General features: G+C 67.9%; 53 protein-coding genes and 4 tRNA genes (2 of these 57 only partly in view). 29 read left to right on the top strand and 28 right to left on the bottom strand.

Going from position 1 to position 55,977, the window contains the following annotated elements; translation table 11 throughout:
- Positions 1-938, top strand: the 3' portion of a protein-coding gene (mutY, locus tag C1925_RS08695) for an A/G-specific adenine glycosylase (RefSeq protein WP_108768529.1). The gene continues 187 nt to the left of window position 1, outside the view; 938 of the gene's 1,125 nt are visible here — the last part of the coding sequence; its start codon lies off the left edge, out of view; its stop codon occupies positions 936-938.
- Between the two features lie 5 nt (positions 939-943).
- Positions 944-1,213 (top strand): oxidative damage protection protein, encoded by a 270-nt coding sequence (locus C1925_RS08690; RefSeq protein ID WP_108768528.1) that lies wholly within the window; start codon positions 944-946, stop codon positions 1,211-1,213.
- Between the two features lie 73 nt (positions 1,214-1,286).
- Here the strand turns inward: C1925_RS08690 and C1925_RS08685 are convergent, their stop codons facing one another.
- The 10 genes from C1925_RS08685 to C1925_RS08640 all read right to left on the bottom strand — a co-directional run bounded on the left by C1925_RS08685 (position 1,287) and on the right by C1925_RS08640 (position 8,330).
- On the bottom strand, positions 1,287-1,733 hold the full coding sequence (locus tag C1925_RS08685; RefSeq protein ID WP_108770654.1) for a DUF6491 family protein: 447 nt from the start codon (positions 1,731-1,733) through the stop codon (positions 1,287-1,289).
- A 195-nt stretch (positions 1,734-1,928) separates the two neighbouring features.
- A complete protein-coding gene (gene lolD / locus C1925_RS08680) occupies positions 1,929-2,642 on the bottom strand; it encodes a lipoprotein-releasing ABC transporter ATP-binding protein LolD (RefSeq protein WP_108768527.1) in 714 nt (237 codons plus the stop codon).
- The gene (locus tag C1925_RS08675) at positions 2,635-3,876 is read right to left on the bottom strand and encodes a lipoprotein-releasing ABC transporter permease subunit (protein ID WP_108768526.1); all 1,242 of its coding nucleotides are present in this window, start codon (positions 3,874-3,876) and stop codon (positions 2,635-2,637) included. Before C1925_RS08675 ends, lolD begins: the two co-directional genes overlap by 8 nt.
- A gap of 23 nt (positions 3,877-3,899) precedes the next feature.
- Positions 3,900-4,349: a hypothetical protein gene (locus tag C1925_RS08670; RefSeq protein ID WP_108768525.1), complete on the bottom strand. Its 450-nt coding sequence runs from the start codon at positions 4,347-4,349 to the stop codon at positions 3,900-3,902.
- On the bottom strand, positions 4,300-4,548 hold the full coding sequence (locus C1925_RS08665) for a succinate dehydrogenase assembly factor 2 (protein ID WP_108768524.1): 249 nt from the start codon (positions 4,546-4,548) through the stop codon (positions 4,300-4,302). The genes C1925_RS08670 and C1925_RS08665 overlap by 50 nt, the downstream gene beginning before the upstream one ends.
- A 98-nt stretch (positions 4,549-4,646) precedes the next feature.
- Positions 4,647-5,432: a succinate dehydrogenase iron-sulfur subunit gene (locus C1925_RS08660; protein WP_079221505.1), complete on the bottom strand. Its 786-nt coding sequence runs from the start codon at positions 5,430-5,432 to the stop codon at positions 4,647-4,649.
- 69 nt (positions 5,433-5,501) lie between these two features.
- On the bottom strand, positions 5,502-7,292 hold the full coding sequence (gene sdhA, locus C1925_RS08655; RefSeq protein ID WP_108768523.1) for a succinate dehydrogenase flavoprotein subunit: 1,791 nt from the start codon (positions 7,290-7,292) through the stop codon (positions 5,502-5,504).
- Positions 7,293-7,323: 31 nt separating this feature from the next.
- Positions 7,324-7,710, bottom strand: coding sequence for a succinate dehydrogenase, hydrophobic membrane anchor protein (gene sdhD / locus C1925_RS08650; protein ID WP_079221503.1), 387 nt, complete (start codon positions 7,708-7,710; stop codon positions 7,324-7,326).
- Complete coding sequence (gene sdhC, locus C1925_RS08645) at positions 7,707-8,099, bottom strand: succinate dehydrogenase, cytochrome b556 subunit (protein ID WP_079221502.1); 393 nt, start codon at positions 8,097-8,099, stop codon at positions 7,707-7,709. Before sdhC ends, sdhD begins: the two co-directional genes overlap by 4 nt.
- Positions 8,100-8,156: 57 nt before the next feature.
- A complete protein-coding gene (locus C1925_RS08640) occupies positions 8,157-8,330 on the bottom strand; it encodes a DUF1674 domain-containing protein (protein ID WP_079221501.1) in 174 nt (57 codons plus the stop codon).
- 39 nt (positions 8,331-8,369) lie between these two features.
- Between C1925_RS08640 and C1925_RS08635 the strand changes: the two genes are divergently transcribed.
- Positions 8,370-9,245, top strand: coding sequence for a folate-binding protein YgfZ (locus C1925_RS08635; protein ID WP_108768522.1), 876 nt, complete (start codon positions 8,370-8,372; stop codon positions 9,243-9,245).
- Positions 9,246-9,378: 133 nt separating this feature from the next.
- Here C1925_RS08635 and ugpC read toward each other — a convergent pair whose 3' ends face one another.
- Positions 9,379-10,461 (bottom strand): sn-glycerol-3-phosphate ABC transporter ATP-binding protein UgpC, encoded by a 1,083-nt coding sequence (gene ugpC / locus C1925_RS08630; protein WP_108768521.1) that lies wholly within the window; start codon positions 10,459-10,461, stop codon positions 9,379-9,381.
- 353 nt (positions 10,462-10,814) lie between these two features.
- Here ugpC and zwf point away from each other — a divergent pair, with 353 nt between their 5' ends.
- From zwf to eda, 5 genes are all read left to right on the top strand, one after another.
- The gene (zwf, locus tag C1925_RS08625; RefSeq protein ID WP_108768520.1) at positions 10,815-12,251 is read left to right on the top strand and encodes a glucose-6-phosphate dehydrogenase; all 1,437 of its coding nucleotides are present in this window, start codon (positions 10,815-10,817) and stop codon (positions 12,249-12,251) included.
- Complete coding sequence (gene glk / locus C1925_RS08620) at positions 12,248-13,255, top strand: glucokinase (RefSeq protein WP_108768519.1); 1,008 nt, start codon at positions 12,248-12,250, stop codon at positions 13,253-13,255. The genes zwf and glk overlap by 4 nt, the downstream gene beginning before the upstream one ends.
- Positions 13,252-13,974 carry a 6-phosphogluconolactonase gene (gene pgl / locus C1925_RS08615; protein WP_108768518.1) on the top strand — a complete coding sequence of 241 codons (723 nt, stop codon included), beginning with the start codon at positions 13,252-13,254 and terminating at the stop codon, positions 13,972-13,974. Before glk ends, pgl begins: the two co-directional genes overlap by 4 nt.
- A gap of 57 nt (positions 13,975-14,031) precedes the next feature.
- Positions 14,032-15,948, top strand: a complete 1,917-nt coding sequence (gene edd / locus C1925_RS08610; RefSeq protein WP_108768517.1) for a phosphogluconate dehydratase — start codon at positions 14,032-14,034, stop codon at positions 15,946-15,948.
- 205 nt (positions 15,949-16,153) lie between these two features.
- Positions 16,154-16,813, top strand: coding sequence for a bifunctional 4-hydroxy-2-oxoglutarate aldolase/2-dehydro-3-deoxy-phosphogluconate aldolase (eda, locus tag C1925_RS08605; protein WP_108768516.1), 660 nt, complete (start codon positions 16,154-16,156; stop codon positions 16,811-16,813).
- 106 nt (positions 16,814-16,919) lie between these two features.
- On the opposite strand, the gene C1925_RS08600 is transcribed toward eda, so the two are convergent.
- The 3 genes from C1925_RS08600 to ispG all read right to left on the bottom strand — a co-directional run bounded on the left by C1925_RS08600 (position 16,920) and on the right by ispG (position 19,763).
- Positions 16,920-17,567, bottom strand: coding sequence for a response regulator (locus tag C1925_RS08600; RefSeq protein ID WP_108768515.1), 648 nt, complete (start codon positions 17,565-17,567; stop codon positions 16,920-16,922).
- 200 nt (positions 17,568-17,767) lie between these two features.
- A complete protein-coding gene (locus tag C1925_RS08595; RefSeq protein WP_108768514.1) occupies positions 17,768-18,517 on the bottom strand; it encodes a phosphatase PAP2 family protein in 750 nt (249 codons plus the stop codon).
- Positions 18,498-19,763, bottom strand: coding sequence for a flavodoxin-dependent (E)-4-hydroxy-3-methylbut-2-enyl-diphosphate synthase (ispG, locus tag C1925_RS08590; protein WP_108768513.1), 1,266 nt, complete (start codon positions 19,761-19,763; stop codon positions 18,498-18,500). Before ispG ends, C1925_RS08595 begins: the two co-directional genes overlap by 20 nt.
- Before the next feature lie 114 nt (positions 19,764-19,877).
- On the opposite strand from ispG, the gene C1925_RS08585 reads away from it, so the two are divergent.
- Both C1925_RS08585 and C1925_RS08580 read left to right on the top strand, forming a co-directional pair.
- A complete protein-coding gene (locus C1925_RS08585) occupies positions 19,878-21,104 on the top strand; it encodes an ATP-binding protein (protein WP_108768512.1) in 1,227 nt (408 codons plus the stop codon).
- A complete protein-coding gene (locus tag C1925_RS08580; RefSeq protein ID WP_108768511.1) occupies positions 21,101-21,664 on the top strand; it encodes a response regulator transcription factor in 564 nt (187 codons plus the stop codon). The genes C1925_RS08585 and C1925_RS08580 overlap by 4 nt, the downstream gene beginning before the upstream one ends.
- A gap of 421 nt (positions 21,665-22,085) precedes the next feature.
- Here the strand turns inward: C1925_RS08580 and pgi are convergent, their stop codons facing one another.
- From pgi to pcnB, 6 genes are all read right to left on the bottom strand, one after another.
- Positions 22,086-23,600: a glucose-6-phosphate isomerase gene (gene pgi / locus C1925_RS08575; protein ID WP_108768510.1), complete on the bottom strand. Its 1,515-nt coding sequence runs from the start codon at positions 23,598-23,600 to the stop codon at positions 22,086-22,088.
- Positions 23,597-23,977, bottom strand: coding sequence for an aspartate 1-decarboxylase (panD, locus tag C1925_RS08570; RefSeq protein ID WP_006432456.1), 381 nt, complete (start codon positions 23,975-23,977; stop codon positions 23,597-23,599). Before panD ends, pgi begins: the two co-directional genes overlap by 4 nt.
- A gap of 142 nt (positions 23,978-24,119) precedes the next feature.
- The gene (gene panC, locus C1925_RS08565) at positions 24,120-24,959 is read right to left on the bottom strand and encodes a pantoate--beta-alanine ligase (RefSeq protein WP_108768509.1); all 840 of its coding nucleotides are present in this window, start codon (positions 24,957-24,959) and stop codon (positions 24,120-24,122) included.
- On the bottom strand, positions 24,956-25,771 hold the full coding sequence (gene panB / locus C1925_RS08560; RefSeq protein ID WP_108768508.1) for a 3-methyl-2-oxobutanoate hydroxymethyltransferase: 816 nt from the start codon (positions 25,769-25,771) through the stop codon (positions 24,956-24,958). The genes panC and panB overlap by 4 nt, the downstream gene beginning before the upstream one ends.
- Before the next feature lie 33 nt (positions 25,772-25,804).
- On the bottom strand, positions 25,805-26,290 hold the full coding sequence (gene folK, locus C1925_RS08555; RefSeq protein WP_108768507.1) for a 2-amino-4-hydroxy-6-hydroxymethyldihydropteridine diphosphokinase: 486 nt from the start codon (positions 26,288-26,290) through the stop codon (positions 25,805-25,807).
- A 3-nt stretch (positions 26,291-26,293) separates the two neighbouring features.
- Entirely contained in the window at positions 26,294-27,673 is a 1,380-nt protein-coding gene (gene pcnB / locus C1925_RS08550) for a polynucleotide adenylyltransferase PcnB (RefSeq protein ID WP_108768506.1), read from the bottom strand.
- 52 nt (positions 27,674-27,725) lie between these two features.
- On the opposite strand from pcnB, the gene C1925_RS08545 reads away from it, so the two are divergent.
- A tRNA-Glu gene (locus C1925_RS08545) sits at positions 27,726-27,800 on the top strand.
- Between the two features lie 439 nt (positions 27,801-28,239).
- Here C1925_RS08545 and C1925_RS08540 read toward each other — a convergent pair.
- Genes C1925_RS08540 through xylB form a run of 3 tightly spaced genes read right to left on the bottom strand, consistent with a single transcriptional unit; the run spans position 28,240 to position 32,554 of the window.
- The gene (locus tag C1925_RS08540; RefSeq protein ID WP_108768505.1) at positions 28,240-29,664 is read right to left on the bottom strand and encodes a sugar porter family MFS transporter; all 1,425 of its coding nucleotides are present in this window, start codon (positions 29,662-29,664) and stop codon (positions 28,240-28,242) included.
- A gap of 32 nt (positions 29,665-29,696) precedes the next feature.
- The gene (gene xylA, locus C1925_RS08535; RefSeq protein ID WP_108768504.1) at positions 29,697-31,037 is read right to left on the bottom strand and encodes a xylose isomerase; all 1,341 of its coding nucleotides are present in this window, start codon (positions 31,035-31,037) and stop codon (positions 29,697-29,699) included.
- 23 nt (positions 31,038-31,060) lie between these two features.
- Entirely contained in the window at positions 31,061-32,554 is a 1,494-nt protein-coding gene (gene xylB / locus C1925_RS08530; RefSeq protein ID WP_108768503.1) for a xylulokinase, read from the bottom strand.
- 246 nt (positions 32,555-32,800) lie between these two features.
- Between xylB and fdxA the strand changes: the two genes are divergently transcribed.
- Positions 32,801-33,124, top strand: coding sequence for a ferredoxin FdxA (gene fdxA, locus C1925_RS08525; protein WP_079221482.1), 324 nt, complete (start codon positions 32,801-32,803; stop codon positions 33,122-33,124).
- Positions 33,125-33,255: 131 nt separating this feature from the next.
- On the opposite strand, the gene C1925_RS08520 is transcribed toward fdxA, so the two are convergent.
- On the bottom strand, positions 33,256-33,783 hold the full coding sequence (locus tag C1925_RS08520; protein ID WP_108768502.1) for a hypothetical protein: 528 nt from the start codon (positions 33,781-33,783) through the stop codon (positions 33,256-33,258).
- A 32-nt stretch (positions 33,784-33,815) separates the two neighbouring features.
- Positions 33,816-34,709 carry a 4-hydroxy-tetrahydrodipicolinate synthase gene (gene dapA / locus C1925_RS08515; protein ID WP_108768501.1) on the bottom strand — a complete coding sequence of 298 codons (894 nt, stop codon included), beginning with the start codon at positions 34,707-34,709 and terminating at the stop codon, positions 33,816-33,818.
- Positions 34,710-34,873: 164 nt separating this feature from the next.
- Here dapA and C1925_RS08510 point away from each other — a divergent pair, with 164 nt between their 5' ends.
- The 10 genes from C1925_RS08510 to C1925_RS08465 all read left to right on the top strand — a co-directional run bounded on the left by C1925_RS08510 (position 34,874) and on the right by C1925_RS08465 (position 40,795).
- Complete coding sequence (locus C1925_RS08510; protein ID WP_025879444.1) at positions 34,874-35,434, top strand: glycine cleavage system protein R; 561 nt, start codon at positions 34,874-34,876, stop codon at positions 35,432-35,434.
- 91 nt (positions 35,435-35,525) lie between these two features.
- The gene (locus tag C1925_RS08505; protein ID WP_108768500.1) at positions 35,526-36,005 is read left to right on the top strand and encodes a peroxiredoxin; all 480 of its coding nucleotides are present in this window, start codon (positions 35,526-35,528) and stop codon (positions 36,003-36,005) included.
- Between the two features lie 84 nt (positions 36,006-36,089).
- On the top strand, positions 36,090-37,490 hold the full coding sequence (locus C1925_RS08500) for a PhoH family protein (RefSeq protein WP_079221478.1): 1,401 nt from the start codon (positions 36,090-36,092) through the stop codon (positions 37,488-37,490).
- Positions 37,487-37,996, top strand: coding sequence for a hypothetical protein (locus tag C1925_RS08495; protein ID WP_108768499.1), 510 nt, complete (start codon positions 37,487-37,489; stop codon positions 37,994-37,996). Before C1925_RS08500 ends, C1925_RS08495 begins: the two co-directional genes overlap by 4 nt.
- A 9-nt stretch (positions 37,997-38,005) precedes the next feature.
- Positions 38,006-38,674: a YoaK family protein gene (locus tag C1925_RS08490; protein ID WP_108768498.1), complete on the top strand. Its 669-nt coding sequence runs from the start codon at positions 38,006-38,008 to the stop codon at positions 38,672-38,674.
- Positions 38,675-38,738: 64 nt separating this feature from the next.
- Complete coding sequence (gene thiD / locus C1925_RS08485; RefSeq protein WP_108768497.1) at positions 38,739-39,548, top strand: bifunctional hydroxymethylpyrimidine kinase/phosphomethylpyrimidine kinase; 810 nt, start codon at positions 38,739-38,741, stop codon at positions 39,546-39,548.
- Positions 39,545-40,471, top strand: coding sequence for an alpha/beta fold hydrolase (locus tag C1925_RS08480; protein ID WP_108768496.1), 927 nt, complete (start codon positions 39,545-39,547; stop codon positions 40,469-40,471). The genes thiD and C1925_RS08480 overlap by 4 nt, the downstream gene beginning before the upstream one ends.
- Positions 40,462-40,538: transfer RNA gene (locus C1925_RS08475), tRNA-Arg, on the top strand. The genes C1925_RS08480 and C1925_RS08475 overlap by 10 nt, the downstream gene beginning before the upstream one ends.
- Positions 40,539-40,609: 71 nt before the next feature.
- Positions 40,610-40,686, top strand: a tRNA-Arg gene (locus C1925_RS08470).
- Positions 40,687-40,718: 32 nt separating this feature from the next.
- Positions 40,719-40,795, top strand: a tRNA-Arg gene (locus C1925_RS08465).
- 841 nt (positions 40,796-41,636) lie between these two features.
- Here the strand turns inward: C1925_RS08465 and C1925_RS08460 are convergent.
- Entirely contained in the window at positions 41,637-42,551 is a 915-nt protein-coding gene (locus C1925_RS08460) for a LysR substrate-binding domain-containing protein (RefSeq protein ID WP_108768495.1), read from the bottom strand.
- Positions 42,552-42,691: 140 nt separating this feature from the next.
- Here C1925_RS08460 and C1925_RS08455 point away from each other — a divergent pair, with 140 nt between their 5' ends.
- Together C1925_RS08455 and C1925_RS08450 are read left to right on the top strand one after the other, a co-directional pair.
- Positions 42,692-43,393 (top strand): pirin family protein, encoded by a 702-nt coding sequence (locus tag C1925_RS08455; protein ID WP_079221472.1) that lies wholly within the window; start codon positions 42,692-42,694, stop codon positions 43,391-43,393.
- A 173-nt stretch (positions 43,394-43,566) separates the two neighbouring features.
- Complete coding sequence (locus tag C1925_RS08450) at positions 43,567-44,706, top strand: MFS transporter (protein WP_108768494.1); 1,140 nt, start codon at positions 43,567-43,569, stop codon at positions 44,704-44,706.
- A 73-nt stretch (positions 44,707-44,779) separates the two neighbouring features.
- Here C1925_RS08450 and C1925_RS08445 read toward each other — a convergent pair whose 3' ends face one another.
- The gene (locus C1925_RS08445) at positions 44,780-45,898 is read right to left on the bottom strand and encodes an alpha/beta fold hydrolase (RefSeq protein WP_108768493.1); all 1,119 of its coding nucleotides are present in this window, start codon (positions 45,896-45,898) and stop codon (positions 44,780-44,782) included.
- A gap of 182 nt (positions 45,899-46,080) precedes the next feature.
- On the opposite strand from C1925_RS08445, the gene C1925_RS08440 reads away from it, so the two are divergent.
- From C1925_RS08440 to aceE, 5 genes are all read left to right on the top strand, one after another.
- Positions 46,081-47,427, top strand: a complete 1,347-nt coding sequence (locus C1925_RS08440) for a cytochrome c (protein ID WP_108770652.1) — start codon at positions 46,081-46,083, stop codon at positions 47,425-47,427.
- Positions 47,424-48,347, top strand: coding sequence for a c-type cytochrome (locus C1925_RS08435; protein ID WP_108768492.1), 924 nt, complete (start codon positions 47,424-47,426; stop codon positions 48,345-48,347). Before C1925_RS08440 ends, C1925_RS08435 begins: the two co-directional genes overlap by 4 nt.
- A gap of 117 nt (positions 48,348-48,464) precedes the next feature.
- A complete protein-coding gene (locus tag C1925_RS08430; RefSeq protein WP_108768491.1) occupies positions 48,465-50,843 on the top strand; it encodes a TonB-dependent receptor in 2,379 nt (792 codons plus the stop codon).
- A 7-nt stretch (positions 50,844-50,850) separates the two neighbouring features.
- Positions 50,851-52,962: a phospholipase C, phosphocholine-specific gene (locus tag C1925_RS08425; protein ID WP_108768490.1), complete on the top strand. Its 2,112-nt coding sequence runs from the start codon at positions 50,851-50,853 to the stop codon at positions 52,960-52,962.
- A gap of 236 nt (positions 52,963-53,198) precedes the next feature.
- Entirely contained in the window at positions 53,199-55,871 is a 2,673-nt protein-coding gene (gene aceE / locus C1925_RS08420) for a pyruvate dehydrogenase (acetyl-transferring), homodimeric type (protein WP_108768489.1), read from the top strand.
- Here aceE and C1925_RS08415 read toward each other — a convergent pair whose 3' ends face one another.
- Positions 55,872-55,977 carry the 3' portion of an ATP-dependent helicase gene (locus C1925_RS08415; protein WP_254051410.1) on the bottom strand. Its footprint extends 4,562 nt past the window's final position, so only the last 106 of its 4,668 coding nucleotides appear in the window; its start codon lies beyond the right edge, outside the window; it ends in the stop codon at positions 55,872-55,874.

Raw genomic sequence — 55,977 nt, 5'->3', positions numbered from 1 at the left:
TCCAGCGGTTCCTGCAGCACTTTCCGACTCTGCCCGACCTGGCCGCCGCCAGCAACGACGCGGTGATGGCGCAGTGGGCCGGACTCGGCTACTACGCCCGCGCCCGCAACCTGCACGCCGCAGCCAAGCGCTGCGTGGAGCTGCACGACGGCGCCCTGCCGCGCGATTTCGATGCCCTGCACGCGCTGCCCGGCATCGGCCGCAGCACTGCCGGCGCGATCCTCAGCCAGGCCTGGAACGACCCGTTCGCGATCCTCGATGGCAACGTCAAGCGCGTGCTCAGCCGCTATCACGGCATCGAGGGTTTCCCCGGGCTTCCCGCCATCGAGAAGCAGCTGTGGTCGCTGGCCGAAGCGCATGTAGCGCAGGTGCCGGCTGGTCGCATGGCCGATTACACCCAGGCGCAGATGGATCTGGGCGCGACCGTGTGCAGCCGTGCCAAGCCGGCCTGCGTGATCTGCCCGATGCAGGAAGACTGCGTGGCACGCCGCGAAGGCCGCACCGCCGACCTGCCCACGCCGAAACCCGGCAAGACCCTGCCCGAGCGCGAAGCCGTGGCCCTGCTGCTGCGTGACGCCCAGCAGCGCGTGCTGCTGCAGAAGCGCCCGGACACCGGCATCTGGGCGCAGCTGTGGACGTTGCCGCAGGCCGACGCCGGCAGCGACCTGCAGGACTGGTTCGACGCCCATGTCGACGGTTCGCTGGAAGATGCCGAGGAACTGCCGGTGCTGCAGCACACGTTCAGCCACTATCGGCTGCACCTGCAGGTATTGTCGCGTCAGGTGCGCGGCCTGCGCGTGGAAGAACCCGCGCTGCGCTGGGTCGCCGCTGACGAACTTCCGGCGCTGGGCCTGCCCGCGCCGATCCGCAAGCTGCTGGACGGCACGCCGGTGAAGGCGCCGAAACGCAGAGCCACCAAACCCCGCAACCACGAGTGAGTGCCATGCCCCGAACCGTCTTCTGCCAGTACGAACAACGCGATGCCGAGGGCCTGGACTTCGTGCCCTATCCCGGTGACCTGGGCCAGCGCGTGTTCAACCATATCGGCAAGCAGGCCTGGGCGGCCTGGCTGGCGCACCAGACCATGCTGATCAACGAAAACCGCCTGTCGCCGCGCAAGCCGGAGCACCGCGCGATGCTGGAAGCGGAGCTGGTCAAGTTCCTGTTCGAGAAAGACGCTGAAAAGCCGGCCGGCTTCACCCCCGAAGCCTGAGCCACGGTAGTGCCGGCCGCTGGCCGGCAACCAGGAATACCGGCAATGCCGGCCAGCGGCCGGCACTACCACGTCAGTTCGCGGGCGCTTCGCGCTCCTGCACCTGCGCCTGGCGCATGTCCTTTTCCTGCGCGCGCAGCGATTTGACGTCCAGCTTGCGGATCGTCTTGATGAAGCACGGCAGGCGCGGGCCACCGGTCGGGTCGCGTACGATCACCTTGTCGAACGGCGCGCTGACGCGGCCCATGTGGCTGGTCAGGCCGATGGCAGGCGCATACGAAAGATCCGGGCACGGCCCGGTCAGTTCCAGCAGGTAGGCTTCGCTGGGCTTGGTCCAGACTGCCAGCGCGCTGTCACCCAGCTCGGTCCAGCCGTTGAGCGTGCCCAGGAACTGCATGTCCTTCTGCGCCGGACCAGCGTGGGCGCGGTACAGCTCCAGGCGGTCGGCACTGGTCAGGCCGGTGGTGGCGCAAGCGGCCAGCGCCAGGCACAGGCCGGCGATCAGCAACGGGGTCTTCATGGCGATCTCCAGCGGGGAACTGCGCACATCATGCGCCCGGCCGTGCAACGCCGGCGCAACGGCCGGCGGCCCGATTCAGCCGCCGGTCGGCGCAGCCCTGTCGCCAACCTTGGTTGGCGCTCGGCCTGCAAAAGCAGCCGACCAAGGTCGGCATCTACCAGAGCGAAGCCAGCCCCGGAGAGCGAGGCCAGCGCCTCAGACGTCAGCGTGTGCCAATGCGTGCAGACGCCCTTCGCGCAGTTCCAGCACACGGTCCAGGCGACGCGCAAGGCTGCGGTCGTGGGTCACCAGTACCAGGCTGGTGTGGCGGGCACGGTTGAGCTCCAGCATCAGCTCGAACACGGTGGCCGCGGTGCGGTCATCCAGGTTGCCGGTCGGCTCATCGCCGAGCACGCAGGCCGGATGGTTGACCAGCGCACGCGCCACGGCGGCACGCTGGCGCTCGCCACCGGAAAGTTCGCCCGGCTTGTGGTCCAGGCGATGGCCCAGGCCGACCGCTTCCAGCAGCGCGGTCGCACGCTGGCTGGCTTCGGGCACGCCGGTACCGGCCAGCATCACCGGCATCATCACGTTTTCCAGCGCGGTGAATTCCGGCAGCAGGTGGTGGAACTGGTAGACGAAGCCCAGCGCCTGGTTGCGCAGCAGGCCACGCGCGGTGTCCGACAGGGTCGACATGCGCTGTCCGGTGACGAACACCTCACCTGCGGTCGGCACATCCAGGCCGCCCAGCAGGTGCAGCAGGGTGCTCTTGCCGGCGCCGGAGGCACCGATGATCGCCACCGTTTCGCCGGCATTGACCTTCAGGTCCAGCCCGTCGAACACCGGGGTCTGCATGCGGCCTTCGGCGTAGGTCTTGCCCAGGCCCTCGGCACGGATCACTTCATCGCCGCGGTTGACGACCTTATTCATAGCGCAGGGCCTCCGCCGGCTGGGTGCGTGCTGCCCGCCAGGCGGGATACAGGGTGGCCAGGAAACTCATCAGCAACGCGATGAGCGTGATCGCCACGATATCGCCGGTCTGCATGTCGGTCGGCAGGCCGGTGATGTAGTACACGTCCTCCGGCAGCAGCTTGACGTTGAACAGCGACTCGATGGCACCGAGGATGCGCTCGAGGTTCAAGGTCAGGGTGATGCCACCGATCAGGCCGGCAAGGGTGCCGAAGATGCCGATCAGCGAGCCCTGCACCATGAACACCTGCATCACCCCGCCCGGCGTCAGGCCCAGCGTGCGCAGGATGGCGATGTCGGCCTGCTTGTCGGTCACCAGCATCACCTGCGAGGAGACCAGGTTGAAGGCACCCATCGCGATGATCAGCGACAGCAGGATGCCCATCACCACCTTCTCCATGCGCAGCGAGTGGTAGAGGTTGGCGTTCTGCTGGGTCCAGTCACTCACCCGGTACGCGCCGCCCAGGTTCTGCGCCAGGTCCACGCCCACTTCCAGCGAGCGGTCCATGTCGTGCAGTTTCAGGCGTACGCCGGTGGCGCCGTCGGAGCGCAGCACGCGCTCGAGGTCCTTCATGTTGGCGAAGCCGACGCCACGGTCGACCTCGTTGTAGCCGGCCTCGAACAGACCGCTGACGGTAAAGCGTTTCATCCGTGGCACTGCACCGGCCGGGGTGCCCTGTACTTCGGCGAACGTCACCAGCACCTGGTCGCCCACGTCCACGCCCAGCCAGATGGCCAGCTCCTTGCCCAGCAGCAGGTTGAAGCTGCCCGGCTTGAGGCTGTCATAGCTGCCCTTGGTGATCTTCTTGTCGATCACCGACACCTTCGGCTCCAGCGCCGGGTCGATGCCCTGGATGATCGCACCCTGCACGCGCGGGCCGCTGATCATCGACTGGATCTCGATGTACGGCGCGGCGCCGGCCACGCGCGGATCCTTGTTGGCCACGTCGACCACGCGCATCCAGTCCGGCATCGGCTCGCCGTCGCGGCTGATGGTGGTATGGGCGGTCATCTGCAGCAGGCGGCTGCGGATTTCCTTCTGGAAACCGCTCATCACCGCCAGGGTGGTGATCAGCACCGTGACGCCGAGCGCGATGCCCAGGATCGATGCCATTGAAATGAAGGAGATGAAGCCGTTGCGGCGCTTGGCGCGCAGGTAGCGCAGGCCGATGGCCACGGGGATGGGTTTGAACATGCAGGCACGCCAGTCAATTCAGTCTATGGTGCCATCGTACGGGGTCGGCGTGAAACGCTGCGTGCGGACACGGCCAGTCGCAGTTCACGTCGCTGCCGGTGGGCGAGCACGTCCGGCCAGAACAGCAGGCGCCCGCGCCGGCCGTCGACACGCCAGTGCAGCAGCAGCCAGGGGCCGCGCACCACCAGCCGTGGTGCGTCGATATCGGCACCATCCAGCTGCAGCGGCGCCGGCAGCGTGGTCAGCTCAAGCCGGCGCGCGGGCCGGCGCAGTCGCCAGCCCAGCTGGGCCAGGCCCAGCAGCCAGACCGCCACCAGCACCGGCCAGTACCGGTCTTCCGGCAGGGCCGAGGCGCGCAGCAGCCAAGGCGCGGCCAGCAGTACCAGCGCCTGCGCGCCGGCCTGCAGCCGCGAGGGTCGCCACTCAAGCCTTGAGGGCGAGGATCTTCTGCATGAGGGGCACGGCGTGGGCATGCGGGCAGGCCTCGTAGCCCATGAACCAGCGCCACAACTTATCGTCCTCGCATTCGAGCAGGAACAGGAAAACCTCGCGCTCTTCGGTCGGCGCAGTGCTCCATTCGCGGTCGAGGTAGCGGCCGAACAGCTGGTCCAGCTCGCGCATGCCGCGGCGGCAGCGCCAGCGCAGCTTCTTCAGCAGGGTTTCTTCGTCCATCGTGTTTCTCCAGATACAGCAAAGCCACGCATGGCGTGGCTCTGCTGGTTGGTGCAGCTACGCTTGGCGTGGCTCTACCGGGTAACGCCAGGCCTGTATCAGGCGCGGCGTTCCATCATCAGCTTCTTGATCTCAGCGATCGCCAGCGCCGGGTTCAGGCCCTTCGGGCAGGTCCGGGCACAGTTCATGATGGTGTGGCAGCGGTACAGCTTGAACGGATCTTCCAGATCGTCCAGGCGCGCACCGGTGTCCTCATCGCGCGAGTCGATGATCCAGCGGTAGGCCTGCAGCAGGATCGCCGGGCCCAGGTAACGCTCGCCGTTCCACCAGTAGCTCGGGCAGCTGGTCGAGCAGCAGGCGCACAGGATGCACTCGTACAGGCCGTCGAGCTTCTTGCGGTCCTCCGGCGACTGCAGGCGCTCACGGTCCGGCGGTGCCGGGGTCTGGGTACGGATCCACGGCTTGATCGAGGCGTACTGCGCGTAGAAGTGGGTCAGGTCCGGAACCAGATCCTTGACCACGCTCATGTGCGGCAGCGGGTAGATCGGCACTTCCTTCTTGCCGCAGTCCGCGATGGCGCGGGTGCAGGCGAGGGTGTTGGTGCCGTCGATGTTCATCGCGCACGAACCGCAGATACCTTCGCGGCAGGAGCGACGGAAGGTCAGGGTCGGATCGATCTCGTTCTTGATCTTGATCAGCGCGTCCAGGACCATCGGGCCGCAGGCGTCCAGATCGATCTCATAGGTATCGGTGCGCGGATTGCTGTCGTCGTCCGGACTCCAGCGGTAGATCTTGAAGGTGCGCAGGTTCTTGCCGCCGCTCTTGGCGGGGAAGTGCTGGCCCTTCGTGACCTTGGAATTCTTGGGGAGTGAAAACTCGGCCATGGCTGCTCTCGTTGGCTCAGGCGGCCCGCGCCATCAAGGCGCGGATTGCATGGTAGGCGGGGGTCGCGATCAGTACACGCGCGGCTTCGGCGGCACCACGTCGACCTCGTCGGTCAGCGTGTACATGTGCACCGGACGGTAGTCGAAGCTGCACTTGCCCTTCTCGTCGACGGTGACCAGCGTGTGCTTGTGCCAGTTGACGTCGTCGCGGTCCGGGAAGTCCTCGTGCGCGTGCGCACCACGGCTTTCCTTGCGCTGTTCCGCCGAGTTGATCGTCGCCACCGCGTTCAGCAGCAGGTTGTTCAGCTCGTAGGTCTCGATCAGGTCCGAATTCCAGACCAGCGAACGGTCGCTGACCTTCACGTCCTGGAACGAATCGAACACGGTGGCCATCTTCTCGCAGCCTTCCTTCAGCGTCTGGCTGGTACGGAAGACGGCGGCGTCGGCCTGCATCGTGCGCTGCATGTTGTCGCGGATGACCGAGGTCGGCGTATCGCCATTGGCGTAACGCAGCTTGTCCAGCAGGCCCAGCGCCTTGTCGCAGGCATCGGCCGGCAGCGGCTTGTGCGCAGCGCCCGGCTTGATGGTCTCGGCGCAGCGGTTGGCCACGGCACGGCCGAACACCACCAGGTCGAGCAGCGAGTTCGAGCCCAGGCGGTTGGCGCCGTGCACCGACACGCAGGCCGCTTCGCCGATGGCGTACAGGCCCGGCACCACGGCATCGGGGTTGTCGCCATCCTTACGCACGACTTCGCCGTGGAAGTTGGTCGGGATGCCGCCCATGTTGTAGTGCACGGTCGGGATGACCGGGATCGGCTGCTTGTGCACGTCGACGCCGGCGAAGATGCGCGCGCTCTCGGCGATGCCCGGCAGCTTCTCGTCGATCACGCCCGGGCCGAGGTGGGTCAGGTCGAGCAGGATGTGGTCCTTGTGCTCGCCGACGCCGCGGCCTTCGCGGATCTCGATGGTCATCGAACGGGCCACCACGTCACGCGAGGCCAGATCCTTGTAGTGCGGTGCGTAGCGCTCCATGAAGCGCTCGCCGCTGCTGTTGCGCAGGATGCCGCCTTCACCGCGGACACCCTCGGTGATCAGGCAGCCGGCGCCGTAGATGCCGGTCGGGTGGAACTGCACGAACTCCATGTCCTGCATGGCGATGCCGGCACGCATGGCCAGGCCGCCACCGTCGCCGGTGCAGGTGTGCGCCGAGGTGGCGCTGAAGTACGCACGGCCGTAGCCGCCGGTGGCCAGCACCACGCCCTGGGCGCGGAACAGATGCAGCGTGCCGTCGGCCATGTCCAGGGCCAGCACGCCACGGCACACGCCTTCGTCATCGAAGATCAGGTCGAGTGCGAAGTACTCGATCATGAAGCGCGCGTCGTGCTTGAGCGACTGCTGGTACAGGGTGTGCAGCATGGCGTGACCGGTACGGTCGGCCGCCGCGCAGGTACGCTGCGCCGCCGGGCCTTCGCCGTACTTGGTGGTCATGCCGCCGAACGGGCGCTGGTAGATCTTGCCTTCGGCGGTGCGGCTGAACGGCACGCCGTAGTGCTCGAGCTCGATGATGGCCGGGATGGCCTCACGGCACATGTACTCGATGGCGTCCTGGTCGCCCAGCCAGTCCGAGCCCTTGATGGTGTCGTAGAAGTGGTAGCGCCAATCGTCTTCGCCCATGTTGGCGAGCGCGGCGGAAATGCCACCCTGTGCAGCGACGGTGTGCGAACGGGTCGGGAAGACCTTGGTCAGGCACACGGTCTGCAGGCCCTTGGCGGCAAGGCCGAACGTGGCGCGCAGGCCGGCGCCGCCGGCGCCCACCACGACCATGTCGTACTTGTGTTCGGTGATCTTGTAAGCGGACATCTAGTCTGGATTCCTGTCTTGGTGCCTGGGCTCAGGCAACGCCGAGGGCGATGCGGCCCACCGCAAACACACTGACGATCATGCCGAGCACGGCGACGAACTTCACCGCGGTCTGCAGCACCAGGGCCAGCAGCGATTCGTGGATGTAATCTTCCAGCACGACCTGCATGCCGAGCTGTGCGTGCCAGAACATGGTGATCAGCAGGCCGATCAGCGGCACGGCATTCCACGGCTTGGCGATGGTGGCCACGGCCGTGGCGTAATCGGCGCCGGCCATGCGCACCACGAACACCAGGAACCACAGGCCCAGCACCACCAGGGCGGCGGCGGTCAGGCGCTGGTGCACGAAGTGCTCGGTGCCGGTCTTGGCCGAACCAAGGCCGCGCACGTTCTTCAGCGGGGTACGGAACTTGCTCATGCGGCACCTCCGAACAACACGTAGGCCCAGACCAGCGCGGTGATCACCAGGCTGCCGAAGACCGAGATCCAGCTGCTGCGGACGAAGGCCGGGATGCTGAAACCAACGGCGAAGTCCTGCACAACGTGGCGGATGCCATTGCACAGGTGATAGGCGAACGACCATGTCCACGCAAACAGGAACACGCGGCCATACCAGGCCCCGGCATGGCCGGTGAAGCAGTTCCACGAATCGGGGCCCATCATCAGGGCCAGCAGGCCGGCAGCGATGATGAGGGCACCCACGGACAGAAAGACGCCAGTGGCTCGATGCAGGATCGAGGTGGCCATCTGAATCTGCCAGCGATACACCTGGAGGTGCGGGGATAGGGGGCGTTGTCTGGTCGCCATTTCGCTGGGCTCGTTGTCTCGGCTGGGCGGCACGATGCCGCGTTGGCTCAATGCTGATCAGAAATCGATGCAGCGTCCGTTTTTCTCCCAATCGCCATACCGCACCGGATCAAGTCCGCCGCGGCCGCCGAATTCCTCCTCCGCCTCTGGTTTTTCCACGGGCACGGGTGCCGCGGGAACCAGCGGGGCTTCAGTTTCGTCGTCGGGAGTGGGGGTTGTTTGGCCTATCATGTTCGGTCTCGCAACGCACAAATTTTAGACCTCGTTCACGTGCCTGACAACCTTCCCCCTGCTTTCGTCGCATATCCGCGCCTGCCCGGCCACCAGCTGCTGAGCCTGCAGGGCGCCGATGCCGCCGTTTTCGCCCACGCCCAGTTCAGCAGCGACGTGACCGCCCTGCCCCTGCAGCACTGGCAGTGGAGCGCTTGGCTGAGCGCCAAGGGCCGCACCCTGGCGGTGTTCCAGCTGCTGAAGCTCGCCGATGACCACGTGATGCTGGTGCTGGCCGATGGCGATGCAGATGCGATTGCGTCGCAACTGCAGCGCTTCGTGTTCCGCCGCAAGGTGAAGCTGCAGGTGCATGCCGATCTTGCCGTGGCGGGCGCGTTCACTGCGCCGGAAGCGGCCAGTGGCGCGGCGATTGCCGGTGGTGGCGAGGCGGGCTGGGAACTGGATCTGGGCAGTGATGCCCTGCCGCGCACCCTGCGCATCGGTCCGGTTGAAGGGTTTGCGGCTGGCAGCGAGGCCGACGAAGCCGCGTTCGCCCTGGCCTGGCGCCAGGCGGACCTGCGTTTCGGCCTGCCGCGCCTGGAAGAAAGCCAGCGCGAAGTGTGGACGCCGCAGCAGCTGGGCCTGGACCGGCTGAACGGCTACAGCGTGAAGAAGGGCTGCTACCCGGGCCAGGAAATCGTGGCCCGCACCCACTTCCTCGGCAAGGCCAAGCGCGCGGTGCAGCTGCTGCATGCCGCCGCCCCGGCGCAGGCCGGTGATGTCGTGCAGCAGGACGGCGCAGCGCTGGGCAGCATTGCCAGCGTGGCCGGCGATCTGGCCCTGGCGGTGCTGCCACTGGAAGCCAGTGATGCCGAATTGCAGGTGGGTGGCGTGGTCGCGCAGCGGGTGCCGCTGCTGGATGGCCTGGGGCGCTGAGGGCGCGCCCCGCATCCACGCGGTAGGTGCGGACCGTTGGTCCGCACGACAATCCGGTGGATGTGGACCAGGTAGGTGCGGACCGTTGGTCCGCACGCTTCTGAAGGTGCCGGCCAGCGGCCGGCACTACCCCTTACAGGCGTTCGCCGCTTTCCGCATCGAAGAAATGCAGGCCGTGCGGGTGGATCGCCACGCGGATGTCCTCGCCCACGCCCGGCAGCGACTGCGGCGCCACGCGCATGGTCAGCGCATGCTTGCCGCTGCTGAGATTGACGAAGATCTCGTTGCCGACCGGCTCGATGCCCTCGATGCGTGCGGTGAACGCATGCGTATCGTCGGCACCCGCCGGCTGCAGGTGCTCCGGACGCACGCCCACGGCAATCGACTTCTGCAGCCATGCCGGGTCGATGGTGGCCTGGCCCAGCGGCGCGCGCCATTCGCCATCGACCACGGTCACGCCGCCGGCATCGCCCTGCAGCGTGCCGCGCAGCACGTTCATCGCCGGGCTGCCGAGGAAGCCGGCCACGAACAGGTTGGCCGGACGGTCGTACAGCGCCATCGGCGTGTCGATCTGCTGGATGATGCCGTCCTTCAGCACCACGATGCGCTGGCCCAGGGTCATCGCTTCGACCTGGTCATGCGTCACGTAGATCATGGTGGTGCCCAGCTTGCGGTGCAGCTGCGCGATTTCGGTACGCACGCTGTGGCGCAGCTTGGCATCCAGGTTGGACAGCGGCTCGTCCAGCAGGAACACCGCCGGCTCGCGCACCAGTGCACGGCCCAGCGCCACGCGCTGGCGCTGGCCGCCGGACATCGCCTTGGGCAGCTTGTCCATCATTTCGGTCAGGCCCAGCGTCTGCGCCGCCTCGGCGATGCGCTTGTCGATGGTCGCCTTGTCGTGGCCGCGCAGCTTCAGGCCGAAGGCCAGGTTCTCGGCCACGGTCATGTGCGGATACAGCGCATAACTCTGGAACACCATGGCGATGTCGCGATCCTTCGGCGCCACATCGTTGACCACCCGGTCACCGATGGTCAGCGTGCCACCGCTGATCTCCTCAAGACCCGCCACCATCCGCAGCAGGGTCGACTTGCCACACCCGGACGGTCCGACCAGCACCATGAGCTCGCCATCGGCGACCTCGAAGGTGGCGTCCTTCACCGCGACCTGGCCGTTGTCGTAGACCTTGCGCACACCCTGCAACTGCACTTTTGCCATTTCAATCTATCCAGTCCGCCCGACGCCGGGCTGTCATTGGGGACTGCCTCGGCCCTCCCGATGGCAGTGATGATTGCGCAGCTGCCGCATGACGGCGACCACTGCAATCGAATACAGTTGCCCATTCTGCCATGTAAACGTTTTCACGTGGCACTATCCGAACGTCGGTGCGCGCCGATCTGCTTCGACGACCAGACGAAAGGTCATCGTCGTAGTGGTTACGAATGGAACGGTCTTCCGGCCTGCCGGAAATCCGCCCCCATCGAGCCTCGGACAGACAGTAGCGCGGATGTCCCCTGAACCCAGCCATGAAGCGATTGACAACGATGTCACCCGGATCTGAAACTCGAGCGATGCACGACACCCTCTTCCTGTTTGGTGCCACAGGCGACCTGGCCCAGCGCTATCTGTTCCCTTCGCTGCTGCGCCTGCTTGGCGACGGCCTGTTGCCGGAGGACTTCCGCATCCGTGCGCTGGCCCTGTCCGGCCATGACACCGAAGCCTTCCACGATATCCTGCGGCCGCGTCTGCAGCAGGCCATGCCGATGGCCAGCCAAGAGGACATCGCCTCCCTGCTGCGCCGCATCGACTACCGCTCGGTGGACCTGCGTGACGTCGACTCGGTCGCCGCCGCCGTCTCCGACCTGGTCGACCGCCGCTGCGTGAGCTACCTGGCCATCCCGCCGGGCCTGTACATCTCCACCTGCGAAGGCCTGGCCAAGGGCGGCGCCCTGGCAGCACCGTCGCGCCTGATGCTGGAAAAGCCGATCGGCAGCGACAGCGAGAGCGCCGAGGAGATCATCTCCACCATCGGCCAGTGGATCGACGAAGACCGCGTGTTCCGCCTGGACCACTACCTGGGCAAGGCGGCGGTGCAGAACCTGATCGCCCTGCGCTTCGGCAACACGCTGCTGGAAGCGGTGTGGAACCGCAACTACATCGAATCGGTGCACATCCTGGTGGCCGAGAGCGAAGGCGTGGACGGCCGCGACGCGTACTACGCGCGCTCCGGCGCGCTGCGCGACATGGTGCAGAGCCACATCCTGCAGCTGCTGTGCATGGTGGCGATGGAGCCGCCGGCCTCGCTGGAAGCCGACCGCATCCGCGACGAGAAGGTCAAGGTGCTGCGCGCCCTGCGCCCGCTGGACGCGAAGAACGCCGCCCGTGACAGCATCCGCGGCCGCTACACCGCTGGCAGCATCAACGGCCAGCCTGCCCAGGCCTACCAGCCGCCGGAAGGCAGCGACGTGGAAACCTTCGCCGGCGTCACCGCGCACATCGACAACTGGCGCTGGAGCGGCGTGCCGTTCCACCTGGTCACCGGCAAGCGCCTGCCCGAGCGCACCACCCGCGTGGTGGTCACGCTGAAGCCGGTCACCCACTGGCTGTTCGAGCGCCCGCAGCGTGCGCAGGCCGCGCCGAACCGCCTGGTGTTCCAGCTGCAGCCGCAGGAAAACATCGAACTGGGCCTGATGAGCAGCCTGGCCGGCCCGGAATGGGGCGCGCTGGAACTGCACCCGCTGGAACTGGAACTGTCCGTGCCGACCGGCCTGCACCGCCGCATCGCCTACGAGCGCCTGTTCCTGGACGCCTTCAACGGCAACCACACCCTGTTCGTGCGCGACGACGAAGTGCGCGCGGCCTGGGCCTGGATCGACAGCGTGGCCGATGCCTGGAAGGCCGCCAAGCTGCCGCTGGAACCCTACCCGGCCGGCCAGTGGGGCCCGGACAACGCCACCGACTTCCTGCCGCAGGGCGTGGACGCACCGGACAGCGGAGCATCGGCATGAGTGTCGGCAGCCAGCCCGTGCTGGTCGCCGACATCGGCGGCACCAACGCCCGCTTCGCCCTCGCCGACACCTCGCTGGACGCGCCCCTGCAGAAGGACAGCATCCGCGAATTCGCGGTGGCTGAGTTCCCCTCGCTGGGTGATGCCGCACGCCACTACCTGGAACAGGCCGGCGCCACTGCGCGCCGCGGCGTGTTCGCGGTGGCCGGCCGCGTGGACGGTGACGAAGCACGTATCACCAACCACCCGTGGGTGATCTCGCGCAGCCGCACCGCGGCCATGCTCGGCTTCGACGAACTGCACCTGATCAACGACTTCGCCGCACAGGCGATGGCCGTGGCCCTGCTGCAGCCGCATGACGTGATCCAGATCGGCGGCGCGCACTGGACCCCGGCCGCACCGGGCGAATCGCGCAACTACGGCGTGATCGGTCCGGGCACCGGCCTCGGTGTCGGCGGCCTGATCGTGCGCCACGGCCGCAGCTATCCGCTGGAGACCGAAGGTGGCCACGTCAGCTTCCCGCCGGGCACGCCGGAGGAGATCCGCATCCTGGAGATCCTGTCCGAGCAGTTCGGCCGCGTCTCCAACGAACGCCTGATCTGCGGCCCCGGCCTGGTCAACATCCATCGCGCCGTGTGCGAGATGGCCGGTTTCGATCCGGGCCAGCTGCAGCCGGCCGACGTCACCGCGCGTGCCGCGCTGGGTGACCCGCAGGCGATGCGCACGGTGGACGTGTTCTGCGCCGTGTTCGGTGCCATCGCAGGTGACCTGGTGCTGGTGCAGGGCGCGTGGGACGGCGTGTTCCTGACCGGTGGCCTGGTGCCGAAGATGCTCGATTCGCTGCAGCATTCCGGTTTCCGCCAGCGCTTCGAACACAAGGGCCGGTTCTCTTCCATCATGGCGCGGGTGCCGTCGCTGGCGATCATGCACCCCTGCCCCGGGCTGCTGGGCGCCGCCGCCTATGCCGCCGACGCCGAACGTGACGCTACAGGAGTTGCCGCATGAGCCCGACCTTCCACGACGACCGCATCGACTTCATCAGCCACGGCGATGCCGATGGCTGGATCGAAGCGGTGGCCGCCGAAATGGCCCAGGCGATCAACCACGACATCAACGAAGTGGGCCGCGCCCGCATCCTGCTGTCCGGTGGCACCACCCCGGCGCCGGTGTACCAGGCGCTGGCCGAGCTGGACGTGCTCTGGGACCGCGTGGAAGTGAGCCTGGCCGATGAGCGCTGGCTGTCGCCGCAGGATCGCGACAGCAATGCCTGGCTGGTGCGCGAGCATCTGCTCAAGCGTGCCGAAGGTGCCCACTTCGATCCGCTGGTGCGCATCGGCAAGCCGCTGCCCGAATGCGTGTACACCGCCAACCTGCAGGCCCAGCACAGCCAGGCGCCGAGCGTCGTGGCGCTGGGCATGGGCAACGATGGCCACACCGCCTCGCTGTTCCCGGGCTCGAAGGATCTGGCCCGCGCCCTGGAAAGCACCCTGCCCTACGCCGCACTGGATGCCACCGGCTGCCCCGGTGCCAACCAGTGGCCGCTGCGCATCACCCTGACCCCGCGTGGCCTGGGCCAGTGCCGCCAGCGCCTGCTGCTGCTGCGCGGCAAGCAGAAGCTGCAGGTCCTGCGCCAGGCGCTGGACAGCAACGATGCGCAGCAGTACCCGATCCTCAATGCAATCAACCTGGACGGCGCGCGCCTGCGCGTGCACTGGGCTGATTGACGTCGGCGGCGGCGTCCGCTGCCGCTTGCCTCTCGCCACCTTGAACGCTGGTAGCCAATGAGCCTCCATCCGCAACTGCAAGCCATCACCGATCGCGTCATCCGCCGCAGCGCCGCGTCGCGCGCCGCCTACCTGGCCGCGATCGACGCCGCCCTGCGCGATGGCCCGTTCCGCAGCCGCCTGAGCTGCGGCAACCTCGCCCACGGCTTCGCCGCCTGCGGCACGACCGACAAGAGCCGCCTGCGCGGCGGTGTGACCCCGAACCTGGGCATCATCACCGCCTACAACGACATGCTGTCGGCGCACCAGCCGTTCGAGACCTATCCGGAGCAGATCCGTGAGGTCGCCCGCGAACTCGGCGCGACCGCACAGGTGGCCGGCGCCGTGCCGGCGATGTGCGACGGCGTGACCCAGGGTCGCGGCGGCATGGAACTGTCGCTGTTCTCGCGCGACGTGATCGCGCAGGCCACGGCCATCGGCCTCAGCCACGACATGTTCGACACCACCATCCACCTCGGTGTGTGCGACAAGATCGTGCCGGGCCTGCTGATCGGCGCACTGGCCTTCGGCCACCTGCCGGCGGTGTTCGTGCCGGCCGGCCCGATGACCCCGGGCATTCCGAACAAGCAGAAGGCCGAAGTGCGCGAGCGCTACGCCGCCGGCGAAGCCACCCGCGAGGAACTGCTGGAAGCCGAGTCCGCCTCGTACCACGGCGTCGGCACCTGCACCTTCTACGGCACCGCCAATTCCAACCAGGTGCTGCTGGAAGCGATGGGCGTGCAGCTGCCGGGCGCGTCGTTCGTCAACCCGGATACGCCGCTGCGCGACGCGCTGACCCGCGAAGCCACCGAGCGTGCGCTGGACATCACCGCGCTGGGCGACGATTTCCGTCCGCTGGGCCGCATCATCGACGAGCGCGCGATCCTCAACGCGGTCATCGCGCTGATGGCCACCGGCGGTTCGACCAACCACACGATCCACTGGATCGCCGTGGCCCGCGCCGCCGGCATCGTGCTGACCTGGGACGACTTCGACGAGCTGTCGCAGCTGGTTCCGTTGCTGGCTCGCGTCTATCCGAACGGCGAGGCCGACGTGAACCGCTTCGCCGCGGCCGGTGGCCCGGCGTTCGTATTCGGCGAGCTGATCAAGGCCGGCCTGATGCACGGCGACATCGTCAGCGTGGCCCGTGGCGGCATGGCCGACTACGCCCGCGAGCCGCAGCTGCGCGACGGCAAGCTGGTGTACCTGCCGGGCCTGGAACGCAGCGCCGATGAAGAAGTGGTGCGCAGCGTCGACAACCCGTTCGAAAGCCAGGGTGGCCTGCGCCTGCTGCGCGGCAACCTGGGCAAGTCGCTGATCAAGCTGTCGGCGGTGAAGCCGCAGTACCGCACGATCGAGGCACCGGCCGTGGTGGTCGATGCGCCGCAGGTGCTGAACAAGCTGCACGCCGGTGGCCTGCTGCCCGAGCATTTCGTGGCGGTGGTGCGTTACCAGGGCCCGCGTGCGAACGGCATGCCGGAACTGCATTCGCTGGCGCCGCTGCTGGGCCTGCTGCAGAACCAGGGCCGGCGCGTGGCGCTGGTCACCGACGGTCGCCTGTCCGGTGCCTCGGGCAAGATCCCGGCGGCGATCCACGTGACGCCGGAAGCGGCGCGCGGTGGCCCGCTGGCCAAGGTGCGCGAGGGCGACATGATCCGCCTGGACGGTGAAGCCGGCACGCTGGAAGTGCTGGTGGATGCGGCCGAGTGGGCGGCGCGTTCGCTGGCGCCGAACACGGCACCGGCAGCGCATGACCTGGGCCGCAATCTGTTCGCGATCAACCGTCGCGTGGTGGGTCCGGCGGACCAGGGTGCGATTTCGATTTCGTGCGGGCCGGCGGCGGCGGATGGTGGGCCGTGGGATTACGATTCGGAGTATGAGCTGGGGCACGATGCTGCGGCTGCGGCGGCGCCGCATGAGGCAAAAGACGCCTGAAGCGAAAAGCCGCGGCAGGCTTCCCGGCTTGGGCAGTAGAGCGCCCTGGCCGGGACACGCCGTAAACCCATCCATGGGGGCTCGGTCGCGGCATCCATGCCGCTCACGGTCCCGGCCAGGGCGCTCTACTGCCCTTGGACAATTCCCGGCGCGTCATTTGCGCTGCGGCCACTGAATCAAGAAGAGCAAAGGCAAGGGCAAAAGCATGGGTATCGAACAACATCAGGTGAAGGCGGCGGAACTGCTGCGTGCGGCGGGCATTCTGCCGGTGGTGACGATTCATACGCTGGACCAGGCGCGTGCGGTGAGTGCGGCGCTGCTGGAAGGTGGGCTGCCGGCCATCGAGCTGACGCTGCGTACGCCGGTGGCGATGGAAGCGCTGGCGATGCTCAAGCGTGAGCTGCCCGACGTGGTGGTGGGTGCGGGTACGGTGCTGACCGTGGAGCAGATGCAGCAGTCGATCGATGCGGGCGCGGATTTCCTGGTGACGCCGGGTACGCCGCCGGTGCTGGCCGATGCGCTGGCGGCGGCGCCGCTGCCGGTGGTGCCGGGTGCGGCCACGCCGACCGAGCTGCTGTCGCTCTACGCGCGCGGCTTCCGCGTGTGCAAGCTGTTCCCGGCGACGGCCGTGGGTGGCCTGGCGATGATCAAGGGCCTGGCTGGCCCGGTTGCCGACCTGAAGCTGTGCCCGACAGGTGGCATCACCGAAAACACCGCCGCCGAGTACCTGGAGCAGAAGAACGTGGTCTGCATCGGTGGCTCGTGGATGGTGCCGGGCAACTGGATCGCCGACGGCGAGTGGGACAAGGTGCGCGCCAGCGCCGCCGACGCCGCGAAGATCATCAAGCGCGTCCGCGGCCACTGAGCCCAGCAGAGGTGTAGAGCCGAGCCCACGCTCGGCTCCGCATCACCAGGGGTCAGATCCCTTTCCGCAGGAAAGGGCTCTGACCCCAGATGTACGGCCGACGCGTTTACAGCGGCCGTGCCGGATCCACCAGCCCGTACTGGCTGGCCATGCGCGCCAGCGCGATGTTGTCGCTGATCCCCATCTTCTCGAACAACCGCGCCTTGTGCGTGTTCACCGTCTTCGCGCTCAGGCTCAGGCGCCGCGCGATGTCTTCCTGGCGCAGGCCCTGGGTCAGCAGCAGCGCCACTTCCAGCTCGCGCGGCGACAGCGTATCGAACGGCGAGGCATTGCCTTCCACCGTGGACAGCGCCAGGTTCTGCGCGATGCTGGTGCCCAGGTAACGGCGCCCGGCCGCCACGTCACGCACCGCACGCAGCAGCTCCTGCGCATCGCAGCCCTTGCCGATGTAGCCGGCGGCACCCGCCTCCAGCAGTCGCTTCGGCAGCGGGCCGTCTTCCAGCACGGAGACGATCACCACGCGCGTGGCGCGGTGGCCACGGACGATGCGCTCGGTCACTTCCATGCCACTGACACCCGGCAGGTGCAGGTCGCACAGCACCACGTCCGGCAGCAGCTGGCGGATCTCGCGCAGGCCGTCTTCGCCGGTCTCCGCTTCGCCCACCACCTCGATGTCGGTTTCACCCGACAAGATCATCTTCATACCGGTGCGGACCAGCGCGTGGTCGTCCACCAGGTAGACTCGAATCGTCATTCACGTACCTCTTCGAATGCGGCCATTGCGGGCCACGCTAGGCAGGGCATCCGGGCACCGCAAGCACGATGACTGCGCAAAAACGGCAATCTGCCTTGCGCATCACATTCTTCGCACATCGATGTTGCCCCCTGTCCCACAGAACCCGTTACAACGAAACAACCTGCTGCTGCATGGACGTCCCCGAAGGGGCATCCACGTCACTCCCCTGTTGCGATCGCTTCGCTGGCCGCTGCTGGCGGCGAACCGCGGTGTCGCCAAGGTTGCCGGCGACTGAACATGACCAGATAGCACCCTACCACCCAAACCAGCGCCGCACACCATCCGGCGAGGATATCGGAGGGGTAATGCACCCCCAGGTAGACCCGCGAGAGGCTGACCAGCAGGCTGAACAGCGGCGCCAGCACCAGCACCGGCCAGCGCCAGCGGGTGTTCCACGCCAGCAGCACCAGGGTCGCGGCCAGGGTCATGGTGCCCATCGCATGGCCGCTGGGGAAGCTGAACGTCGATTCCGGCGCGATCGATTCCCACAGGCTGGGCCGCTCGCGCTGGAAGAACTGCTTGCTGCCCATGTTCAGCAGCGCCGACCCGACGAAGCACACCGCCACGAAGGTGGCCTCGCGCCAGCGGCGGCGCCACAGCAGCAGGCCGACGATCAGCACGTCGGCGGGAATCAGCAGCCACTCGTAGCCCAGCTTGGACAGCAGCACGAAGAAACGGTCCAGCCACGGCGAATGCAGCCCGTGCATCTGCCACAGCAGCGGGGCGTCGAAGTGGAAGGACTCGAACTCGTGGACTTCATCGGCCAGGGTGACAAAGCCGGCCAGCGGCAGCAGCACGCCGGCAAACAGCAGCACCAGGCGCCACGTATTGCGCCCCATCCAGTGTCGGAAGCCGGACGCCGGTTCCGGCGCGGCCAGGATCGCCGGCTTACCCGGCGATCCGGACATACTTCTGTTCGACGTAGTCGTCGATCAGGGCAACGAATTCCTGGGCGATGTTGTCGCCACGCAGGGTCACCTTCTTCTCGCCGTCGACGAACACCGGCGCGGCCGGCGTTTCGCCGGTACCCGGCAGGGAAATGCCGATGTTGGCGTGGCGCGACTCACCCGGACCATTGACGATGCAACCCATCACCGCCAGGGTCATGTTCTCCGCACCCGGGTGCTGCACCTTCCAGACCGGCATCTTCTCGCGCACGTGGTTCTGCACGACCTTGGCCAGTTCCTGGAAGAACTCGGAGGTGGTGCGGCCGCAGCCCGGGCAGGCGGTGACCAGCGGGGTGAAGGCGCGCTGGCCGGTGGTCTGCAGCAGTTCCTGGGCGACGATCACTTCCTGCGTACGCGACTGGCCCGGCTCGGGCGTCAGCGAAATGCGAATGGTGTCACCGATGCCTTCCTGCAGCAGCACGCTCAGCGCCGCCGCCGAGGCGACGATGCCCTTGCTGCCGATGCCGGCTTCGGTCAGGCCCAGGTGCAGGGCGAAATCCGAACGCTGGGCCAGGTCGCGGTACACCGCGATCAGTTCCTGCACGCCGCTGACCTTGGCCGAAAGAATGATGCGATCGCGCGGCAGGCCGATTTCCACCGCCTGCTCGGCCGAATCCAGCGCCGAACGGATCAGCGCCTCGCGCAGCACGCGGCCGGCGTCCCAGGGCTGTTCGCGATGGTTGTTCTCGTCCATCAGCTTCGCCGCCAGGGCCTGGTCCAGCGAGCCCCAGTTGGCACCGATGCGCACCGGCTTGTTGTAGCGGATGGCGAACTCGATCAGCTGGGCGAACTGCAGGTCCTTCTTCTTGCCGAAGCCGACGTTGCCCGGGTTGATGCGGTACTTGGCGAGCGCTTCGGCACAGGCCGGCTCGGCCGTCAGCAGCTGGTGGCCGTTGTAGTGGAAGTCACCGATCAGCGGCACGTCGATGCCCATCATCGCCAGCTTGTCGACGATGCGCGGAATGGCCGCGGCCGCCTCGACAGTGTTGACGGTCAACCGCACCATTTCCGAACCGGCCCGCCACAACTCGGCCACCTGCTTCACGCTGGAGGCGACGTCGGAGGTGTCGGTGTTGGTCATCGACTGCACCACCACGGGCTTGCCGCCACCTACGGTGACCCCGCCGATCTGGACGGCATGGGTCTGGCGACGGGACCAGGCGGTGGCATCGGAGGGTTGGGTCGGGCGGGTGACGGCGTCGTGCATGGGCGCATTCTACCGCCCGGCCCTGCATTCCGGGCGATTCCCATTCAGCCGTCGGCACGTCTGCGGCCGATTGTCGCAGGCAGGTTGCCCGGTGAACGCATACGATGGTCGGGCATGACCGGTCCCGACGCCCCCTTCCTACGCACCCTGTGCAGCCTGCGCTGGCTGGCCGTGGCCGGCCAGGCCGCGACGATCCTGGTCGCGACCTGGGTCCTCGGCCTGCCGCTGCCGCAGCTGCCGCTGTGGGCGGGCGTGGCCGTGCTGGCCGTGTTCAACCTGTATACGCAGCTGCGCCCGGAACCGGACGACACCGCGCCGCTGACCGCGTTCGGCCACATCCTGGTCGATGTGATCATCCTGACCTGGATGGTCGGCTGGAGCGGCGGCATCGCCAATCCCTTCGGCTCGCTGTTCCTGATCCTGATCGCGCTGGCCGCCTTCGCCCTGCCCCTGCGCTGGGCCCTGGCGGTGGCCACCGCCTGCCTGCTCGGCTACGCCGCCAGCGGCCTGTTCGGGCAACCGCTGCCGAGCGGCTACTTCCGCGCACTCGATCTCAACCGCTGGGGCGTGGTCGCCAACTTCCTGCTGTCGGCGGCGGTGGTGCTGACCTTCTCCACCCGCCTGGCGATGGCCCTGCGCGTGCGCGAACTGGAACTGTCGGCGCTGCGCGAACGCTTCGCCCGCAATGAAGGCATCGTCGCCCTGGCCACCCATGCCGCCTCGGTGGCGCACGAGCTGAACACCCCGCTGGCGACCATGACCCTGCTCGCCGACGATGTGGCCGAGCGCAGCGAGGAACCTGAAGTACGCGAGGACATGGAAACCCTGCGCGAGCTGCTGGTGCAATGCCGTGAGCGCGTGCTGGCGCTGGCTGCACCGGCCTCCACCGACGGCCCCGGCCGCAGCCATTCCAGTGCCCAGCAGGTGCTGGAACAGTGGCGGCTGGTGCGCCCGACCATCGACCTGCACCGCAATGACGATGCACCGCTGCGCCTGCCGCTGGACCCCGGCGTCGGCCACCTGCTGATGGTGCTGCTGAACAACGCCGCCGATGCCGGCGAACAGGCCGGGCGACCGCGCGTGGACCTGGAGCTGCGGATCGACGGCGAGGATCTGATCGGCGAAGTGCGCGACTACGGCCATGGCTTCAACGCGCGCGCCGCGGTGCTGCCGGGCAAGCTGTTCGGCAGCAGCAAGAGTGAGGGCATGGGCGTCGGCCTGGCCCTGTCCCACGCCACCATCGAACGCCTGCAGGGCGAGATGTGGATGCGCCCGGCGCAAGGCGCCGGCAGCCGCGTCGGCTTCCGCCTGCCCCTGGCTCCCCACGAGGAAACCCCATGACTGCCTCAACCCTCGGCCTGCTGGTCGACGACGACGAACTGTACCTGCGCACGCTGCAGCGCAGCCTGGCCCGCAAGGGGCTGGAGACGCAGACCGCGCAGGATGCCGCCAGCGCGCTGGCCCTGGCCCGCCAGCACCCGCCCGCGTTCGCCTTGATCGACCTGAAGCTGGGCAGCGATTCCGGGCTGGCGTTGATCCAGCCATTGCGCGCCCTGCGTGCGGACATGCGGATCCTGCTGGTAACCGGCTACGCCAGCATCGCCACCGCGGTGGAGGCGATCAAGCTGGGTGCGGATGATTACCTGCCGAAACCGGCGACGGTGCCGATGATCCTGCGTGCACTGGGCGAGGAAGACGACGGCCCGGCCGATGACGGCGAAATGGAAGTGCCCGACGCGATGACGCCGATCAGTCGCCTGCAGTGGGAACACATCCAGCAGGCGATGCACGAGACCGGTGGCAATGTGTCGGCCGCCGCACGCCTGCTCGGCATGCACCGGCGCTCGCTGCAGCGCAAGCTGGCCAAGCGGCCGAGCCCGGAACGCGACCCGAGTCGCTGACGCGGCGCCGCCCTGCCCCGGTAGTGCCGGCCGCTGGCCGGCAAACCCATGAACGACGGAAGCATCGCCTGGATGCCGGCCAGCGGCCGGCACTACCAGAGCGTCAGCCCTTCAGCTGCGCCAGGATCTCGCGGGTCATCGGATCGGCAATCGCCACGTCCTCATCCCGCCCTTTAACGGTAGTGCCGGCCGCTGGCCGGCAAACCCATGAACGAAGGAAGCATCGCCTGGATGCCGGCCAGCGGCCGGCACTGCCAGAGCATCAGCTTTTCAGCTGCGCCAGGATCTCGCGGGTCATCGGATCGGCAACCGCCACGTCCTCATCCCGCCCTTTAAAGGTAGTGCCGGCCGCTGGCCGGCAAACCCATGAACGACGGAAGCATCGCCTGGATGCCGGCCAGCGGCCGGCACTATCAGAGCGTCAGCGCTTCAGCTGCGCCAGGATCTCGCGGGTCATCGGGTCGGCAATCGCCACATCCTCGCCCTGCAGCGCCGGCAGCAGGCCGCTGGCCAGCTGCTTGCCCAGCTCGACACCGAACTGGTCGAAGGCGTTGATGTTCCAGATGACCGACTGCACGTACACGGCGTGTTCGTACATGGCGATCAGCGCGCCCAGCGCCTGCGGGGTCAGCGCGTCGAGCAGGATCAGCGTGCTCGGGCGGCCACCCGGGTAATCGCGGTGCGGGTCATCGCTGCCCTGGCCGTTGGCCAGCGCCTCGGTCTGCGCCAGCAGGTTGGCCAGCAGCGCCTGGTGGTTGACCGTGTACGGATCATCGTTGTGCACGCAGCCGATGAAGTCGGCCGGGATGATGCTGGTGCCCTGGTGCAGCGCCTGGAAGAAGCTGTGCTGCACATCGGTGCCCGCCCCGCCCCACCACACCGGCACGGTGTCGGTGGTGACCGGCTGGCCGTCACGCTGCACGCGCTTGCCCAGGCTTTCCATCACCAGCTGCTGCAGGTAGGCCGGCAGCAGCGCCAGGCGCTGGTCATAGGTCATCACCGCGTGCGTGGCATGGCCCAGCACGTTGCGGTTCCAGATGTCGGTCAGGCCGTGCAGCACCGGCAGGTTGCGCTCCAGCGGCGCGTCCAGCGCGTGCGCATCCATCTGCGCGGCACCGTCCAGCAGCTGCTCGAAACGCTCGAAACCAATCGCCAGTGCGATCGGGAAACCGACCGCCGACCACAGCGAATAACGGCCACCCACCCAGTCCCACATCGGCAGCACGCGATCGGCGGCGATGGCGAAGGCCTTGGCCGCACGCTCGGGGTTGGCGCTGACCGCGTACAGGCGCTCGCTGCCACCCAGCCAGTCGTGCAGGATCTGCCCGTTGAGCAGGGTTTCCTGGGTACCGAAGGTTTTGGAAATGAGGATGCCGGCGGTCTTGGCCGGATCCAGCGTGGCCAGCGTGCGCTGCATGGCGGCGCCGTCCACGTTCGACACGAAATGCACGCGCAGGCGCGCACCGGTCACCGGTCGCAGCGCATCGGCCACCAGGCGCGGGCCCAGATCGGAACCGCCGATGCCGACGCTGACCACATCGGTCACGCCGCTGTCTTCCAGCGCGCGCACCAGCACGCCCATGCGCTGGCGGATTTCGCGCGCGGTGGCATAGGCCTCGGCCGCCACCGGCGCATCGACCCCGTCGCCACGCAGCGCGGTGTGCAGCGCGGCGCGACCTTCGGTCAGGTTGACCTGCTCGCCGCGGAACAGGCGGGTGATGGCACCGCCGACATCACGGTCGGCGGCGAGTGCCAGCAACGCCTGCAGCGCCGCGGCATCGTACTTCTGCCGGGCGAAATTGACGTACAACGGACCGACCCGCAGCGCCAGGTCCTGCACGCGGCCGGGTTCGGCGGCGAGGAGGCTGGGGATGCTTGCGCCCTTCAGGCGCTGGGCGTGGGAATGCAGCGAGTCGAATCCGTTGTTCGTTGTCATGCGGCCTGGGTCGGGATCGTGTCGTTGGTGTGGGTGATCTGGTTGTTGCCGTCCACGTACACCAGCTTCGGCTTGAAGCTGTCGGCTTCCTGCTCGGTCATGCTGGCGAACGCAGCGATGATGATGATGTCACCGACCTGCACGTGGCGTGCAGCGCCACCGTTGAGCGACACCACGCCGCTGCCGGCTTCGGCACGGATGGCGTAGGTCGAGAAGCGCGCACCGTTGGTCACGTCCCAGATATGCACCTGCTCGAACTCGCGGATGCCCGTGGCAGCCAGCAGGTTGTCGTCGATGGCGATCGAGCCTTCGTAGTTCAGCTCGGAATGGGTAACGGTGGCGCGGTGGATCTTGGTCTTCAGCAGGGACAGATGCATGGCACGGCACAACGCAAAGGAAAGCGGGGATTCTAGCACCCGCGCAGCGCGGGGCATCACGGCCGGCAACCTGTTCAGGTAGCGGGCTGGAAGTGGGGTCAGAGCCCTTTCCCACCGGGAAAGGGATCCGACCCCGCAGGCATCAGAATTCCAGGTTGTCGATCAACCGGGTGCTGCCCAGGCGGGCAGCGATCAACGCCACCCGGCCGCCACCGTCGAAGGTCGGCTCGGCCAGCTCGGGGGTGCGCAGCACCGCGTAGTCGACCTGGAAGCCGGCCGCCTGCAGCGCCGCGGTGGCATCGGCCTCGATCTGCGCACGCGTCTGCCCGGCCACGTAGCCCTCGCGCATGCCCAGCAGGGTGCGGTGGATGGTGGTGGCCAGCGGGCGCTGGCTGGCATCCAGGTACTGGTTGCGCGAGCTCTTGGCCAGGCCATCGTCGTCACGCACGATCTCGGCACCGACGATCTGGATCGGGAACGACAGCTCGGCCACCATCTGCTTGATCACGGCCAGCTGCTGGTAGTCCTTGCGGCCGAACACGGCCACGTCCGGCTGCACCTGCAGGAACAGGCGCGCGACCACCGTGCAGACGCCATCGAAGTGGCCGGGGCGGCTGGCGCCCTCCAGTACTTCGCTCACGCCCGGGGCGTGCATCTGCGTGGTCTTGTCCACGCCCAGCGGGTACATCGCCTCGACGCTGGGCAGCCACACCGCATCGCAGCCGACCTGCTCCAGCCCGGCCACGTCGGCCTCGGGCGTGCGCGGGTAGCGGCTGAAGTCTTCATTCGGCCCGAACTGGGTCGGGTTGACGAAGATGCTGGCCACGACCTTGTCGGCGTACTGCCGCGCCAGCGTCACCAGCGAATGGTGGCCACCGTGCAGGTTGCCCATGGTCGGCACCAGCGCCACGCGCAGGCCCTGCTGCTTCCACTGTGCGATCTGCTCGCGCAGCGCGCCGAGCTCGTTGAAGGTCTGGATCATTGGGCGTAAGCGTGCTGTTCGTCGGGGAAGCTGCCGTCGCGCACGGCGTCGGCGTAGGCGCGGGTGGCACCGGCCACCGAACCGCCTTCGGCCAGGAAGTCCTTGACGAACTTCGGACGGCGGTGGCCGCTGTCCAGGCCGATGAAATCGTGCATCACCAGCACCTGGCCATCGCACTGCGGGCCGGCACCGATGCCGATGGTCGGCACGCTGACGGCTGCGGTCACTTCGGCGGCCACCGGGGTCGGCATGCATTCGAGCACGATCAGCGCGGCACCGGCGGCGGCCACGGCCTTGGCGTCTTCCACCAGCTGGCGCGCGGCATCGCCACGGCCCTGGATCTTGAAGCCGCCCAGGCGCAGCACCGACTGCGGGGTCAGGCCCAGGTGCGAACAGACCGGAATCTCGCGCTCGACCAGGTAGCGCACGATGTCGACCTTGAAGCCGGCACCTTCGATCTTGACCATCTCGGCGCCGGCCTGCAGCAGCTGCAGCGAAGCCTCCAGCGCGCGCTCAGGGGTGGCGTCGGCGCCGAACGGCAGGTCGGCCACCAGCAGCGCACGCTGCAGCACGCGGGACACCGCACGGGTGTGATAGACCATGTCGGCGACGGTCACCGGCAGGGTCGAATCATGACCCTGCACGACCATGCCCAGCGAATCGCCGATCAGGATCAGGTCCACGCCATTGGCGTCGAACGTACGGGCAAAGCTGGCGTCGTAAGCGGTCAACATGACCAGCTTCTGGCCATTGCGCTTGGCTTCGGCCAGTGCGGGAACGGTCCAGGGCTTGCTGTCTGCGTGGGTGCTCATGTGCTGATAACCGGGGAGATAACCCGGTCATTATCACCCTATCGGCGCGATCCCGCAGGCATCGACCCGCACCACTGCATCCTGCACGCGTCCATGCCCGGGAATGGCCAGATCCGGTGCGATCTCGGCCAACGGCACCAGCACGAAGGCGCGTTCGTGCAGGTAGGGATGCGGTACCTGCAGGCCGGGCTCATCCAGCATCTGCTCGCCGTACAGCAGCAGGTCCAGGTCGAGCGCGCGCGGGCCCCAGTGCACGGCGGGGTCGCGCACGCGGCCGAACTGCTGTTCCAGCGCGAGCATCGCCTGCAGCAGATCGCCGGCGGCCAGGGTGGTCTCGACCCCCGCGACCGCGTTGACGAACGGCGGCTGGTCTTCGTTGCCCCAGGCCGGCGTGGCGTACAGGCGCGAGGCCTGCCGCAGCTGCGTGCCGGGCAGGCCATCCAGCGCGGCGATGGCCGCGCGGACGGTGGTGACCGCGTCACCCAGGTTGGCCCCCAGGCCGATCCAGGCAAGGGTCATGGCTTACTCGGCGGCGCCGCCGGCGGCAGCACCGGTGCGACGACGACGGCGGCGACGCTTGCGCGGTGCCCCACCCTCTTCGTCCCCGCCCTCGGTGTGGATGGCATCCAGCGAGGATTCCAGCTCATGCCCGGACTGCGCCTGCGCTTCGCGCCAGAACGCCACGTCGGCTTCGTGCTCGGCCGAGGCGACCTGGCGCAGGGCCAGGAAGTCGAACGCGGCGCGGAAGCGCGGATGGGTGAGCGTGCGGAACACGCGCTTGCGCTGGCGCGAGCTGAAGCGCGACTGCAGCAGCCAGATTTCCTGCATCGGCAGCGAGAAGCGGCGCGGCAGGGCGATGGTGCTCAGCTGCTGCACGGTGACCCGGTCCGCGGCGCGGCGCTGCGCCTCTTCCGGGGCGACACCCTGCTTGAGCAGGCTGGCCTGGGCGCGGCAGTACGCCGGCCACAGCAACAATGCGAACAGGAACGCCGGCGACACCGGCTCGTCGTTGGCCACGCGCGCATCGGTGTTGGCCAGGCCTTCCACCAGCATGCGGCGCAGCGCACCGGTACGGTTGGACCTGAGGGCCTTGGCGCTTTCGGGGAACAACACGTCGAACAGGCCGTAACGTTCCAGGCCTTCGAAGCTGGCGACGCCGTGCCCGGACAGGAACAGCTTCAGCACTTCTTCGAACAGGCGCGCCGGGGCGGCCTCGTTGAGCAGGTTGGCCAGGTGCGGGATCGGCGCGGCGGTGCCTTCTTCGATCTGGAAGCCGAGCTTGGCGGCCAGGCGCACGGCACGCAGCATGCGCACCGGGTCTTCCTGGTAGCGCTGCACCGGATCGCCGATGAGCTTCATCAGGCGTGCCTGCACGTCTTCGAAGCCGCCGGTGTAGTCGCGCACCGAGAAATCCTCGATGGCGTAGTACAGGGCGTTGCAGGTGAAGTCGCGGCGGACGGCATCGTCTTCGATGGTGCCGTACACGTTGTCGCGCACGAGCATGCCGTTTTCCATTTCGCGGTCGCCGCTGCCGTCATCGCTGTTGGCGCGGAAGGTAGCGACTTCGATGATCTCGCGGCCGAAGACCACGTGGGCCAGGCGGAAACGGCGGCCGATCAGGCGGCAGTTGCGGAACAGCTGCTTGACCTGTTCGGGCGTGGCGTCGGTGGCCACGTCGAAATCCTTGGGGCGGCCATTGACCAGCAGATCGCGCACGGCGCCGCCGACAAGGTAGGCGCCGAAGCCGGAATCGCGCAGGCGGTACAGCACGCGCAGAGCGTTCGGGCTGATGTCCTTGCGGGAGATCGTGTGCTGGTCGCGCGGGATGACGCGCAGGCTGAACGGTGATGGAGCAGAGGAATTGATGTTGGCGCTTCCGGTTGAAGTTTCGGGATTGCCCAATGGCATCGAGGTGCATATACTAGCGCTCCTGCCTCGGCAGCGACAATTTTATGCTCCCTTCGTCTAGTGGTTAGGACGTGGCCCTCTCAAGGCTAAAACAGGGGTTCGAGTCCCCTAGGGAGCACCAGTCGCAGCAGCAGGAACCGAAAAAGCCCGCCTTCGTGCGGGCTTTTCCGTTTTCCGGGGTTTGTGGCTTCGGGTGCTTGGTCGCTGTGGCGCCTCTTTGCTATCGGCTTGAGCCGGTGGGGTCACCCAGGCCAGGACACGCCGTTAACCCATCCATGGGGGCTCGATGACGCCTTGCTCGCGTGCGCTGTCCTGCGCACACGGCAAGACCGGGGTTGGGCTCCTGCCCAACCCGTCGGGCGCATGCGCCCAACCCATGGCGCCTGCGGTCCTGGCCTGGGTGACCCCACCGTCTCCGGACAGTTGATCACGCACTGCGGCAGCCATCGGCAAGCAGCCCGCGGCTTCCGCACACACCATGAAACTGTCAGGAGGGGGCAGGCCGCCCTCTCCCACGTAGCCGGGAGGCGCGAACGCAACGCCTCCGAAGCCAAAGCGCGTCAGCCTTCCATCTGCTCCAGTTCCTTGCCCTTGGTTTCGCGCACGTAGCGGACCACGAAGAAGATGGAGAGGAAGGCGGCGACGGTATAGATGCCGTAGGCGCCGGCCAGGCCGATGCCGGCCAGCAGCATCGGGAAGGTGACCGTGATGGCGAAGTTCGACGTCCACTGCGCCGCACCGGCCACCGCCAGCGCCGAGCCGCGGATCTGGTTCGGGAACATCTCGCCCAGCATCACCCACATCACCGGGCCCCACGACATGTTGAAGAACACCACGTAGACGTTGGCCGCCACCAGCGCCAGCCGGCCCATGCCGTCAGACAACTGCAGCCTGCCATCGACCAGGCTGCCGCTGGCAAAGGCCACCACCATCAGCGCCAGCGCAATGGCCATGCCGACCGAACCGACCCACAGCAGCGGCTTGCGGCCGATGCGGTCGATCAGCAGCACCGTCACCAGGCAGGCACCGATGCTCAGCGCGCCGGACAGCACGTTGATCAGCAGCGCATCGTTCTCCGAGAAGCCCACCGCCTGCCACAGCACCGCGCCGTAGTAGAACACCACGTTGATGCCCACCAGCTGCTGCAGCACCGCCAGGCCGATACCCACCCAGACGATGCTGCGCAGGCGCCCCGTGGTCTTGTCCTTCAGGTCGGCAAAGCTCGGCCGGTGCTGGTCCTGGGCCAGGCTGCCCTCGATCTCGCTGCGCTTGGTGCGGGCCTCGGCCGCGCCGTACAGCTTCACCAGCACCGCCTCGGCCTGCGCCTGGCGCCCCTTGGCGACCAGGAAGCGCGGGCTTTCCGGGATGGCCAGCAGCAGCACCAGGAACAGCAGCGACGGAATCGCCTGCATCCAGAACATCCAGCGCCACGCCTCCTGCCCCAGCCACAGCACCTCGGTGGAGGCACCGGCGGCACGGGCCAGCAGGAAGTTGCTGAGGAAGGCCGCGAACAGGCCGCTGATGATCGCCATCTGCTGCACCGTGGCCAGCTTGCCGCGGTAGCGCGCCGAGGCAACTTCGGCGATGTAGGCCGGCGACATCACGCTGGCCGCACCCACCGCGAAGCCGCCGACCATGCGCGCGGCCACGAACAGCCACGAGGCATGCGCCGCGCCGGCACCCAGCGCCGACAGCAGGAACAGCACCGCCGAGATGATCAGCACGCTGCGCCGGCCCAGCAGGTCACCCAGGCGCCCGGCCACGAACGCGCCGATCGCGCAGCCCAGCAGCATCGACGCCACCTCGAAGCCCAGGGCGGCCTCGCTGGAATTGAACGCCTGGCGCAGGCCATCGACCGTACCGTTGATCACGCCGCTGTCGAAGCCGAACAGGAAGCCACCGAGGGTGGCCACGCAGCTGATCAGGACGATGAAGGCTGTGTTTTCGCCGCGCGTGCCGGCGTTTGCAGGAATCGCTGTGGACATTGGGTCTTCCGCGAAAGAGGTGGGCCGGCCGCTCAGCGCAGCAGGTACTGGTTCAGCAGGTTCTCATAGGCTTCCTGCCGGCCGCTACGCTGGCGCGGTTCGCTGGCCTGCTGGGCGTGGGCGCAGAGGTCGTCGAGGCTGAGCTGGCCGGCGGCGAAGGCCTGACCCGGGCCGTGGTCGAAGCTGGCATAGCGCTCGCGCCGCCACGACTCCAGCGGCGAGGCCTGCAGCAGCGCATGGGCCACTTCCAGGCCGCGGGCGAAGGCATCCATGCCGCCGATATGGGCCAGGAACAGGTCCTGCGGGTCGGTCGACTCGCGGCGCACCTTGGCATCGAAGTTCAGGCCGCCATGGCCCAGCCCGCCCTGCCGCAGCACCACCAGCATGGCGCCGACGGTGTCGTAGAGGTCGGTCGGGAACTGGTCGGTGTCCCAGCCGTTCTGCGGGTTGCCGCGGTTGGCGTCGATGCTGCCCAGCAGGCCGGCATCGGCGGCCACCTGCAGGTCGTGGGCGAAGGTATGCCCGGACAGGGTGGCGTGGTTGGCCTCGATGTTCAGCTTGAAATCGCCGTCCAGCCCGTGCTCGCGCAGGAAGCCGACCACGGTGGCACTGTCGAAGTCGTACTGGTGGTGCATCGGCTCCATCGGCTTGGGCTCGATCAGGAACGTGCCCTGGAAGCCGATGCTGCGGCCGTGGTCGCGGGCGGCGGCAAGGAACCGGGCCAGGTGCGCCTGTTCGCGCTTCATGTCGGTGTTGAGCAGGCAGGCATAGCCTTCGCGGCCACCCCAGAACACGTAGTTGCTGCCGCCCAACGCCACGGTGGCCTCCAGCGCCGCACGCACCTGCACCGCCGCGCGCGCCACCACCGCGAAATCCGGGTTGGTGGCCGCGCCATTCATGTAGCGCGGGTGCGAGAACAGGTTGGCCGTGCCCCACAGCAGCTGCATGCCGGTCTGCTGCTGGCGCTGGCTGGCCAGCTCGACCATGTGCGCGAGGTTGGCGCGGTACTCGCCGATGTCGTCCGCGTCCGGCGCCAGGTCCACGTCATGGAAGCACCAGTACGGCACGCCCAGCTTGGTGAAGAACTCGAAGGCGGCATCGCAGCGCGCCTCGGCACGGGCCAGCGCGGTATCGCCGTGGTCCCACGGATAGGCACGGGTACCCGGCCCGAACGGGTCCTGGCCGGCGCCGCAGAAGCTGTGCCAGTAGGCCACGGCAAAGCGCAGGTGCTCGGCCATGCTGCGCCCGCCGATCTGCTTCTGTGCGTCGTAGACCTTGAAGGCCAGGGGGTTGTCGGAGTCGCGGCCCTCGAAGGGAATGCGACCGATGCCGGGGAAGTACTCACGCTGACCTACATGGAACGGGGTTGCCATGGACGATGCTTCCTTCTTCGGGATCAGGGCAGGCGCTGCTGGAACAGCGGCGTCAACGCCTGCAGGTGGTGGACGAAACGCTGGTAACCGGCCTCGTACGCGGCCGCGCGGGTAGGATCGGGCTGGGCGGCCAAAGCGGGGTCGAACTGCAGGTGCGCATCGACCAGGTCGGCCAGCGCCTGGCCCTGCCCTTCGCACAGCCACAGCGCCTGCAGCGCGGCCCCGAAGGCGGCGCCTTCGGCCTGCACCGGCACGGCCACCGGCAGCTGGAACAGATCGGCGATCAACTGGCGCCAGGCCGGGCTGTTGGCACCGCCCCCGGTCAGCACCAGGCGCTGCCCGCGCAGGCCGCCTTCAACCAGCGCGTCGTAGCCGAGGCGCAGGCTGTAGCTGGCGCCTTCCATCGCGGCGCGGTAGAGGTTGGCCGGGGTCAGGTTGTGCAGGTCCAGCCCATGCAGGGCGCCGCGCGCCAGCGGCAGGTCCGGGCTGCGCTCGCCATTGAAGAACGGCAGCATCACCAGCCCATCGGCGCCGGGCGCGCTCTGCGCCAGCAGGGTTTCGCATTGCGCCGGCGACTGCCCCAACAGTGCGGCCGTCTGGCCGGTGGCGACCGTGCAGTTCATCGTGCAGATCAGCGGCAGCCAACCGCCATCGGAAGCGCAGAACGCGGCCCAGCGCCCCTGCGCATCCACGCAGGGCGTGGCGCGCCAGGCGAACAGCGTGCCCGAAGTGCCCAGGCTCATGCTCAACCGCCCCTCGCGCACCGCGCCGGTGCCGATGGCCGCCATCATGTTGTCGCCGCCGCCGACCGCCACGCGGGTATCGGCCGGCAGCCCCAGCAGCGCGGCGATCGCCGGCAGCAGGGAGAAGCCCTGTTCCGGGCCCACCAACGGCGGCAGCAGCGCGGCCAGGTCACGCCGGTCGTCGGTGGCGGCCAGCATCGCCGGCGACCAGTCGCGCCGGCGCACATCCAGCCAGCCGGTGCCGGAGGCATCACCGGCCTCCATGAAGCGCTGGCCGGTCAGCCAGAGATTCAGGTAGTCGTGCGGCAGGGCGATGCCATCCAGCGCGGCATCCACCTCCGGCCGGTGCTGCCGGGTCCAGCGCAGCTTGGAGGCCGTATAGCCCACCCGCAGGTCGTTGCCGGCTTCGGCAATGCAGGCCGCAGGCCCGCCCATGGCGGCGATGATCGCCTCGCATTCGGCGCCGGTGCTGGTGTCACACCACAGCTTGACCGGGCCCAGCGCGCGGTTGTCGCGGCCCAGCGGGACGAAGCCGTGCTGCTGGCCGGACACCGCCAGCCCGCGCACCCGCGCCCGCACCGGCCCTGGCAGGGCCTGGATCGCCTCGACCAGCGCCTTCACCCAGTCGGCGGCGTTCTGTTCGCGGCCGCCATCGGCCGTCGCCGCCAGTTCCAGCGGCCGTGCCTGCTGCGCCAGCATCGTGCGTGCCGCCGCGTCGTAGGCAATCACTTTCACGCTCTGCGTGCCGGCGTCGATGCCCAGATACACGCTCATGCCCTGCCCGTCCCTGCGATCCGCACTGCTTCACCGCCAGATGTCCACCGATGGACATCGAGTCTGCCGGGGGCTTCCCCGGCTTGGCAATGTGCAGTGCCGCAAAGTGCTGCTGCGCGGTGGCCGCATGCCCTTGCCGCCTGTGCAGAATCGTCAGCGCGCAGGGTGCCGGTGCGTGCAACGGCAGCGCGCGCGTTCAACCTGTTCTAGAATTGTCCGCTTGAAGACGGATCTGCCTCCCCCCTTATGCCCTTTGTCGTCACCGAAAACTGCATCAAGTGCAAACACACCGATTGCGTGGAAGTGTGCCCCGTGGACTGCTTCCACGAAGGCCCGAACTTCCTGGTGATCGACCCGGACGAGTGCATCGACTGCACCCTCTGTGAGCCGGAGTGCCCGGTCAACGCGATCTTCCCGGAGGACGATGTCCCGGCCGGCCAGGAAGTGTTCGTGGGCCTCAATGCCGAGCTCGCCAAGGAGTGGCCGGTGCTGACCGTGCGCAAGGATCCGCCCGCCGATGCCGGCGAGTGGGACGGCAAGCCGGACAAGCTGCCGCTGCTGGAGCGCTGAGAAGCGCCTGTTGCGGCAACGAAAAGGGCGCCTTGCGGCGCCCTTTTTTGTGGGTCGGCGCCAACCAAGGTTGGCGACTACCACAGCAGAAGGTAGCGCCGGGCCATGCCCGGCGGAACCTCCACCGGCGCTTACTGCGCCAGCTTCGCCTTCAGTGCGGCAATCAGCTTCACCGGGGCTTCGGCGGTGGCCGGCATGCCACGCGGGTCGACCGCGGAGATGTAGGCACCGGCATCGACGGCAACCACGCGGACCAGGAAGTTGCTGCCTTCATAGGCCACGTCGTAGGAGCCCAGCAGCTGCGCGCGGCTGGCGATGGTCACGCCTTCGACGCCTTCCAGCGCGGTGCCGACCTTGCCGAAAGCCTCTTCCTTGCTGCCCGGGATGGTGAAACCGCTGTTGCCAGCAGCCGGAGCGGCAGCGGCGGCCGGAGCAGCCGGAGCCGCCGGCTTGGTGGCCGAGCTCAGCGCCGGCACCTGGTTGCCACCGGCGCCTGCCGGGACGTTCAGATCCGGCGGCACTTCCAGCGGACGCATTTCGGGGGCCAGGGCGTAATCACCCTTGGCGCCGCGCTTGAAGCAGCCGGTGGTACCGGCAGCGACGGCGACGGCAAGCAGGGCGTAGGACAGCACGCGGACAGTGGAAACGGATTGACGCATGTGGATCTCCTGGATCAGGCCACGACAAAGGGTCAGTGGCTGGAAAGGGCTTCAAGGGCGGCGATGTCGCCGGCGAGATGGTCGGCCGCGGGCTGGTGTGCGGCCGAAAGCGGCAGCAGCGGCAGGCGCAGGTCATGGCCGATGCCGATGCGGCGCAGCAGCGCCTTGACCGGGATCGGGTTCGGCTCGACGCCGCAGAAATCATGGAACGGCTGCAGGCGCGCATCCCAGGCTTCGGTGGCGTCATGTTCGTGGGCGGCGGCCAGCGCGCACATGCGGCGGTAGGCACCGGGCAGCGCGTTGGAACCGACCGAGATCAGCCCGGCCATGCCGGCCTGGATCGAGCGGGCGGCGGTGCCGTCATCGCCACTGAGCACGGCGAACTCCGGACCGGCCAGGGCCAACAGGGCCTGCACGCGCCCCATGTCGCCCACCGCTTCCTTGATGGCGACGATGTTCGGGTGGCTGGCGAGCTCGGCCACGGTCTCCGGCAGCATGTCGCAGCCGGTGCGGCCGGGCACGTTGTACAGCACCACCGGCAGGCCGCCCTGGTCGGCCACGGCGCGGTAATGCGCGATCAGGCCGGCCTGGGTGGGCCGCACGTACGGCGGGGTCACCACCAGGGCATGGGTGGCGCCGAGCGCGGCGGCGCGGCGGGTCTGCTCGATGGTTTTGGCGGTGCCCGACAGGCCGGTGCCGGCCAGGACCGGGACACGGCCGGCGATGGTATCGACCGCGCTGGCCAGCAGCTGGTCGTATTCGGCATCGGACAGGGTGGCGGCTTCGCCGGTCGAGCCGGCGACGACGACGCCTTGGACGCCGCCCTCCAGCTGCAGGTGCAGCAGGCGCTGCCAACCGTCGGGGTCGAGGGAGCCGTCGGCCCGGAAAGGGGTCGCCAGCGCGGTGATGAGGCCGGAAAGGGACAAGGACGTGCTGCTCTTGGCTGGGGAGGGAAAACGCCCGCCACGACAGGCCGGGGGCACCTGAATGTTACTTGCGGCGCGAAAGCACGGGCAAGTATGCTGGACACCGGTGGATTCCCGCCCCCGGCGGGCATTCAGACTCACGCCTTGCATTACCCGGAATCGCCTTGACCGACACCACCCCGCGCCCCGCGCCGAGCGAAAACCACCTCCTGATCAACGCCTACACGACGCATCCGGAGTCCCCCCTGCTGTCCGTCACCCGCCGCATCGCCGACAGCGGCTGCAATCTGGTGGACGCGCGCCTGGCCACGGTCGGCCGCGATGTCTCGGTCACCGCCCTGGCCACCGGCTCCTGGGATTCGGTCGCCAAGCTGGAAGCGATGCTGACCCGGCTCGAGCGCGAGGAAGGCCTGAAGCTGGTCTGGTACCGCACCGAGGCCAAGCAGGCGCAGTCCAACCTGCTGCCGTACATCGTCGAAGTGATCGCCGCCGACAAGCCGGGCATCCTGTTCCAGCTGGCCGATTTCTTCGACCGCCAGGGCATCACCATCGAGACCCTGCAGAGCACGCGTTACCGCGCCATGCAGACCGGCGCTGAAATGTTCAGCGCGCAGGTCACCATCGGCGTGCCGGCCAACATGCACATCGCCGCGCTGCGCGACGATTTCCTCGAGTTCTGCGACCACCTGAACCTGGACGCGATCATGGACCCGATGAAATTCTGATCGGACGTGCGGATTTTCGCGCGCCTCTCACGGGCGCGTGGCGTTTCATGCAATTGTCGTAGAAACAACCCAGGCTCGACAGAAGGACCTCATGAACAACGGCGATACCCTGGACAGCATCACCCTTTCCCTGCCGCTGGCGCTGTCCGGCGGCGAGCAGTCCACCCTCGGCGATTACGCCGGCCAGTGGCTGGTGCTGTACTTCTACCCCAAGGACAGCACGCCCGGCTGCACCACCGAAGGCATCGACTTCAACGCGCTGCTGCCGGAATTCAAGAAGGCCGGTGCGGTCGTTCTCGGCGTCTCCCGCGACTCGGTCAAATCGCACGACAACTTCTGCGCCAAGCAGGGATTCAACTTCCCGCTGGTCAGTGATGCCGACGAAGCGCTGTGCACCGTCTTCGACGTCATCAAGATGAAGAACATGTACGGCAAGCAGGTACGTGGCATCGAACGCAGCACCTTCCTGATTTCTCCCGACAGCCAACTCGTGCAGTCCTGGCGCAAGGTCAAGGTCGCCGGCCATGCCGACGCCGTGCTTGCCGAACTGAAGGCCGCCCAATCCAAGTGAGTTCCAACGCCCACTGTGTCCGCCACCACCCTGCCCCGCAGCAGGTCGTGGTGGTTTTTCCCTGTCCGTAACCAGGAAATGACGATGACCCGAGGCAAGCGCATCTACGTGCTGGATACCAACGTGCTGATGCACGATCCCACCGCGCTGTTCAAGTTCGAGGAACATGACGTCTACCTGCCCATGCAGGTGATCGAGGAGCTGGACAACGGCAAGAAAGGCACCTCCGAAGCGAGCCGCAACGCCCGCCAGGTGAGCCGCTTCCTCAATGAGCTGGTGCAGGAATCGGGCCTGGACAACCTGGCCGACGGCATTCCACTGGAGCGCCCCAATGGCCTGCAGCTGCGCGGCAAGCAGAGCGCCGGCAAGCTGCGCTTCCAGACCAGCCATTTCGATGCGGGCAAGAGTTTCGGCAAGGTCATCCCGGACAACGCCATCCTCGGCGCGATCCTGGCGCTGAAGGAAGAAACGCCCGACCTGCCGGTGGTGTTCGTTTCCAAGGACATCAACCTGCGGATCAAGGCGGCCATCGCCGGCATCGTGTCCGAGGACTACGAGAACGACCGCGCGCTGGATGATTTCAGCCTGCTCTACACCGGCGCCACCGAGCTGCCGGAAGACTTCTGGAAGCGCCACGGCGAGGACCTGCGCAGCTGGAGCGACAAGGGCCGCACGCATTACGAAATCCTCGCCCAGGACGGCGAGGAGTGGTACCCGAACCAGTACGTCTACCTGCCCGGCGAAGACGAGGTCGAGCTGCGCGTCAGCCGCGTGGTCGGCGATGGCAAGGTGGTGCTGTCGCTGGTCGATGATTTCCGCCACGGCAGCCATGCCGTGTGGGGCATCAGCGCGCGCAACCGCGAGCAGAACTTCGCGCTCAATGCGCTGATGGACCCGGAGATCGACTTCGTCACCCTGCTCGGCACCGCCGGCACCGGCAAGACCCTGCTGGCACTGGCCGCCGGCCTGGCGCAGACGATGGACCAGCAGCGCTACCGCGAGATCATCATGACCCGCGCCACGGTGAGCGTGGGCGAGGACATCGGCTTCCTGCCCGGTACCGAAGAAGAAAAGATGACGCCGTGGATGGGCGCGCTGACCGACAACCTGGAAGTGCTCACCCACAACCAGGAAGGCGGCACCTGGGGCCGCCAGGCCACCAACGACCTGCTGGCCAGCCGCATCAAGATCCGCTCGATGAACTTCATGCGCGGGCGCACCTTCCTGTCGCGTTACCTGATCCTCGATGAAGCGCAGAACCTCACCCCGAAGCAGATGAAGACGCTGATCACCCGTGCCGGCCCCGGCACCAAGATCGTCTGCCTGGGCAACGTCGAGCAGATCGACACTCCGTACCTGACCGAGACGACCTCGGGCCTGACCTACGCGGTGGACCGCTTCAAGAACTGGCCGCATAGTGCGCACATCACCCTGCGCCGAGGCGAACGTTCGCGCCTGGCCGATTACGCTTCGGAGGTGTTGTGAACCGTTGCACCCGCCTGCTGCTGCCCACGGCTGCGATCACCCTCGCAGCCGCACTGGCCGCCTGCACCACCACGCGCGGCCCGGCCAGCGTGCCGACCGCCGAGCGCACCGGCCAATCGTGGGTGGTCACCCGCCCCGTCATCGCCGCGCAGGTATTGGATACCTGCTCGCGCACCAGCCCCGGCCGCGAGGCCGGGCGGGTGAGCGGCTACTGGGCGCCGAGCCGGCAGCAGGTGGACCAGATGGAAGCGAAGCTGTCCTCGCTGGAAGCACAGGTGCCGCACGTACTGGACTTCGACCGCCAGTACGTGGGCATCGAAAGTGGCGGCCGGCAGCTGATCTACATCAACGCCTTCCACCTGCCGGAAGATGCCAGCACCAATCCCGCGCGCGAAGCGATCCGCGTGTGTGATGGCGGCCGGCAGTTCTGGGGCGCGGTGTACGACCCGGCCACCGGCAGCTTCAGCGACCTGCAGTTCAACGGCGGCAAAGTGCCGTCGCCCTGAGGCGGCGGCATGGGAATCCGCCTGCCCACCTGGGTCTGGATCGGCGCTGTCGCGTTGTCCAGCGTGGCCGGCATGGTCAACGTGGTGGGCTTCCTGGGCTTCGAGCACCAGGCGGTGAGCCACATGACCGGCAGCACCAGCCAGCTGGGCATGGCGATTGCCCAGGGTGACTGGCGCGCGGTCGGCCATCTGTGGGGCCTGCTGATCGCCTTCTCGCTGGGCGCGATGCTCAGCGGCCTGCTGATCCAGGACAGCGCCCTGCAGCTGGGCCGGCGCTACGGCGTGGCCCTGGCGATCGAATCGGCGCTGCTGCTGGTGGCCATTCCACTGTTCGAGCAGCAGCAGATCTGGGGCGCGCTGGCCGCGGCCATGGCCTGCGGCCTGCAGAACGCGATGGCCACCACCTTCAGCGGCGCGGTGGTACGCACCACCCATCTGAGCGGCATGTTCACCGACCTCGGCATCGGCCTGGGCCACCTGCTGCGCGGCCTGCCCCTGCAGGTGCGCCGGTTGACCCTGAGCGGGCTGATCATCAGCGGCTTCCTCGGCGGCGGCATCGTCGGCGCGTGGTTGTTCATGCACTTCCGCTACGACGCCCTGCTCGCCCCCGCCCTGCTCACCGGCCTGACCGGCATCGTGTATGTGCTGTACCAGCAGTGGGCGCGCTGGCGGCATTGAACCCAGGGCATCCACGCATGGCGTGGATCTATTTTCCCCTGCGGGACCACGGCACAATCGAGGCATGAGCCCGACCACTCCCGCTTCCGCCCTCACCATCGCCGGCTCCGATTCCGGCGGTGGCGCCGGCATCCAGGCCGATCTGAAGGCCTTCGCCGCGCATCGCGTGCACGGCCTGTCCGCCATCGCCGCGTTGACCGCGCAGAACACCCGCGGTGTCACCGCCGTGCACGTGCCCCCGGTCGCCTTCCTGCGCGCGCAGCTGGACGCCTGCTTCGATGATTTCGACATCCACGCAGTGAAGCTCGGCATGCTGGCCAATGCAGAGGTCATCCACACCGTTGCTGACGTGCTCGAACAGCGCCGCCCCGCCCACGTGGTGCTGGACCCGGTGATGGTCGCCACCAGTGGCGCGCGCCTGCTGGAAGACAGCGCGCTGCAAGCGATGCGAGAACGGCTGATTCCGCTGGCCACGCTGATCACTCCCAACACCCCCGAGGCCGAACTGCTGGTCGGCCGCAGCATCGGCAACGCCGACCACGCCGAGCAGGCCGCTGCCGCGCTGCTCGACATGGGCGCCGGCGCCGTACTGCTGAAGGGCGGCCACCTGCACGAAGGCAACCGGGTGATCGACCGCTACTTCGACGCTGTCAGCAGCGAGGAATTCATCCACGCACGGCTGCCTCTGGACGCGCACGGCACCGGCTGCACGCTGGCCTCGGCCATTGCCGCCCAGCTGTGCAACGGGCTCAGCCTGGCCAATGCCTGCGAAGCCGGCATCGATTACGTGGCGCGCGGCCTGCAGCAGGGCTACGCGCCCGGCCGCAGCGAGGTGCTGGTGCTGGATCACTTCGGCGCGGCACCGCACGCATGAGCGCTGCGCCGCGCACGATCGCCGTGGACAGCGGCGATGGCCACCGCTACGAGATCATCGCCTGCATGCCTGCACAGCCGCTGGCACGCCTGCTGTGGCTGCCGGCGCTGGGCGTGGCCGCGCGCCACTACCTGCCGCTTGCGCAGGCGCTGGCAGCACGTGGCATCGCCGTCTACCTGCATGAGTGGCGTGGCAACGGCAGCAGTTCACTGCGTCCCTCGCGCACGGCCGACTGGGGCTACCGCGAGATCCTCGAACAGGATCTGCCGGCCAGCCAGGCCGTGCTGGTCCGCGAAGACGGCGCAGGCAGCGCCCTGCCTTGGATCATCGGTGGCCACAGCCTGGGCGGCCAGCTCGCCTGCCTGCATGCCGGCCGCAATCCGGAGCGTTTCCAGCGCCTGTGGCTGGCGGCCAGCGGCACGCCGTTCTGGCGCGTGTTCCCGCCCCCGCGCGGTTGGCTGCTGCCGCTGTTCTACCGGTTCCTGCCGTGGATCGCGCGCCGCCAGGGTGTGCTGCACGGCCGTCGCCTCGGCTTTGGCGGCACCGAAGCACGCGGGCTGATCGCCGACTGGGCGCGGGTGGGCCTGAACAACCACTATGCGGCCGTGGGTATGGACGAAGACCTCGATGCGCAGCTGGCACGCATCCATGGCAGCGCGCAGGCGGTGCTGATGGCCGATGACTGGTTCGCGCCGCCCGGTTCGATGCAGGCGCTGCTGGCCAAGCTGCCGAATGTGGCCTCAGGCGTGCGCGTGCTGTCCGCGCAGGAACTGGGCACGCGCGCCGATCACTTCGCCTGGATGAAGGCCCCGGATGCCGTCGCTGAAAGCTTTTTCATTCAGTTGAATGAAAATTTTCACAAAAGCGTTGACGACAGCCGCCGACATCCGCATAATTCCGCTCCTGTCGCAGGGCGCCCGTAGCTCAGTTGGATAGAGTACCTGGCTACGAACCAGGCGGTCGGGAGTTCGAATCTCTCCGGGCGCACCACTCGACAGGCTTCCAGCATCCGCCGCTGGAAGATGCGGTAAAATGTAGTAACAAAATTGATTGTGTACCGCGCGCCCGTAGCTCAGTTGGATAGAGTACCTGGCTACGAACCAGGCGGTCGGGAGTTCGAATCTCTCCGGGCGCACCACACACGATCAATACAACAAGTTTATGTAATTGGCGCCCGTAGCTCAGTTGGATAGAGTACCTGGCTACGAACCAGGCGGTCGGGAGTTCGAATCTCTCCGGGCGCACCATTACACCGAAACAGCAGGCTCCGGCCTGCTGTTTTTTTTTTGCGTTTTCGGCAGGGCTGCGCCCTGCACCTGCAGAGGCCTTCAAGCAACGGCAACGTCAAAATCCAGAGCGGCATTCCGTGGGATGGCGGGGCACTGTGGGTTTGCGGGGACGCCGTAAACCCATCCATGGGGGCTTGGTCGCCGCATCCATGCGGCTCACACCCCGCAAACCCACAGTGCCCCGCCTTCGACAGTTGGTCGGCGGCTGTTGGCAACTGCTGCTGTTGGTGGGTGCCGACCGTTGGTCGGCACATCTGTCAGATATCGAATGAGTTCATCCACGCATGGCGTGGCTCTACTGCGCCGCTGTTGGTAGGTGTCGACCTTGGTCGACACGTTTTTTCTATCAGATATCAAAATTCATTCGGGGTCAGAGCCCGTTGCGCAGCAACGGGATCCGACCCCGTGCTCCGACAGATCGCGGAAGTCTGTCGAAGGCGGGGTGGGTCCGGTTGAGGGGGTGTGAGCCGCATGGGCCCGAGGCATGCCTCCGGCGGGTTGGGCAGGACGCCCAACCCCGGTCTTGCCGTGTGCGCAGGACAGCGCACACCAGCAAGCGGCGACCAAGCCCCCATGGGTGAGGGCGCTTTGCTTGCGAAGCACTGCTTCGCAAGCGCCCGAACGCACAGCCGCCAGCGGCTGGGCCGGACCCCGGAGGGGGGGTCACGGCGTCCCCCTCAACCGGACCCACCCCGCCATCCCACGGATAACCAGCTTCTGCCGTTGACGTTGACGTTGATTCGGCAGGTGCAGGGCGCAGCCCTGCAAAAGAAAACCCTCATCCACGCATGGCGTGGATCTACCCCATTGCCTGCCACCACTGCGCCAGCAGCTCCGGCCTGCGCAACCGCTCGCGCCACCAGCGCAATGCCGCACCATCCTCACCCGTGCGCCACGCCAGCCAGAACGTCTCCTCCGGCTTCGGCTCCTCCACCTCGCGGATCACCAGCTGACCACGCGCCACCGCCGCGCGCGCGCACGGCTCGGGCAGGAAACCGAATCCCACACCCTCGCACTGCAGCTTCAGCTTGCTGGCCATGTCCGGCACCGTCAGCATCTCCTGGCCCATCAACAGGCCCACGGTGCGTGGCAGCAGGCGGCGCGCGGAATCGGACACGGCAATGGCGCAGTGCTCGGCCAGCTGCTCGCGGCCCAGTGCGCCCGGCACCTGCGCCAGCGGATGATCCGGCGCCACCGCGAACACGAAATCAACGCTGCCCAGCGGCTCCACCATATAACCGCCACCACTGGGCCCCTCGCCCGCTGCAGCCACCAGCAGGTCGGCGCGACGGTCCAGCAGCGCCTCCCAGGTGCCCGACAGCGCTTCGCCGAACAGACGCAGGCGCGTCGGCGCTTCGATGCCGCGGAACGCGGCAATGTCCGGGCCCAGCAGCCAGGTCGGGAACATCGAATCCACCGCCAGGCTCAGTTCGGCCTCCCAACCGGAGGCCACCCGGCGCACCCGCAGCTCCAGCTCGCGGGCAGCGCGCAGCAGGTGGCGACCCTCGTCCAGCAGGGCGCGACCGGCCTCAGTCAGCTCGGCGCGGGGGCCGACCCGGTCGAACAGCTGCACGCCCAGGTCCTCCTCCAGCTTGGCCACGGTGTAGGAGATGGTCGAGGGCACCTTGTGCAGGGCCTTGCCGGCGGCGGCAAACGAGCCGCGGCGGTCGATGGCATCGAGGATCTGCAGGGCATCGAGGCTGAGCTTGAGCATTCGAAATTTTCGATGATGGCTGTCAAAACTATCCGTTTTTCAAACCCGGGGTGCAAGTGGATACTTCTCTTCAACGGGGAAACACAGCGGCCACCGGCCCACCCCGCCCCATCGAAACCATCGAACAAGGAGAGATCATCATGCTGCAGATCCGCAAGAGCGCTACCCGTGGCCTGGCCGAGCATGGCTGGCTGTCTTCCCGCCACACCTTCTCCTTCGCCGGCTACTACGATCCGCGCTACGTCAGCTTCGGCCCGCTGCGCGTCATCAACGAAGACAAGGTCATCGGCGGCCAGGGCTTCGGCACCCACAGCCACAGCAACATGGAAATCATTTCCTACGTGCTGGGCGGTGCGCTGGAGCACAAGGACTCGATGGGCACCGGTTCGGTACTGCGCTACGGCGACGTGCAGGTGATGAGCGCCGGCAGCGGCGTCAGCCACAGCGAGTTCAACCACTCGGCCACCGATCCGGTGCACTTCCTGCAGATCTGGGTCTTCCCGGACAGCGAGAACATCGAACCCTCCTACCGCGAGACCCACTTCGCGCCGGAGACCAAGCGCGGCCAGCTGCGCCTGATCGCCTCGCCGGACGGTGCCGACGGTTCGCTGCGCATCCAGCAGGACGCCCGCATCTACGCCACCATCCTCGATGGCAGCCAGAAGCTGCACCACGCACTGGGCAATGGCCGTGGCGCCTACGTGCAGGTCGCCCGTGGCCAGCTGCAGGTCAACGGCATCACCCTCGATGCCGGCGATGCACTGCAGGTCAGCGACGAAGCACAGCTGACCCTGGAGAACGGCAACGACGCGGAAGTGCTGGTGTTCGACCTGCCGCTGTAAGCGCTGCGCCGTAGCAAGCAGCGAGGCCCGCGATGCCCACCGGTATCGCGGGCCTCTGCATGTGCGGCGAGCGACGCTGCATTCGTATTCGCAGCGGGATGACACGAATGGCACTTGCCCACGCCAGCTGAAAACGTTTTCATGGCAGGGATTCTCCGGAGCCTTTCCTGCGCATGACGCCTTCTTCCCCGCGTGCCCAGCAGCACGCCACCCGCGCCGCCTTCCTCATTCCCGGTTTTGCCACTGCTGCCTGGGCGCCGATGGTGCCCTATGCCAAGGCCAAGGCCGGCCTGTCCGATGCCAGCCTGGGCGCCGTGCTGCTCTGCCTGGGCCTCGGCTCGCTGCTGGCCATGCCGCTGGCCGGCGCGTTGAGCGGACGCCTGGGCTGCCGCCGCCTGATGGTCATCACCACCGCGTTGATTCTGCTGGCGCTGCCGTTGCTGTCGCTCGCTCCCTCGCCGTTGGCACTGGGCGCGGCGCTGTTCCTGTTCGGTGCTGGTGTCGGCGCCATGGACTGCACGATGAACATGCAGGCGGTCGCGGTCGAACGCGATGCCGGCCGCGCGATGATGTCCGGCTTCCACGCGTTCTACAGCATCGGTGGCTTCGTCGGTGCTGGCTGCATGACCGGCCTGCTGTTGCTGGGCACGCCGCTGTGGATGGCGGCCCTGCTGTCGGTGGCCGCATTGCTGGTGGTAGCGCTGCTGGCGGCACCGCACTGGCGCGCGCAGCGCATCGCCCATGACGGCCCGATGCTGGCCATTCCACATGGCGTGGTGCTGTTCATCAGCGTGCTGGCCTTCATCGTGTTCCTGGCCGAAGGCTCGATGCTCGACTGGAGCGCGGTGTTCCTGGCCGACGTCCGGCAGGTGCCGCGTGACCAGGCCGGTGCCGGCTTCGCGGTGTTCACCCTGGCGATGACCGCGATGCGCCTGTTCGGCGACGGCATCGTCGAGCGCCTTGGCCGCACGCGCACCATCGTCATTGGTGGCATCACCGCCGCCACCGGCTTCGCCCTGGCCACGCTGGTGCCCTCTTTCGCCGTGGCACTGATCGGCTACGTGATGGTCGGCCTGGGCTGCGCCAACATCGTGCCGGCGCTGTTCTCGATGGCTGGCCAGCAGCGTGCGATGCCCGAAAGCATCGCCATCACCGCGGTGACCACGCTGGGCTACGCTGGCATCCTCGCCGGTCCGGCCGCGATCGGCGGGCTGGCCCACCTGACCACGCTGGGGTTCGCCTTCCTGTGCGTGGCCGCGCTGCTGCTCGGCGTCGCCGCCTCGGCCCGCGCCCTCGCCCGCCGCCTGCCCTGAACCCAAAAAAGGGGACGGAGGGGATCAAGTCGTTTGTGCCACAAGCGACTTAATCCCCTCCGTCCCCTTTTTTTCAGGTACGCACCAGCCACTCGGCCTGGGCGGGCAGCTGCGGTGCCGGGCAGGTCGTGCGCGGGTGGTGTTCGTCCTGCGCCATCCAGTCGTCGACCACGCCGGCCAGCAGGTCCAGGCGCAGCGGCAGGGTGATGTGGTCTTCGCCGCGCATCTCGATGTAGTGCGCGCGCGGGTTGGCCAGGGCAAGCTCGCGGCCCTGGCTGACCGGAATGTGCTGGTCGCCCTGGCCGTGCAGCAGCAGCACGCAGGCGCGGGTATCGGCCAGCGCGCGGGCCACGTCCACCTGGTCCAGGTCGACATCGATGCGGCGGCTGGCCGCGGCGATCACCTGGTTGATGTCCTGGCCGCCGTAGCGCCAGCGCGCGTAGGACGCGACCGCCTGCGCCTTCAGGCCTTCCGGCTGCAGCGCCATCAGGTGCGGGATCATCGTGCGGATCGCCACGCCGGCATTGGCGAACGATTCCATCGCCACCACGCCGGCCACCTGGTCACCCAGCTTGTCAGCGGTGAACACCGCCGTGGCCGCGCCGTAGGAGACGCCGAACAGGTACAGCGGCCCGGTCACTTCGCCACGCGCGCGCAGTTCGCCGATCACATCGACCACGTCGTCCGATTCGTAGGTGCCATAGCCGGACGGCCCATGCCCGGACTGGCCGTGGTTGCGCAGGTCCAGGGTGACCACGCGGTATCCCGATTCGGCCAGCTGCAGCGACCACGGCAGCATCGAATCACCATTCATCATCCAACCGTGCAGCAGCACCACGGTGCCGCGCGGCGCCTGCGCACGGAACGGCTGCGGCACGGTGAGGCTCAGCCCGGTGTCCAGCGGCTGGCCGTTTTCATGGCGCTGCGGCAGGTAGTGGTAGCGGGCGCCGTAGTCGCCCGCATCGAACGCACGCCAGAAGATCGGCACGCCATCGCGTCCCGGCAGGAAGCCATGGCGGTTGGGCAGCTCGGCGATGGCCGCGGCGATGCGCGGCTGGTCCAGCAACGTGGACACGCCACCGGGCGCGATCAGCTGGTCGCTGAGCGAGGTGGACGAGGCGGTGATCGAGGATGAGCATGCAGCCAGCCACAGGCCGGCGCACGCCAGCAACAGCAGCAGCGGGCGTTTCATGGGCAATCGGGGAAAGGTGCGACAGCGTGGCAGGTTAGCGGGCGCGACCGGGCGCATCTATCGCAGGTCGATGACGGGTTGATGACAAGCCGGGATCGATTCAGCTTCGTCGGATGTCGTTCACGGACAAAGCATTGATCCGGATCAATGAACGGGCCCGCGCGTTTGCCGACAGTGCGGCCATGCGTACCTCGCTCAAGCTCCTTCTTGCCCTGGCCGCCGCTGTCGGTGCGGCCTGGGGCATCGCCCGCAGCACGCCGTACTGGTTCGCGCCGCGCCAGCCTGCCGTGGTCGACATCCACGATCCGGCCTTGATCGCGCGCGGCCAGTACCTGTCGCGTGCGGCCGACTGCGCCGCCTGCCACACCGCGCCCGGCGGCCGGCCCTTCGCCGGCGGGTTGGGCATGCAGACGCCGATGGGCACGCTCTACTCGACCAACATCACGCCGGACCCGGCCACCGGCATCGGCGCCTATGACTATGCCGATTTCGAGCGCGCGGTCCGCCGCGGCATCCGCCATGACGGCCAGCCGCTGTATCCGGCCATGCCCTACGCCTCCTACGTGATCGCCAGCGACGACGAGATCCGCGCGCTGTATGCCTATTTCATGGGTGCGGTGCAGCCGGTGCGCCAGCACAACGCTGACAGCACCATCCCCTGGCCGGCCAACATGCGCTGGCCGCTGGCGTGGTGGCAACTGCTGTTTGCCCGCCCCCGCAGCTTCGTTGCCGATCCTTCGCTGGATGCCGGCCAGCAGCGCGGCGCCGAACTGGTGGAGGGCCTGGCGCACTGTGGCGCCTGCCATACCCCGCGCGGCGTGGCCTTCCAGGAAACCGCCATGGCTGATGACGAAAGCCGCCGCTTCCTCTCCGGTTCGGTACTGGAAGGCTGGTATGCGAAGAACCTGCGCAACGAAGCCACCGGCCTGGCCAGCTGGAGCCAGGACGAGATCGTCGAGTTCCTGCGTACCGGCCGCACCGATCGCTCCGCCGCGTTCGGCGGCATGGCCGACGTGGTGGAACACAGCACCCAGTACCTGACCGACGCCGACCTGCTGGCCATGGCCCGTTACCTGAAGCAGCTGCCGCCGCGCGCCGGCCGCAGCACGCAGTGGATTGCAGGCCCCGACACGACCACCACCGCGCTGCGCGACGGCGACTACCGCGTGGAGGGTTCGCTGGCCTATGCCGAGCACTGCCAGGCCTGCCACCGCGCCGATGGCCGTGGCATGCCGCGCATCTACCCTGCCCTGGCCGGCAACTCCATCGTCTTCGCCGATGACCCGAGTTCGCTGGTGCAGGTCACCCTGGCCGGTGGCCGCACGCCGCACACGCCGCACGACCGGATGGCCTTCTCGATGCCCGGCTTCGAGCATCTGCCCAACGCCCAGCTCGCGCAGATCCTGACCTTCATCCGCAGCAGCTGGGGCAACCAGGCCAGCGCGGTGAGCGAAGCCGACATCGCGCGCATGCGCAGGGTGGTGCGCGACAAACCCGTGCATGTGGTTCCGCAGGAGGTGGCACCATGAGGCGCTCACGCAAGCGCAGAAGCGCGGCCATTGTCATTGCCATCGGCGTACTGGTGGTGGCCGCAGCCGCCGCACTGCTGTACGCGTACCGCCATCCGTCGCTGGATGCCACCCCCGCCACGCTGGACATCCTCGACGCACAGGGCGCGCGGGTCGGCGCGTACCACATGCCCAGCGCCGAAGAGATCGCCAGCCTCGGCAATGGCGATGCGGTGATGTACGGCCGCCGCCTGCTCAACGAGACCGCACGCCTGCTGCCGGACAACGTGGGCAATGACCTGAACTGCAACTCCTGCCACATGGCCGAGGGCAAGCGGCCTTTCGGCAACCACTACCTCAACACCGGCGGCGGCAGCTACCCGCGCTACATGACCCGCCCCGGCAAGGAGATCGGCCTGGTCGAACGCATCAACGGCTGCCTGCAGCGTTCGATGAACGGCAAGCCGCTGGCCCGCGACGCACCACCGATGCGCGCCATGCTGGAATACATGGCCTGGCTTAGCCGCCCCGTACCCGACGGCGCGCGCGTGTCGGCGCCAAGCGAAGGGCCGATCGATTCCTCGCTGGTGCCCGACCGCGTGCGCGGCCAGGCCCTGTATGCAGCGCAGTGTGCCGCCTGTCACGGCGGCAACGGCGAGGGCCGCCGCGATGGCAGCGGCGATATCGCCTTCCCGCCGCTGTGGGGCGAGCGCAGCTTCAACATCGGCGCCGGCATGGCACGGCTGTACAAGGCGGCCAGCTTCGTCAAGCACAACATGCCGCCGGCAGCGGGCCGCGAACCACCGCTGGGCCAGCAGGTGATGCCCGACCAGGACGCGGTGGACATCGCCGACTACTTCATCCACCAGCCGCGGCCGGATTTCGCCGGCAAGGGCAAGGACTGGCCGCGCGATCCCAAGCCGAAGGACGCACGTTACTGAGCGCAGCGGTTCACAGTGTCGGCCGTCACGCAACATGAAGCCTGCATCTGAACGTCACTCCCATGTCATTCATCCTGCCGACACTCCCGGGCTTCCCCCACTTGAGGTCCGGTATCGATGCGAACGATTGCGCGTTTTCCCCGTGTTTCGCTGCTTGCCCTGCTGATCGCCCCCGCACTGGACGCCCTGGCCGAAGCACCGCAGGGCGAGGCCGCCGAAACGCGCAGCGCCGACGCACGAACCCTGGACCAGGTACAGGTGATCGGCCAGGCCACCAGTTACGCCAAGACGTCGGTGCGCACCGAGACACTGAACCGCCAGACCGTGCTGAGCAGCGTCAACGGCGCGCTCAACGAAGTGCCGGGCGTCGTGGTCAGCGAGGCCGATGCGACCGGCTCGTCGGTGTGGGGCACGCAGATCAGCATGCGCGGCTTCGTGACCAACCGCGATACGCAGCAGATCGGCACCACCATCGATGGCCTGCCCAACGGTGGCTCGGGCTACGGCGGCGGCTCGATGGCCAACCGCTACATCGACACCCTCGACCTGGAAACGGTGGAGGTCAGCCAGGGCACGGCCGATATCTCCTCGCGTTCGAACGAAGCGTTGGGTGGCACGCTCAACTTCCTCACCAGTGATCCGCTGCATGACAGCCGACTGCGCTTCGTCGCCGGCGCCGGTGACAACGATGCGCGCAAGTACTACGTGCGCTACGACACCGGCGTGCTCGGCGGCCACACCCGCGCCTGGGTCAGCGCGTCCTCGGCCCGCGTAAGCGACTGGATCGATGGCAGCGGCAAGACCAGCAATGACCATATCGCCGGCAAGTTCATCACTGAACTGGACCGCTGGACGCTGACCGGCTACCTGTCCTACAACGATGCCGACGAGCCGGAGTACACCAGCGTTTCGCCGCAGGGCTTCGCCACCAACCCGGACCGCGACAACCTGGTCGGCACCCTCACCGGCATTCCCTACCTGGACCAGAACTACCGTTCCGGTTCACGTGCGCTGCGCGAAAACACCTTCGGCTACCTGCGCGCGGCCTTCGACGGCGGCAACGGCTTCAAGGCCTCGATGGCCGCCTATGGCCACCGCATGCAGGGCCGCGGCGACTGGCTGCCGCCTTACCTGGCCGATGTCACCAATGATGGCGCCGGCCGCCCGCAGTCCGAATACCTCGGCGGCAGCACCGTCTACGGCGGCAGCAACCTGGGCCAGATCTACTTCGTGAACCCCGATGGCAGCAGCGCCCAGCCGATTGCCGGCTGCACGCCGCGCGTGGGCTTCAGCGCCGAATATGATCCCAACTGCTACGCCGGCAACGTGCTGGGCGCGCAGTCCTACCGTCACACCCACTACGACAACGACCGCATGGGCGTGACCGCCGATGTCGAATGGCGGCAGACCTTCGGCGGCGTCGACAACACGATCCGCGGCGGCCTGTGGGTGGAGAAGCTGGACCGCTCCGCGCGCCGCGACTGGCACCGCCTGCTCAACGTCGGCCAGGACATCGGCTTCGACCACCAGCCGTACTGGGTGCAGTTCGAGGACAAGTACAAGGTCGACGAGCAGATGTACTACGTCGAGGACGTGGCCCGCTTCGGCCCGTTCAGCGCGCGCGTGGGCGTCAAGCAGTTCTTCGTCGACCAGTCGCGCAACCGCGTGATCGGTGCCAGCGAGCACGTGACCTCGGACTCCAAGTCCGATCCGCTGCTGTCCACCGGCTTCACCTGGGCACCGGGCGTGGAAGGCATGGAACTGTTCGCCGGCTTCTCGCAGAACTTCGCCGCGATTCCTTCCGGCGTGCTCGGCGAAACCGACCCGCAGCGCTTCCGCAACGTCGAACCGGAAACGGCCGACAACATTGAAGTGGGCATGCGCATCAGCCGCTGGCCGCTGACCGCCTCGGTCACCCTGTACAACATCAAGTTCGACAACCGCATCGTCTACCTGCCGGCCGGTTTCGTCAGCGGCATCGACTACCTGGGCGAGACCGACGGCGTCTACGAGAACTTCGGCGGCGTGGAAAGCAACGGCCTGGAAGCCGCCTTCGGCTACGGCTGGGACAACGGCTGGCGGGTCAACGCGGCTTACACCTACAACCGCTCCAAGTACCTGGGCAGCGGCGATGCCGCGCGTGACACCCAGCTGGGCATCGTCGATGGCGCCAAGGTGATCGGCCAGCCCGAGCAGATCCTGGTGCTGTCGGCCGACTGGCAGGGTGAGAACTGGAACTTCGGCCTGTCCGGCCGCTACCTCGGCACCCGCTACCTGGACGCGGCCAACGTCAACAAGCTGCCCTCGGCCACCATCTTCAACGCCAACATCGGCTTCGACCTGGAGGGCCTGTCGCCGCGCCTAAAGGGCATGGGCGCCAACCTGGTGGTGAGCAACCTGACCGACAAGCGCTATCTTGCAGGGGTGGACGGTGCCAACGCGGCCTTCATCGGCGCGCCGCGCACCGTCGGCATCTCCTTCCGCGTGGATCTGTGAGGCATTCGTGACTGATATCGGCCGACGCCGGTTGTTGCAGGCCGGCGTCGCCGCCGGCCTGGCACCGCTGCTGCCCAGCATCGCCCGGGCGGCAGCCATCGCCCCGGCCGCGCAGACGCGCAGCCTGCAGGACCTGCAGCACATCGTGGTGTTCATGCAGGAAAACCGCTCGTTCGACCACTACTTCGGCACCCTGCCGGGCGTACGTGGTTTCGGCGACCGCTTCGTCGCCCCCGCCGCGCCGCTGGCCGGCGGGGACGGCCCACGCAGCCTGTGGCTGCAGCCCGATGCCAGCGGCCAGCGCGCGATCGCGCCGTTCCCGCTGGATACGGCCGCACACTTCGGCTACATGCGCGTGGAAGGCACCCCGCACACCTGGCCCGACGCGCAGCGCGCGTGGGACCACGGCCGCATGGGCCACTGGCCGATGGCCAAGCAGAACCACGCCATGGGCTATTTCCAGCGCGCCGACCTGCCCTTCCAGTTCGCCCTGGCCGAAGCGTTCACCATCTGCGATGCCTACCACTGCGCCATGCAGGCCGGCACCAACCCGAACCGGGTGTACCTGTGGACCGGCCACAACGATGCCTTCGCCCGCGCGGGCGGCCCGGTGATCGCCAACTCGCACGACAATTTCCCGGAGCACGGCGGGCATCCGGAGTCGTACCGCTGGGCCAGCTATGTCGAGCGCCTGCAGCAGGCGGGCGTGTCCTGGCAGATCTACCAGGACATGGCCGACAACTTCACCGACAACCCGCTGGCCGGCTTCGAGACCTTCCGCCAGGCCTACAGCGGCGCGCCGGGCCACGACGATGCGCTGCGCCAGCGCGGGGTCAGCACGCGGGGCCTGGCCCAGCTGCGCCAGGACGCCATCGATGGCCGCCTGCCGCAGGTCAGCTTCATCATCGCCGATGCCGCCGGCAGCGAGCACCCGGGCCCTTCCAGCCCGGCCCAGGGCGCGGCCTACACCGCGCGCGTGCTCGACGCGCTGACCGCCGACCCGGAGGTGTGGAGCCGTACCGCGCTGCTGCTGATGTTCGACGAGAACGATGGTTTCTTCGATCACGTGCCGCCGCCGGCACCTCCATCGGCACGATCCGATGGCAGCTGGGCGGGCGCTTCGTCGGTCAGCACCGACGGCGAGTACCACCAGCACCCGGCACCGGGCGATGAGAAGTACGACGTTGCCGAACTGCGTGGCCGCCCCTATGGCCTGGGCCCGCGCGTACCGCTGTATGTGATCTCGCCCTGGAGCCGTGGCGGCTGGGTCGATTCGCAGGTGTACGACCACACCTCGGTGCTGCGCCTGATCGAACGCCGCTTCGGCGTGGCCGCGCCGGACATCTCGCCGTGGCGCCGCGCGGTGTGCGGCGACCTGACCAATGCCTTCGATTTCGCCCAGCGCGATACCCGCCCGTTCGTGCGTGGGCTGCCCGATGTGAGCGCCACCGCCGCGCGCGCTGCCGCCCTGCCGGGTCGCACTGTGCCGGCGCTGCCCGACGGCCTGCAGGCGGCGCACCAGGAAGCGGGCACGCGCCCGTCGCGTGCATTGCCGTATCGCCCGCAGGCGCAGGTGGACGCGCTTGCCGCGGACGGTGTGACCCTGCAGCTGGCCTGCGAAGGCGCGGCCAGCGTGCTGCATGTCTACGACCGCCTGCAGCTGACTGCCCTGCCGCGCCGCTACACGGTGCTGCCCGGTGCACCGCTGCAGGACCGCTGGGCACTGGATGCGCACGGCCGCTACGACCTGTGGCTATTGGGATCGAACGGCTTCCACCGGCACTTCCGTGGCGTTGCCGGTGCACCGGTGCTGCAGGCCCAGGTTGAACAGAGCGATGGCCAGCTGCGGTTGCAGCTGCGCAATGCCGGCAGTGACGCGCAGTCGGTGCGTGTGCATGCCGGCGCCTATGCCGGGCACATGCCGGAGAAGACGCTGACCCTGGCTGCCGGCGCGCAGACCACGCTGGCATGGGACGCAGCGCCCACCGCCGGCTGGTATGACCTGCACGTGGTGGCCGGTGACAGCGAGCTGCGCCTGGCGGGCCGCGCCGAAGACGGACGCCCTGCCACCAGCGACCCGGCGATGGGTGGCCAGCCGCTGCGCTTCGAGCACGGCTGAGGGGGGCCTGTAGAGCCGAGCCCATGCTCGGCTGCACGGTCATCTGTAGAGCCGAGCCCATGCTCGGCTGCACTCCACAAAATGCAGCCGAGCATGGGCTCGGCTCTACAGAACAACGGCAACCCCGCATTCGCGCAGACCCAAGCCCTGCCCGCCTATCGGCGGCGCAGGCGCACACCTACGCTTGTCTTCTCGGTGGCCGCGCAGCGCCCGCGCGACGCCTTCTGGAGAACGCCATGAACCACACCTCTTCCCCCATCGATACCGACCCGCAGGAAACCCGCGAGTGGCGCGAGTCGCTGCAGGCCGTGCTCGAGATCGGCGGCCGCCCGCGCGCGCATTACCTGCTCGACCAGCTGTCCGACCTCGATGCAGACCGGCACGGCGACCTGCACACGCGCGCCTGGACCGCCTACACCAACAGCATCCCGCTGCACCGGCAGCCGCCCTACCCCGGCGACCTCGCCATCGAGCGGCGGCTCAACGCGATGATCCGCTGGAACGCAATGGTGATGGTGCTGCGTGCTGGCAAGCACTCCAACGTCGGCGGCCACATCGCCACCTACCAGTCGGCGGCAGTGCTGTACGACGTGGGCTTCGATCATTTCTTCCGTGGCCGCACCGAGACCTTTGACGGCGACATGATCTACATCCAGGGCCACTCCGCCCCCGGCATCTACGGCCGCGCCTACCTGGAAGGCCGCCTGGACGATCAGCAGATGGACAACTTCCGCCGCGAAGCCGGGCGCGAAGGCCTGTCCTCGTACCCACACCCGCGGTTGATGCCCGAGTTCTGGCAGTTCCCCACGGTGTCGATGGGCCTGGGCCCGCTCACCGCCGCCTACCAGGCGCGCTACATGCGCTACCTGGAATACCGCGGGCTCAAGCCGCACCAGGGCCGCAAAGTCTGGGCGTTCCTCGGCGATGGCGAAATGGACCAGCCCGAATCGCTGGCCGCCATCTCCCTGGCCGGGCGCGAGCGCCTGGACAACCTGGTGTTCGTGGTCAACTGCAACCTGCAGCGCCTCGACGGGCCGGTGCGTGGCAATGCCAAGGTCATCCAGGAGCTGGAAGGCACCTTCCGTGCCGCGGGCTGGAATGTCATCAAGGTGATCTGGGGCGGTGGCTGGGATGAGCTGCTGGCCGCCGACCACGACGGCCTGCTGCGCCAGCGCATGATGGAATGCGTGGACGGCGACTACCAGACGTTCAAGTCGCAGAACGGTGCCTACGTGCGCGAGCATTTCTTCGGTGGCCACCCGGAACTGCTGGCCCGCGTGGCGCACATGAGTGACGAACAGATCTGGGCGCTGGCACGCGGTGGCCACGATCCGCAGAAGGTGCACGCGGCCTACCTGCAGGCCATGCAGACTACCGGCCGGCCGACGGTGGTGCTGGCCAAGACGGTAAAGGGCTTCGGCATGGGCGAGGCCGGCGAAGGCCAGAACATCAACCACCAGCTGAAGAAGATGAGCGCCGATGCAGTGCGCGCTTTCCGCGACCGCTTCGACCTGCCGGTCAGCGACGAACAGCTGGAACAGATGCCCTACCTGCGCCCGCAGCCGGGCAGCGCCGAAGCAACGTACTTCGCCGAACGCCGCCGCGCACAGGGCGGGCAGCTGCCGGCGCGGCGTACCCATGTGGAGCCGCTGCCGGTGCCGCCGCTGTCAACGTTCGGCACGCAGCTGCAGGGCAGCGGCGACCGTGGCCAGTCCACCACCATGGGCTTCGTGCGCATCCTCACCACGCTGTTGAAGGACCCGGAGCTGGGCAGGCTGACCATTCCGATCGTGCCCGATGAATCACGTACCTTCGGCATGGAAGGCCTGTTCCGCCAGATCGGCATCCACTCCTACCTGGGCCAGCTGTACACCCCGCAGGATGCCGGCCAGCTGAGCTATTACAAGGAAGCTACCGACGGGCAGATCCTGCAGGAAGGCATCAACGAATCCGGTGCGATCAGCTCGTGGATCGCGGCGGGCACCGCCTACAGCAACCACGGCCTGGCGACGATCCCGTTCTACATCTTCTACTCGATGTTCGGCCTGCAGCGGGTGGGCGACCTGGCCTGGGCCGCCGCCGATGCGCGCACGCGCGGCTTCCTGCTGGGTGCTACCTCCGGCCGCACCACGCTGATGGGCGAAGGCCTGCAGCACGATGATGGCCACAGCCACGTGCTGTCCTCGGTCATTCCCAGCTGCATCTCCTACGACCCCACCTACAACTTCGAGCTGGCGGTGATCATCCACGACGGCCTGCGCCGCATGTACGTGGACCAGGAAGACATCTACTACTACATCACCCTGCTCAACGAGAACTACCCGCACCCGGCCCTGCCCGAGGGTGCCGAGGCCGGGATCCTCAAGGGCCTGTACCTGCTGCACCCGGCTCCGGCCGATGCTAGTGCGCAGCCACGCATGCAGCTGATGGGCAGTGGCGCGATCCTGCGCGAGGTGGAGGCCGCCGCCACCCTGCTGCAGCAGGACTTCGGCATTGCCAGTGACGTGTGGAGCGCCACCAGCCTGACCGAACTGCGTCGCGACGGCCTGGCCGCCGAGCGCTGGAACCTGCTGCACCCCGCCGCCGAAGCGCGCGTGCCTTACGTGCAGCAGTGCCTTGCAGGGTACGCTGGCCCGGTGGTGGTGGCCACCGATTACATGAAGATCGTCGCCGACCAGATCCGCCCCTTCATTGATGACCGTCGCTTCATCGCCCTGGGTACCGATGGTTTCGGCCGCTCGGACACACGCGAGTCACTGCGCACGTTCTTCGAGGTGGACCGCCACTTCATCGTGCTGGCTGCGTTGAAGGCATTGGCCGATGACGGTCGCGTCGAACGTACGCTGATGCAGGTCGCCATCGAGCGCTACGGCATCGACGTGGACAAGGCTGATCCGGCCGCGCCCTGATCAGCCGTTCCAGCCCAGGCCGCGCGGTTCATTGCTGAATCCCGCCGCGCGCAGCGCATCGATGGCGAGCCCACGATGGATGGCCTCGTCGTTGATCCGCTCCAGG

The organism is Stenotrophomonas sp. SAU14A_NAIMI4_5 (assembly GCF_003086795.1).
GTDB lineage: Bacteria > Pseudomonadota > Gammaproteobacteria > Xanthomonadales > Xanthomonadaceae > Stenotrophomonas.
The sequence above is the reverse complement of the archived record's forward strand: the minus strand, read 5'-3'. Positions and strand labels throughout refer to the sequence as shown.

What these genes read in the sequence shown, in the direction of transcription:
- C1925_RS08690 (WP_108768528.1), top strand. Translation starts at nt 944, where the DNA reads ATGCCCCGAACCGTCTTCTGCCAGTACGAACAACGCGATGCCGAGGGC.
- C1925_RS08685 (WP_108770654.1), bottom strand. Translation starts at nt 1,733, where the DNA reads ATGAAGACCCCGTTGCTGATCGCCGGCCTGTGCCTGGCGCTGGCCGCT.
- lolD (WP_108768527.1), bottom strand. Translation starts at nt 2,642, where the DNA reads ATGAATAAGGTCGTCAACCGCGGCGATGAAGTGATCCGTGCCGAGGGC.
- C1925_RS08675 (WP_108768526.1), bottom strand. Translation starts at nt 3,876, where the DNA reads ATGTTCAAACCCATCCCCGTGGCCATCGGCCTGCGCTACCTGCGCGCC.
- C1925_RS08670 (WP_108768525.1), bottom strand. Translation starts at nt 4,349, where the DNA reads ATGCCCACGCCGTGCCCCTCATGCAGAAGATCCTCGCCCTCAAGGCTT.
- C1925_RS08665 (WP_108768524.1), bottom strand. Translation starts at nt 4,548, where the DNA reads ATGGACGAAGAAACCCTGCTGAAGAAGCTGCGCTGGCGCTGCCGCCGC.
- C1925_RS08660 (WP_079221505.1), bottom strand. Translation starts at nt 5,432, where the DNA reads ATGGCCGAGTTTTCACTCCCCAAGAATTCCAAGGTCACGAAGGGCCAG.
- sdhA (WP_108768523.1), bottom strand. Translation starts at nt 7,292, where the DNA reads ATGTCCGCTTACAAGATCACCGAACACAAGTACGACATGGTCGTGGTG.
- sdhD (WP_079221503.1), bottom strand. Translation starts at nt 7,710, where the DNA reads ATGAGCAAGTTCCGTACCCCGCTGAAGAACGTGCGCGGCCTTGGTTCG.
- sdhC (WP_079221502.1), bottom strand. Translation starts at nt 8,099, where the DNA reads ATGGCGACCAGACAACGCCCCCTATCCCCGCACCTCCAGGTGTATCGC.
- C1925_RS08640 (WP_079221501.1), bottom strand. Translation starts at nt 8,330, where the DNA reads ATGATAGGCCAAACAACCCCCACTCCCGACGACGAAACTGAAGCCCCG.
- ugpC (WP_108768521.1), bottom strand. Translation starts at nt 10,461, where the DNA reads ATGGCAAAAGTGCAGTTGCAGGGTGTGCGCAAGGTCTACGACAACGGC.
- zwf (WP_108768520.1), top strand. Translation starts at nt 10,815, where the DNA reads ATGCACGACACCCTCTTCCTGTTTGGTGCCACAGGCGACCTGGCCCAG.
- glk (WP_108768519.1), top strand. Translation starts at nt 12,248, where the DNA reads ATGAGTGTCGGCAGCCAGCCCGTGCTGGTCGCCGACATCGGCGGCACC.
- pgl (WP_108768518.1), top strand. Translation starts at nt 13,252, where the DNA reads ATGAGCCCGACCTTCCACGACGACCGCATCGACTTCATCAGCCACGGC.
- edd (WP_108768517.1), top strand. Translation starts at nt 14,032, where the DNA reads ATGAGCCTCCATCCGCAACTGCAAGCCATCACCGATCGCGTCATCCGC.
- eda (WP_108768516.1), top strand. Translation starts at nt 16,154, where the DNA reads ATGGGTATCGAACAACATCAGGTGAAGGCGGCGGAACTGCTGCGTGCG.
- C1925_RS08600 (WP_108768515.1), bottom strand. Translation starts at nt 17,567, where the DNA reads ATGACGATTCGAGTCTACCTGGTGGACGACCACGCGCTGGTCCGCACC.
- C1925_RS08595 (WP_108768514.1), bottom strand. Translation starts at nt 18,517, where the DNA reads ATGTCCGGATCGCCGGGTAAGCCGGCGATCCTGGCCGCGCCGGAACCG.
- ispG (WP_108768513.1), bottom strand. Translation starts at nt 19,763, where the DNA reads ATGCACGACGCCGTCACCCGCCCGACCCAACCCTCCGATGCCACCGCC.
- C1925_RS08585 (WP_108768512.1), top strand. Translation starts at nt 19,878, where the DNA reads ATGACCGGTCCCGACGCCCCCTTCCTACGCACCCTGTGCAGCCTGCGC.
- C1925_RS08580 (WP_108768511.1), top strand. Translation starts at nt 21,101, where the DNA reads ATGACTGCCTCAACCCTCGGCCTGCTGGTCGACGACGACGAACTGTAC.
- pgi (WP_108768510.1), bottom strand. Translation starts at nt 23,600, where the DNA reads ATGACAACGAACAACGGATTCGACTCGCTGCATTCCCACGCCCAGCGC.
- panD (WP_006432456.1), bottom strand. Translation starts at nt 23,977, where the DNA reads ATGCATCTGTCCCTGCTGAAGACCAAGATCCACCGCGCCACCGTTACC.
- panC (WP_108768509.1), bottom strand. Translation starts at nt 24,959, where the DNA reads ATGATCCAGACCTTCAACGAGCTCGGCGCGCTGCGCGAGCAGATCGCA.
- panB (WP_108768508.1), bottom strand. Translation starts at nt 25,771, where the DNA reads ATGAGCACCCACGCAGACAGCAAGCCCTGGACCGTTCCCGCACTGGCC.
- folK (WP_108768507.1), bottom strand. Translation starts at nt 26,290, where the DNA reads ATGACCCTTGCCTGGATCGGCCTGGGGGCCAACCTGGGTGACGCGGTC.
- C1925_RS08540 (WP_108768505.1), bottom strand. Translation starts at nt 29,664, where the DNA reads ATGTCCACAGCGATTCCTGCAAACGCCGGCACGCGCGGCGAAAACACA.
- xylA (WP_108768504.1), bottom strand. Translation starts at nt 31,037, where the DNA reads ATGGCAACCCCGTTCCATGTAGGTCAGCGTGAGTACTTCCCCGGCATC.
- xylB (WP_108768503.1), bottom strand. Translation starts at nt 32,554, where the DNA reads ATGAGCGTGTATCTGGGCATCGACGCCGGCACGCAGAGCGTGAAAGTG.
- fdxA (WP_079221482.1), top strand. Translation starts at nt 32,801, where the DNA reads ATGCCCTTTGTCGTCACCGAAAACTGCATCAAGTGCAAACACACCGAT.
- C1925_RS08520 (WP_108768502.1), bottom strand. Translation starts at nt 33,783, where the DNA reads ATGCGTCAATCCGTTTCCACTGTCCGCGTGCTGTCCTACGCCCTGCTT.
- C1925_RS08505 (WP_108768500.1), top strand. Translation starts at nt 35,526, where the DNA reads ATGAACAACGGCGATACCCTGGACAGCATCACCCTTTCCCTGCCGCTG.
- C1925_RS08500 (WP_079221478.1), top strand. Translation starts at nt 36,090, where the DNA reads ATGACCCGAGGCAAGCGCATCTACGTGCTGGATACCAACGTGCTGATG.
- C1925_RS08490 (WP_108768498.1), top strand. Translation starts at nt 38,006, where the DNA reads ATGGGAATCCGCCTGCCCACCTGGGTCTGGATCGGCGCTGTCGCGTTG.
- thiD (WP_108768497.1), top strand. Translation starts at nt 38,739, where the DNA reads ATGAGCCCGACCACTCCCGCTTCCGCCCTCACCATCGCCGGCTCCGAT.
- C1925_RS08480 (WP_108768496.1), top strand. Translation starts at nt 39,545, where the DNA reads ATGAGCGCTGCGCCGCGCACGATCGCCGTGGACAGCGGCGATGGCCAC.
- C1925_RS08460 (WP_108768495.1), bottom strand. Translation starts at nt 42,551, where the DNA reads ATGCTCAAGCTCAGCCTCGATGCCCTGCAGATCCTCGATGCCATCGAC.
- C1925_RS08455 (WP_079221472.1), top strand. Translation starts at nt 42,692, where the DNA reads ATGCTGCAGATCCGCAAGAGCGCTACCCGTGGCCTGGCCGAGCATGGC.
- C1925_RS08450 (WP_108768494.1), top strand. Translation starts at nt 43,567, where the DNA reads ATGACGCCTTCTTCCCCGCGTGCCCAGCAGCACGCCACCCGCGCCGCC.
- C1925_RS08445 (WP_108768493.1), bottom strand. Translation starts at nt 45,898, where the DNA reads ATGAAACGCCCGCTGCTGCTGTTGCTGGCGTGCGCCGGCCTGTGGCTG.
- C1925_RS08440 (WP_108770652.1), top strand. Translation starts at nt 46,081, where the DNA reads ATGCGTACCTCGCTCAAGCTCCTTCTTGCCCTGGCCGCCGCTGTCGGT.
- C1925_RS08435 (WP_108768492.1), top strand. Translation starts at nt 47,424, where the DNA reads ATGAGGCGCTCACGCAAGCGCAGAAGCGCGGCCATTGTCATTGCCATC.
- C1925_RS08430 (WP_108768491.1), top strand. Translation starts at nt 48,465, where the DNA reads ATGCGAACGATTGCGCGTTTTCCCCGTGTTTCGCTGCTTGCCCTGCTG.
- aceE (WP_108768489.1), top strand. Translation starts at nt 53,199, where the DNA reads ATGAACCACACCTCTTCCCCCATCGATACCGACCCGCAGGAAACCCGC.